Source organism: Confluentibacter sediminis (assembly GCF_003258355.1).
Taxonomy (GTDB): Bacteria; Bacteroidota; Bacteroidia; order Flavobacteriales; family Flavobacteriaceae; genus Confluentibacter; species Confluentibacter sediminis.
Genome location: NZ_QKPO01000004.1, coordinates 230,686 through 288,356, shown reverse-complemented (window position 1 = coordinate 288,356; position 57,671 = coordinate 230,686). Strand labels below are relative to the sequence as shown.

The 57,671-nt window shown below is 33.9% G+C and carries 50 protein-coding genes (2 of these 50 only partly in view); 13 read left to right on the top strand and 37 right to left on the bottom strand.

Features of this window, described 5'->3' with window-relative positions:
- From DKT72_RS04700 to DKT72_RS04615, 18 genes are all read right to left on the bottom strand, one after another.
- A protein-coding gene (locus tag DKT72_RS04700) for an aminotransferase class V-fold PLP-dependent enzyme (protein WP_370445569.1) crosses the window boundary here: on the bottom strand, positions 1 to 1,254 show its 5' portion. It extends 270 nt beyond the left edge of the window; 1,254 of the gene's 1,524 nt are visible here — the first part of the coding sequence; it begins with the start codon at positions 1,252 to 1,254; its stop codon lies off the left edge, out of view.
- Positions 1,255 to 1,302: 48 nt separating this feature from the next.
- A complete protein-coding gene (locus tag DKT72_RS04695) occupies positions 1,303 to 2,307 on the bottom strand; it encodes a TlpA family protein disulfide reductase (protein ID WP_111307633.1) in 1,005 nt (334 codons plus the stop codon).
- A 46-nt stretch (positions 2,308 to 2,353) separates the two neighbouring features.
- Positions 2,354 to 4,324 (bottom strand): protein-disulfide reductase DsbD family protein, encoded by a 1,971-nt coding sequence (locus tag DKT72_RS04690; protein WP_111307552.1) that lies wholly within the window; start codon positions 4,322 to 4,324, stop codon positions 2,354 to 2,356.
- 14 nt (positions 4,325 to 4,338) lie between these two features.
- Positions 4,339 to 4,785: a protein-disulfide reductase DsbD domain-containing protein gene (locus DKT72_RS04685; RefSeq protein ID WP_111307551.1), complete on the bottom strand. Its 447-nt coding sequence runs from the start codon at positions 4,783 to 4,785 to the stop codon at positions 4,339 to 4,341.
- A 17-nt stretch (positions 4,786 to 4,802) separates the two neighbouring features.
- Positions 4,803 to 7,613, bottom strand: a complete 2,811-nt coding sequence (locus tag DKT72_RS04680; protein ID WP_111307550.1) for a M16 family metallopeptidase — start codon at positions 7,611 to 7,613, stop codon at positions 4,803 to 4,805.
- A 316-nt stretch (positions 7,614 to 7,929) separates the two neighbouring features.
- Positions 7,930 to 8,859 carry a peroxiredoxin family protein gene (locus DKT72_RS04675; RefSeq protein ID WP_111307549.1) on the bottom strand — a complete coding sequence of 310 codons (930 nt, stop codon included), beginning with the start codon at positions 8,857 to 8,859 and terminating at the stop codon, positions 7,930 to 7,932.
- 83 nt (positions 8,860 to 8,942) lie between these two features.
- Positions 8,943 to 10,358 (bottom strand): TlpA family protein disulfide reductase, encoded by a 1,416-nt coding sequence (locus DKT72_RS18645; RefSeq protein ID WP_111307548.1) that lies wholly within the window; start codon positions 10,356 to 10,358, stop codon positions 8,943 to 8,945.
- 10 nt (positions 10,359 to 10,368) lie between these two features.
- Positions 10,369 to 11,670: a TlpA family protein disulfide reductase gene (locus DKT72_RS04665; protein ID WP_111307547.1), complete on the bottom strand. Its 1,302-nt coding sequence runs from the start codon at positions 11,668 to 11,670 to the stop codon at positions 10,369 to 10,371.
- Between the two features lie 16 nt (positions 11,671 to 11,686).
- Positions 11,687 to 12,784: a TlpA disulfide reductase family protein gene (locus DKT72_RS04660; protein ID WP_111307546.1), complete on the bottom strand. Its 1,098-nt coding sequence runs from the start codon at positions 12,782 to 12,784 to the stop codon at positions 11,687 to 11,689.
- Positions 12,785 to 12,792: 8 nt separating this feature from the next.
- Positions 12,793 to 14,244, bottom strand: a complete 1,452-nt coding sequence (locus DKT72_RS04655; RefSeq protein WP_111307545.1) for a RagB/SusD family nutrient uptake outer membrane protein — start codon at positions 14,242 to 14,244, stop codon at positions 12,793 to 12,795.
- A 20-nt stretch (positions 14,245 to 14,264) separates the two neighbouring features.
- Complete coding sequence (locus DKT72_RS04650) at positions 14,265 to 17,807, bottom strand: SusC/RagA family TonB-linked outer membrane protein (RefSeq protein ID WP_162623238.1); 3,543 nt, start codon at positions 17,805 to 17,807, stop codon at positions 14,265 to 14,267.
- 170 nt (positions 17,808 to 17,977) lie between these two features.
- A complete protein-coding gene (locus DKT72_RS04645) occupies positions 17,978 to 19,111 on the bottom strand; it encodes a FecR family protein (RefSeq protein ID WP_111307543.1) in 1,134 nt (377 codons plus the stop codon).
- Between the two features lie 133 nt (positions 19,112 to 19,244).
- Positions 19,245 to 19,802, bottom strand: a complete 558-nt coding sequence (locus DKT72_RS04640) for an RNA polymerase sigma factor (RefSeq protein ID WP_111307542.1) — start codon at positions 19,800 to 19,802, stop codon at positions 19,245 to 19,247.
- Positions 19,803 to 20,243: 441 nt separating this feature from the next.
- Positions 20,244 to 21,083 (bottom strand): phospholipase A, encoded by an 840-nt coding sequence (locus tag DKT72_RS04635; RefSeq protein WP_111307541.1) that lies wholly within the window; start codon positions 21,081 to 21,083, stop codon positions 20,244 to 20,246.
- A gap of 58 nt (positions 21,084 to 21,141) precedes the next feature.
- Positions 21,142 to 22,446, bottom strand: a complete 1,305-nt coding sequence (locus DKT72_RS04630; RefSeq protein WP_235841612.1) for a TolC family protein — start codon at positions 22,444 to 22,446, stop codon at positions 21,142 to 21,144.
- A gap of 7 nt (positions 22,447 to 22,453) precedes the next feature.
- Positions 22,454 to 25,570 carry an efflux RND transporter permease subunit gene (locus DKT72_RS04625; RefSeq protein ID WP_111307540.1) on the bottom strand — a complete coding sequence of 1,039 codons (3,117 nt, stop codon included), beginning with the start codon at positions 25,568 to 25,570 and terminating at the stop codon, positions 22,454 to 22,456.
- 11 nt (positions 25,571 to 25,581) lie between these two features.
- Entirely contained in the window at positions 25,582 to 26,640 is a 1,059-nt protein-coding gene (locus DKT72_RS04620; RefSeq protein ID WP_111307539.1) for an efflux RND transporter periplasmic adaptor subunit, read from the bottom strand.
- A 27-nt stretch (positions 26,641 to 26,667) separates the two neighbouring features.
- Positions 26,668 to 27,252, bottom strand: coding sequence for a TetR/AcrR family transcriptional regulator (locus DKT72_RS04615; protein WP_111307538.1), 585 nt, complete (start codon positions 27,250 to 27,252; stop codon positions 26,668 to 26,670).
- Between the two features lie 747 nt (positions 27,253 to 27,999).
- Between DKT72_RS04615 and DKT72_RS04610 the strand changes: the two genes are divergently transcribed.
- The 3 genes from DKT72_RS04610 to DKT72_RS04600 are packed head-to-tail and all read left to right on the top strand — an operon-like array spanning position 28,000 to position 29,448.
- Complete coding sequence (locus tag DKT72_RS04610; RefSeq protein ID WP_111307537.1) at positions 28,000 to 28,209, top strand: type II toxin-antitoxin system Y4mF family antitoxin; 210 nt, start codon at positions 28,000 to 28,002, stop codon at positions 28,207 to 28,209.
- A gap of 2 nt (positions 28,210 to 28,211) precedes the next feature.
- A complete protein-coding gene (locus tag DKT72_RS04605; RefSeq protein ID WP_111307536.1) occupies positions 28,212 to 28,526 on the top strand; it encodes a HipA N-terminal domain-containing protein in 315 nt (104 codons plus the stop codon).
- Entirely contained in the window at positions 28,519 to 29,448 is a 930-nt protein-coding gene (locus DKT72_RS04600) for a HipA domain-containing protein (RefSeq protein ID WP_111307535.1), read from the top strand. Before DKT72_RS04605 ends, DKT72_RS04600 begins: the two co-directional genes overlap by 8 nt.
- A 119-nt stretch (positions 29,449 to 29,567) precedes the next feature.
- Here DKT72_RS04600 and mnmE read toward each other — a convergent pair whose 3' ends face one another.
- Positions 29,568 to 30,956 carry a tRNA uridine-5-carboxymethylaminomethyl(34) synthesis GTPase MnmE gene (mnmE, locus tag DKT72_RS04595; RefSeq protein WP_111307534.1) on the bottom strand — a complete coding sequence of 463 codons (1,389 nt, stop codon included), beginning with the start codon at positions 30,954 to 30,956 and terminating at the stop codon, positions 29,568 to 29,570.
- A 338-nt stretch (positions 30,957 to 31,294) separates the two neighbouring features.
- On the opposite strand from mnmE, the gene DKT72_RS04590 reads away from it, so the two are divergent.
- Positions 31,295 to 31,705: a hypothetical protein gene (locus DKT72_RS04590; protein WP_111307533.1), complete on the top strand. Its 411-nt coding sequence runs from the start codon at positions 31,295 to 31,297 to the stop codon at positions 31,703 to 31,705.
- On the opposite strand, the gene DKT72_RS04585 is transcribed toward DKT72_RS04590, so the two are convergent.
- The 5 genes from DKT72_RS04585 to DKT72_RS04565 all read right to left on the bottom strand — a co-directional run bounded on the left by DKT72_RS04585 (position 31,694) and on the right by DKT72_RS04565 (position 36,413).
- Positions 31,694 to 32,527: a CvfB family protein gene (locus tag DKT72_RS04585; RefSeq protein ID WP_111307532.1), complete on the bottom strand. Its 834-nt coding sequence runs from the start codon at positions 32,525 to 32,527 to the stop codon at positions 31,694 to 31,696. The genes DKT72_RS04590 and DKT72_RS04585 overlap by 12 nt on opposite strands.
- A gap of 118 nt (positions 32,528 to 32,645) precedes the next feature.
- Positions 32,646 to 32,984, bottom strand: coding sequence for a DUF2853 family protein (locus DKT72_RS04580; protein ID WP_111307531.1), 339 nt, complete (start codon positions 32,982 to 32,984; stop codon positions 32,646 to 32,648).
- Between the two features lie 68 nt (positions 32,985 to 33,052).
- Positions 33,053 to 34,813, bottom strand: coding sequence for a 2-succinyl-5-enolpyruvyl-6-hydroxy-3-cyclohexene-1-carboxylate synthase (gene menD / locus DKT72_RS04575; protein WP_111307530.1), 1,761 nt, complete (start codon positions 34,811 to 34,813; stop codon positions 33,053 to 33,055).
- 53 nt (positions 34,814 to 34,866) lie between these two features.
- Complete coding sequence (locus DKT72_RS04570) at positions 34,867 to 35,979, bottom strand: chorismate-binding protein (RefSeq protein ID WP_235841611.1); 1,113 nt, start codon at positions 35,977 to 35,979, stop codon at positions 34,867 to 34,869.
- 5 nt (positions 35,980 to 35,984) lie between these two features.
- Complete coding sequence (locus DKT72_RS04565; RefSeq protein ID WP_111307528.1) at positions 35,985 to 36,413, bottom strand: PaaI family thioesterase; 429 nt, start codon at positions 36,411 to 36,413, stop codon at positions 35,985 to 35,987.
- A gap of 110 nt (positions 36,414 to 36,523) precedes the next feature.
- On the opposite strand from DKT72_RS04565, the gene DKT72_RS04560 reads away from it, so the two are divergent.
- The 3 genes from DKT72_RS04560 (at position 36,524) to DKT72_RS18500 (ending at position 38,186) form a co-directional block, all read left to right on the top strand.
- A complete protein-coding gene (locus DKT72_RS04560; RefSeq protein WP_111307527.1) occupies positions 36,524 to 37,099 on the top strand; it encodes a GNAT family N-acetyltransferase in 576 nt (191 codons plus the stop codon).
- A 470-nt stretch (positions 37,100 to 37,569) separates the two neighbouring features.
- Positions 37,570 to 38,025: a transposase gene (locus DKT72_RS04550; protein WP_111307525.1), complete on the top strand. Its 456-nt coding sequence runs from the start codon at positions 37,570 to 37,572 to the stop codon at positions 38,023 to 38,025.
- Entirely contained in the window at positions 37,959 to 38,186 is a 228-nt protein-coding gene (locus DKT72_RS18500) for a transposase (protein ID WP_317048421.1), read from the top strand. The genes DKT72_RS04550 and DKT72_RS18500 overlap by 67 nt, the downstream gene beginning before the upstream one ends.
- A 241-nt stretch (positions 38,187 to 38,427) precedes the next feature.
- Here DKT72_RS18500 and DKT72_RS04540 read toward each other — a convergent pair whose 3' ends face one another.
- On the bottom strand, positions 38,428 to 39,312 hold the full coding sequence (locus DKT72_RS04540) for an SGNH/GDSL hydrolase family protein (RefSeq protein ID WP_111307524.1): 885 nt from the start codon (positions 39,310 to 39,312) through the stop codon (positions 38,428 to 38,430).
- 190 nt (positions 39,313 to 39,502) lie between these two features.
- Entirely contained in the window at positions 39,503 to 40,489 is a 987-nt protein-coding gene (locus DKT72_RS04535; RefSeq protein WP_111307523.1) for an aldo/keto reductase, read from the bottom strand.
- Between the two features lie 492 nt (positions 40,490 to 40,981).
- Between DKT72_RS04535 and DKT72_RS04530 the strand changes: the two genes are divergently transcribed.
- On the top strand, positions 40,982 to 41,401 hold the full coding sequence (locus DKT72_RS04530; protein WP_111307522.1) for a thiol-disulfide oxidoreductase DCC family protein: 420 nt from the start codon (positions 40,982 to 40,984) through the stop codon (positions 41,399 to 41,401).
- A 1-nt stretch (position 41,402) separates the two neighbouring features.
- On the opposite strand, the gene DKT72_RS04525 is transcribed toward DKT72_RS04530, so the two are convergent.
- From DKT72_RS04525 to aroC, 3 genes are all read right to left on the bottom strand, one after another.
- Entirely contained in the window at positions 41,403 to 42,236 is an 834-nt protein-coding gene (locus DKT72_RS04525; protein WP_235841610.1) for a sulfurtransferase, read from the bottom strand.
- Between the two features lie 6 nt (positions 42,237 to 42,242).
- A complete protein-coding gene (locus DKT72_RS04520) occupies positions 42,243 to 43,688 on the bottom strand; it encodes a dicarboxylate/amino acid:cation symporter (RefSeq protein WP_111307520.1) in 1,446 nt (481 codons plus the stop codon).
- A gap of 171 nt (positions 43,689 to 43,859) precedes the next feature.
- A complete protein-coding gene (gene aroC, locus DKT72_RS04515) occupies positions 43,860 to 44,921 on the bottom strand; it encodes a chorismate synthase (protein WP_111307519.1) in 1,062 nt (353 codons plus the stop codon).
- A 192-nt stretch (positions 44,922 to 45,113) separates the two neighbouring features.
- Between aroC and DKT72_RS04510 the strand changes: the two genes are divergently transcribed.
- The 3 genes from DKT72_RS04510 to DKT72_RS04500 all read left to right on the top strand — a co-directional run bounded on the left by DKT72_RS04510 (position 45,114) and on the right by DKT72_RS04500 (position 47,338).
- A complete protein-coding gene (locus DKT72_RS04510; RefSeq protein WP_111307631.1) occupies positions 45,114 to 45,959 on the top strand; it encodes a UDP-2,3-diacylglucosamine diphosphatase in 846 nt (281 codons plus the stop codon).
- A 185-nt stretch (positions 45,960 to 46,144) separates the two neighbouring features.
- Positions 46,145 to 46,639, top strand: coding sequence for an outer membrane beta-barrel protein (locus DKT72_RS04505; protein WP_111307518.1), 495 nt, complete (start codon positions 46,145 to 46,147; stop codon positions 46,637 to 46,639).
- Positions 46,640 to 46,777: 138 nt separating this feature from the next.
- Entirely contained in the window at positions 46,778 to 47,338 is a 561-nt protein-coding gene (locus tag DKT72_RS04500; protein ID WP_111307517.1) for a hypothetical protein, read from the top strand.
- Here the strand turns inward: DKT72_RS04500 and DKT72_RS04495 are convergent.
- From DKT72_RS04495 to DKT72_RS04465, 7 genes are all read right to left on the bottom strand, one after another.
- Positions 47,335 to 48,861, bottom strand: a complete 1,527-nt coding sequence (locus DKT72_RS04495) for a GH3 family acyl-acid amido synthetase (RefSeq protein ID WP_111307516.1) — start codon at positions 48,859 to 48,861, stop codon at positions 47,335 to 47,337. The two genes, DKT72_RS04500 and DKT72_RS04495, sit on opposite strands and share 4 nt — an antisense overlap.
- A gap of 216 nt (positions 48,862 to 49,077) precedes the next feature.
- Positions 49,078 to 50,241: a sigma-54-dependent transcriptional regulator gene (locus DKT72_RS04490; protein WP_111307515.1), complete on the bottom strand. Its 1,164-nt coding sequence runs from the start codon at positions 50,239 to 50,241 to the stop codon at positions 49,078 to 49,080.
- A 146-nt stretch (positions 50,242 to 50,387) separates the two neighbouring features.
- Entirely contained in the window at positions 50,388 to 51,281 is an 894-nt protein-coding gene (locus DKT72_RS04485) for a mechanosensitive ion channel family protein (protein WP_111307514.1), read from the bottom strand.
- A gap of 1 nt (position 51,282) precedes the next feature.
- Positions 51,283 to 52,596, bottom strand: a complete 1,314-nt coding sequence (locus DKT72_RS04480; RefSeq protein WP_111307630.1) for an ABC transporter permease — start codon at positions 52,594 to 52,596, stop codon at positions 51,283 to 51,285.
- Positions 52,597 to 52,600: 4 nt separating this feature from the next.
- Positions 52,601 to 53,527 (bottom strand): ABC transporter ATP-binding protein, encoded by a 927-nt coding sequence (locus DKT72_RS04475; protein ID WP_111307513.1) that lies wholly within the window; start codon positions 53,525 to 53,527, stop codon positions 52,601 to 52,603.
- Positions 53,528 to 53,816: 289 nt separating this feature from the next.
- Positions 53,817 to 54,932: a molecular chaperone DnaJ gene (gene dnaJ, locus DKT72_RS04470; protein WP_111307512.1), complete on the bottom strand. Its 1,116-nt coding sequence runs from the start codon at positions 54,930 to 54,932 to the stop codon at positions 53,817 to 53,819.
- Positions 54,933 to 54,984: 52 nt separating this feature from the next.
- Positions 54,985 to 55,536 carry a nucleotide exchange factor GrpE gene (locus DKT72_RS04465; RefSeq protein ID WP_111307511.1) on the bottom strand — a complete coding sequence of 184 codons (552 nt, stop codon included), beginning with the start codon at positions 55,534 to 55,536 and terminating at the stop codon, positions 54,985 to 54,987.
- 160 nt (positions 55,537 to 55,696) lie between these two features.
- On the opposite strand from DKT72_RS04465, the gene DKT72_RS04460 reads away from it, so the two are divergent.
- Together DKT72_RS04460 and DKT72_RS04455 are read left to right on the top strand one after the other, a co-directional pair.
- Positions 55,697 to 56,368, top strand: coding sequence for a TonB-dependent receptor plug domain-containing protein (locus DKT72_RS04460; RefSeq protein ID WP_111307510.1), 672 nt, complete (start codon positions 55,697 to 55,699; stop codon positions 56,366 to 56,368).
- A 148-nt stretch (positions 56,369 to 56,516) separates the two neighbouring features.
- The gene (locus DKT72_RS04455; RefSeq protein ID WP_111307509.1) at positions 56,517 to 56,837 is read left to right on the top strand and encodes a Dabb family protein; all 321 of its coding nucleotides are present in this window, start codon (positions 56,517 to 56,519) and stop codon (positions 56,835 to 56,837) included.
- Here the strand turns inward: DKT72_RS04455 and DKT72_RS04450 are convergent.
- A protein-coding gene (locus DKT72_RS04450) for a TIGR01777 family oxidoreductase (protein ID WP_111307508.1) crosses the window boundary here: on the bottom strand, positions 56,834 to 57,671 show its 3' portion. 65 nt of this gene lie beyond the right edge of the window; the window shows 838 of its 903 coding nt (coding positions 66-903); its start codon lies off the right edge, out of view — the gene reads right to left on this strand; the stop codon is at positions 56,834 to 56,836. The genes DKT72_RS04455 and DKT72_RS04450 overlap by 4 nt on opposite strands.

The following is a 57,671-nucleotide window of genomic DNA, read 5'->3' as shown; positions in this document are numbered from 1 at the left end:
TAGATAATGTCCATAGGTGCCAGCACAGGAACATCCTCCCCTAGTCTGGATTCCAAAATGGTCGTTCAATAACCTTACCACCAAATTGAAATGTGCATCTTCTATATAAAATGAAAATATGCCCAATCTATCTGTATGCTCTGGAGCTAATATTTTTAAGTTGCTTACACTTGACAACCTATTAAAAATTATATTGTTCAGTTCATGCTCTCTGTTCAAAATATTCTGAACACCCATTTTCTCTTTAAGCTGGACGCAGAGTGCTATCCTGATGGTCTGTAGAAAGCCCGGAGTGCCCCCATCTTCACGTGTTTCGATATCATCAATATAATCATGGTCACCCCATGGATTGGTATAGCTAACCGTGCCTCCTCCTGGATTATCTGGTACCAGGTTTTTATAAAGTTTCTTATTGAAGATTAATACACCTGAAGTTCCGGGACCTCCCAAAAATTTATGAGGTGAAAACGTGATGGCATCTAGATAGGCTTCCTCATCCTCAGGATGCATATCAATATCAACATAGGGTGCCGAGCATGCAAAATCCACAAAACACAAGCCATTGTTCTGATGCATGATTTTAGCAATCTCGTGATAATCTGTTTGGATACCAGTAACATTTGAACACCCTGTTACGGCCGCTATTTTTATTGGAACATGCTCGAATTCTTTCAATAGCTTTGTCAAGTTTTCCAAACATGGCAACCCTTGATCATTGGATGCAATCACCTTGACCTTTGCTATGGTTTCCAGCCATGATGTCTGGTTCGAGTGGTGCTCCATATGGGTCACAAAAACAACAGGCCTTTTTTCCTCTGGAACTAACGTATTTCCCTTTAAATTCTCATTTAGCTTGATACCAAGAATCCGCTGGAACTTATTGATTGCCCCTGTCATGCCTGTTCCTACTGTAATTAACACATCTTGATTTGACGCATTCACATGCTTTTTAATAATGTTTCTTGCATTATGATAGGCATGCGTCATAATACTTCCTGTTATGGAAGTTTCAGTATGGGTATTGGCAACAAAAGGACCAATATCATTTAACATTTTTTCCTCTATAGGTTTATATAATCGGCCGCTGGCTGTCCAATCGGCATAAATGATTTTTTTACGACCATAAGGTGATTCAAATTCTTTTTCTATTCCAACTATATTTTGTCTAAAGGGTTCGAAATAGTCCTCCAAACTTATATGCCTTTTAGACGTAGATTTTAGCATACTATTAAGAGCTAATTTTAGTGTACTCATTTTTAATTTTTAACGAAATAACCTAGAAAGGTGACAAAACACGCTATACTATATATCTAAAGTTTTGAGCAAATTCTTTAATTCATCACTTGAGGGTCTAGGGGCATTCGCATCTACAACCATGCCTTTGGGATCGATCAAAATAAATCTAGGAATACTGTTTACTGAATATGCGGCGGCAAAGTTCTGATCTTGCTTGGCATACAACTGAATTCCGGAAAGTTCTTTTTCTTTAACCATGGTTCGCCAAGCTTCGTAATCTTTTTGACTATCTATCGAAATACTTACAAACTCAATGTTCTTTCCATGATATGCTCTTTCTACTTCTTTAAGAAAAGGAATTTCTTGTTTACAAGGCCCACACCATGTTGCCCACATATCAATGTAAACGTATTTCCCTTTCAAATCATCTAATGATGTCGTACCACCGGAATAATTCTCATAATCAACAAATTTAGGAGATTCATTTCCCTTTAATGCAGACAACCTTTGGTTATCCTTATACATCCCTAACAACTGATTTTCGATTATTTCAAACTCTTTCTTTTGATTTGCAACAAAAGATGAATCTAAATGTTTAGTGGCACTCAACATCTCTTCTAAAGTTTCAGTATTAACTTTTACTTTTTCAGAAAATGCTTTTTCATCTAAAACTAAAAGCGTATCTAAATCCATCATTTTCTCTAGAAACAAACTCTTTTTGGCCAAATAGTTATTAGCTTCGGCACCACGTCCAGTATAGGTTATAGTTTCATCAAATAGCTTGGTATCTATACTTATGTTCAAATCATCTCCATTTTTTAAATAAATCGATGTTTTTTCTTTACCGTCAAAAAGAACATAACTAGATGGTTCTACTTTTAAAGTATCTGAAAACGTACCATCTTTAGCTACCTTTAAGGTTTTTACAATACCCTTATTACCAAAAACAACTAAAGAATCAGAATTTTGGTTTGCTATTTTTCCAGATAACGTAACATAGTCCTTTAAAACATCTTCTTTACAAGATAAAAAAGAGACTATCAAAGCGCTTAGGAAAAGTGTGTGTTTCATGTTTATTTTTGGATTCATTTTTTTTTAAATTTATTAATGATTTATTTTACTTAAAATTAGAAACACCTTCTTTTAACCAGTTAAAGTAAGTTTCCACATCTGGCGTATAAGCTACCGGGTCTATCAGATTCTCTTCATCATGTCCCATGAGCACATACATGGGCTGGGTATTGGCCTTGTATTTAATGGTCTGAAGTTCGCTCCATTTCTGGCCGATATATTTAAGCTTTTTCCCCGGGTTCAATTTGGATTCCACAACTTCCTTTTCCGATAAAGGCCGTTTGTCATCAACGTACAGGGAGATCAGCACCACATCATTTTTTAGGATATCCAAAATATGGGGCTTTATCCATACGTTATTTTCCATCTTTCTACAGTTCACGCAGGCGTGTCCCGTAAAATCTATCATGACCGGTTTACCAACTTTCTTTGCATAGGACAGACCTTTTTCATAGTCGTTAAAGGCCAAAATATCGTGGGGGGCCATCAAATGAGCTCCTTCGGGTATTTCGTCTTGGCTCGCAGAGGCTGTTCCTGAACCTATTTTAGCGTAACCTACACCGTAAGGTGACTCGCTATAATGTTGGGGCGGCGGAAAGGCACTTATTAGATTTAAAGGGGCGCCCCATAGACCGGGGATCATATAAATGGTGAAGGATAAGACCAACAATCCCAAACTTAGCCGCCCTACTGAGATATGGGGCAATGGCGTATCGTGCGGCAATTGGATTTTTCCGAACAAATAAAATGCCAGAGCTCCAAAAACGGCAATCCATATGGCAATGAACATTTCTCGTTCTAATATATGTGCCTGTAGCACCAAATCGGCATTCGATAGGAATTTGAACGCCAATGCCAATTCCAGAAAGCCCAAAACCACTTTTACGGTATTCAACCAGCCTCCCGATCTTGGCAGTGAATTCAACCAGCCCGGAAAGGCTGCAAACAAAGCAAAAGGCAAGGCTATGGCCAGTGAAAAACCTAGCATGCCCACTATAGGGCCTACCTGGCTTCCTCCTGCGGCGGCTTGCACCAATAAGGTGCCCACTATGGGGCCCGTACAGGAGAACGACACAATGGCCAAGGCCAAGGCCATGAAAAAGATCCCGATCAGACCTCCTCTATCGGCCTGGGAATCCACTTTATTGGCCCATGTGTTGGGCAACATAATCTCGAAGGCCCCTAAAAACGAGGCCGCAAAAATCAACAACAAAACAAAGAAAGCCAAATTGAACCAAACATTGGTAGATAGGGCATTTAACGCATCTGCCCCAAAAACCAAGCTGACCAGAATGCCCAACAGTACATAAATGACCATGATTGACAGTCCATAGATAATGGCATTCCGAATGCCGGCGGCCTTGGTCTTGCTCTGTTTGGTAAAGAAACTCACCGTCATGGGGATCATCGGGAACACACATGGGGTCAACAACGCTGCAAAGCCCGACAGGAATGCAACAAAAAATATGGACCAAAGTCCTTTTTGGGAATCGTCCGAATTGGCCGTGTTGGCGGCATCGGCGGAAACATGGACATCTGTGCCTTTTTCCGTTGGTGCAACAACAGCTTCTTTTGAAATATTAAATACCAGATCGACTTCCGTTGGTGGCAAGCACCTGCTGTCGTCGCATACCATGAACTCCACAAAAGCGTTGATTGTTTTCACATCGCCTTCAAGCACCACTTTTTGCTTGAAGGTCGCTGATTTTTCGAAGAACTTGATCGTCATCCCAAAAACGGGATCATCGACCGTATGGCCCTCCTCTTCCAAGGTATTTCCTATTATCTTAAAATCCCCTTCGCCATCGTCATAGGTGAATGTCGTGGCTATGGGACCGTCTTCCGGAACATTTTGGGAATACAGGTGCCAACCCGGTTCGATACTTGCCTTGGCTATCAGCTCATATTCCGTTCCTGATAGTTTCTCTACCGATGTGGTCCATTTTACTGGTGCCAACACTTGGGAATTGACCGTAATACTTAATAAAATACTTATTGCAAGAAGAAATTGCCTCATTTTTTTACTGTTCTTTATTTTATATTGAATACCAGATCGACTTCGGTCGGCGGTAAGCATCTGCTATCGTCACACACCATGAATTCGACGGTCGCATCCACCTTGAAGGGCTCTTTCCCTTTTAACTTGATGCGCTGCCTGAAGGATGCTTTATTTTCGAAAAACTTGATCTGCATACCGAAAACGGGATCATTGACCGTATGGCCCTTTTCTTCCATGGTATTCCCCTTTTTTAGGTAATTATTGTTGCCCTTAAATGTGAAACTCGTCGCTATAGGCCCATCTTCTGGAACAGTCTGTGAGTAAAGGTGCCATTTGGGATCTATGTTTGCCGTTGCTACCAATTCGTATTCTGTATCTGATATTTTATCTACTGATGTCGTCCATGTTACAGGCTTTAGGATTTGTGCCTGGGTCAAATTTAAAGCAAGAAAAGCAAATGCTAAAATTAATTTTTTCATTTATTTATAATATTTAATTAGTGTTTCGGTTTGAATACTACTTCATACGATTCTCCCCCTCCAAGAGCTTCTTTTGCCATATCCTGGATATCCTTTTTGGACATTTTGTTTACAATATCCTCGAAATTTTTTGGATCATCGATGTTTTCGTTATATCTAAAATAAGAAGTAAGCACTTGCATGTCATAACCATTTTTATCTTTAGCTTGCTCACGCTCTTTTAGGAAGTTCGTTCTTGTTTTATTTAAATCGTCATCATTAATCGTGCCATCTGCTATTTTTTGAAGCTCTCCATTAACAATATCTACTAATCTATCTGCCATATCTGGGTTGCAATCAAAACGAAATACTACATAAATTTGAGACTTTGGTTCTCTAGTAAGGTAAGCACCAGCTTGTGGACTATAGGCGCCACCCTCAGCTTCTCTTACTGTTTCCGTAACCCTTAATTGTAAAATATCTCCCAGAGCACTGGTGTAAATGCTGTTTTTTATAGAGTATGGCATTTCTTTCTGATAAGCAATATTCACAGATGCTTTTGGATCTTCCATCGTCAAATATATGTCTTTATCTATTTTGTTAGAATTCCATTCTGGACTATTTTTTTTATAAGTTTCCTTGGTGTTTTTAGTAGGGATACTAGCTATGTATTTTTCCAAAAGTGGTTTCAGTTGCTCTGCTTTTACATCACCTACTATAAAAAACTCAAAATCTGAAGCATTATCAAAACGCTGGTCATAAATCGTTTTAATTTTATCAAACGAAACGGCATCAGCATAATCTTTATTAAATATTCGTTTTCTGGGACTGTTTTTACCGTATAAAGCAACGGTCAAGCTATCTTTCATTTTCTCACCAATATCCTTACTTCTTCTAACAATGTAATTATCTATATTGCTCTCCAAAACCTGAAAGGCATCTTTGTCGAATCGTGGCTTTACAAAATAAACATGTACCAACTGCAACATGGTTTCTACATCCTTTGTATTTGAAGATCCCGAAAAAGACTCTGTAATATCACCAAGACTCATTTTGACATTAGCAGTTTTACCTGCTAATATTTTTTGTAGATCGGTCGCATTAAAATCACCCAACCCTGACATTGAAATCAAATCGCCTAATAAATTTGCAGATGGCAACTCATCATCACTTAAAAGCGAGGTCCCTCCATAACTCACAGCACTTAAAGAGACCTTATCCTTTTGTTTATCTACAAATTTGTAGTGGACTTTTACACCATTGCTTAGAGTGTATGTGGTAGCTCCTAAATCTTTGTTCATTTCTGTTTTAGAAATTGTTCCAGAATTAATATTTAGGTCTGATACTAATGTTTTTCCAGCTAAAGCTTCCGTATAAGGGCTTATGGTGGCATCACTTTCTACTTCTGAAATAATTTGTTTAGCCTGAGCCTCTGTTAAATTATCTTGACCTTCAACACCTGTTACATTTAAATACCTGTTTTCTTGAGAATACAATCTCTTTATTGTTTCATGGAGTTCCTGTGGGGTAATTACATTAAATATCTGCTTTGCTATTTCATATTCTTTTTCAATATCTGTCATAGTATTATTAGATAAAAAATTATTTTGGATAATTCCCTCTATTTGACCATGACCGACATCATCTTTCTTGGCAATTTGATTTTCATAAGAACTTTTAGACTTGGCAATAGATCGATCGATCTCCGATTGCGTAAAGCCAAATTTTACTGCTCTTTCCACTTCGGTCAATACTTCTTTGAAAGCCTCTGCTTGTTTATTCAATTTAGGATAGATACCGATGTTAAAAACATTGGAGGTTCTAGTAAATCCCCAATAACCTATTTGAGCTCCTAAAAAAGCAGCGTTTGGATTTTGGGATTTTTCCGAAACTCTTGCAGACAACATGTCTGTTGCCATAGATTCTAACAACGTCCGCTTTAAATCGGCAATAGTTTCTGGTTTTAGTGATTTTTTATGGCGAATCCCTAAACTAATAGAAGCTGTTGACACTTCCGGGTCTGTACCAAAAATATATGCCATATCTTTATTGCCTGGTATATCTACTACAATTCGCTCTTTTGGTTCTTCTACTGCTGGTATATTAGAAAATTTCTCTTTGATTTTTTGTTCTATATCATTAACATCTACATCGCCAATAACAACGATAGCTTGTAGATCGGTTCGGTACCAATCATGATAGAAATCACGAAGAGCTTTATAGTCAAACCCTTCAACAACAGACATCAATCCTATGGGCATTCTATCAGCATATTTTGAATGGTTAAATGTGATCGGTAAAGCTTTTTCAAACAACCGACTCCTACCACTTTGGCTAGTACGCCATTCTTCTTTAATAACACCTCGCTCAGCATCGATTTCTTCATCGGTTAGCAACAAATAATTCGACCAGTCGCTCAACACAGTTAAGCAAACATCTATCAACCCATCTTTTGTTGGTATATTATCCAAATTATAAACCGTTTCATCAAAATCCGTATAGGCATTGATATCTTTACCAAATACAGCTCCGTGCTTTTGTAATGTATTCAAAATGCCTTTACCCGGAAAATGTTCTGTTCCGTTAAAAGCCATGTGTTCTAAAAAATGGGCTAATCCACGTTGATCCTCATTTTCTAAAATGGAACCTACATTTTGTATGATATAATAACTGGCCGCTCCTTTTACTACATCGGTGCTTTTGATGTAATAGGTCATACCATTGGGCAAAACGCCTTTTTTTATGGTGTGGTCTACAGGTAATGGACTTTCATAATGAAATGACTGGCCTATTGCTTTAAACGTAAAAGCCACTGATAGAGTAAAAAGAAAAATTAAAGTGTGTTTCATGAAAATGATATATTAATTGATGTTTATCTTCTTAAGAATAAATGCTTACCTATTTGTTGCGCATTTATTTATAAAATTTTAGTAAAAGAGGACTGCTTTTAAACAATCCTCTTTTCTTCGGCTTTGCTTAAAATTGAATGACTAATTCAAAAACTTAAAAACAAAATATGAAAAGAAGTCTTTTTTTATATTTATAATGTTTTATTGTATTCATATGCATAATACGACACATTAAGGCTTCACCCCTATTAATACTTTGTTAAATTTTAATATTTTTATATAGACACAATAAAACTTTATCTAAAAAAAGAACTAACTAGTTTTTAAATATTTTGGATAATTTTGTTTGTAATTTTTCACCCTTAAGGTCTTTAGCTATTATTTTTCCATCTGGATCGATTAAAAAATTGGCAGGAACTGTTACCACACCATACCTGTCTGCAACGGTACTTTCGGAATTAGTTTCATCCAACAAATTTAACCACGGCAAGCTATCCTCCTTAACTGCTTTCATCCAAGAATTCTTATTTTTATCTAATGATATAGAAATTATTTCAAAATTTTTACTCTTAAATTTCTTATAAGCCTTAATTGCATTAGGGTTTTCTGCTCTACAGGGTTTACACCATGATGCCCAAAAATCCACTAAAACATATTTCCCACTAAATTCATTGAGACTGTGTTCTTTATCTCTCGCATCCTTAAGTGTAAAAGCACTTGCTTGTTTTATATCATCTTCTTCTTGAATCAACGCAAGACTATCATTAGTTGAAGATTTCAAGGCCACAACGGAAGCTACTGAAGGATCTGTATTAAAACTTATCGAAAACGTTTCTTTTTTAGGGGGCAAACACATAGCATTTGTACACGCCATGTATTGTATCGTAAAGCTTAAATTTGTTTTTTCTTTTGATTTTAACCTTAAGCTTTGGGTGAAAATGGCCCCTTTAGAATAATAAGAACTTTGTCCATGCCCTTTCTCTATTCCTTTTTCTTTAGTGGCATCAATTAATTCAATATTGCTATTTTCTTTAAAACTTATTTGAGTTGGCATTGCCAATCCAGCATTAGATGCTTGTTGCGTATAAATATGCCATGGTGCCTTTACTGTTGCCTCCATTTTAAGATCGTAAGTAAGCGGACCTGTTTTTACAGTGTCAATTTTCCATGATACAATTTGATTATTCTGAGCTATCCCCAAAAAATCCGTCATAACTATTAATACTAAAAGAAGGATTCGTTTCATATATTTATAATATTATAAAATTCATTAATACTATTACCTGACTTAAATAAATGAAAGTAGTCAGTATAATATTTACTATTTAATTATGCGCCTTTTCGGGCTAACTCTATCATTTGCGATAATTCTTCGGCCACAACTTCATCTTTACCTTCAAAACCTTCCAATTTAAATCGTATTTTCCCTTCTCCATCAATAATAAATTTAGCAGGAATTCCATTTGCGCCAAAGGCTGTAACAGCAGGAGGTACTTTAGTAACTGGATCTTTAGTATCCATATATAAATCGAAAGAATAATCGCGTTTGCTTAGAAAATTCTTAGCATCTGTTAAAGGATCTTTTACATTTTCCCATGTATGGATAAAAAGAAACTTAACATTAGCATCATTCGCATATCTATCTACAGCCATTTGCATGGCAGGAAAAGATGCCACGCACGGGCCACACCACGTTGCCCAAAAATCCAAAACAATGGTTTTACCTTTAAAATCTGCCAAAGTGACCTTTTTCCCATTCACATCTGTTACATAAAAGTTTGGTGCAGGTTCACTAATCAATAATGGTTTAACCTGATCTCTTATTTTGGATATAAACTCTTTTTGTAATGAGTCTATATAAGTATTTACATCCTTATTTGGGTTTAATGTTTTATACCCTATTCTAACCTGATCAACATATCTTTTTTCGTTCTTACCCTCTTTTATCATTTCGGATAAAATTGGCAAGGTTTCCTCGTAATTCTTATCAAAAACTGATGATAAGAAGGCATAATTTTCTACGAGGGTTCTATCTTTATCTTCTGTATTATCATAAGACTCTTTAGTATACATGTAAGCCTTCTCATTTTTTCCTGCTTTAAAGAGAAGTTTACCATACCTATTGATGTAGTCGTAGTATACAGGTTTAGGATCTATCTTAAGCGGATTACTAAGAGCTGTGTTTTCCTTCATTTTTTTTACGCCATCTATCTCTTTAGTGGCAATATCTAAAGCCTGATCAAAATCTATTGGCTCCATTAAATCAAGATTCATAGTTATAGCCGCTACTCTATAAACCTGATCCTCCATTGAGTCAATGTATTCCATTACTTTAGTCCCATTAGGTACTTCAGCATAAGCCATGGCTACTAAATTTTTTTCCAAATCCATATTCACATCGGGATACTCATTATGTAAAGATTTAAAATGATCTTCTATTTCTTCTGGACCACCTTTCAACTTAAGAAATGACATCATTCGTATCATACTTGCCTGTGTACTTTGTGGATATTTCTTATTAAGACGTTTTATTACCGCATTTTTTTTATCATCATCTTTATTGTAATATTCAATCAAAACAAATAAATCTTCAGCCGTTCCATTCTCCAATCTGCTAATATTTTGATTGAGCACCTTTTGATTTTTTTCGTTTTTTAATGCCTCCAATTTAGGATCTAAATCAAGTTCTTGTGACATTATACTTAACGATGTAAGCACTAAGATGAATAATATTTTATAATTCATGTCTTTACTTTTAACTTTTATTCTTAGCCTTAGTAATTTCTACCATAGCCTTTAGCTTATAATATTCTCTATCGGTAGAACCTGCATAAGCTATAGAATAAAACCTGATATTGCCCTTGGTATCAAAAACTATTTTATTTGGTGTTGCAGCTACCTCATATGTTTCGTTATCCTCATCATGTAATACATCCAGAGAAATCCCTTTTTTGGCTATAAAGCTTTTAACTGTTTCTTGCTCTTCAAAAATATCGATAACAAAAAGTTGAAAAGGCTCGTTTTTATATTCAGCAACAACTTGTTCAAATCCTGCAAAGGAAGCCACACAAGGTGTACATGCGGTAGTCCAGAAATCAATAACTAGAATTTTTCCTTTATAATCATTAAAATTTATGGTATTACCATTCAGGTCTGGCAAAGAAATCTCATATGCATGCTTAGTAGCATTAAAAACAGCAAATGATTCACCACTACCGCTAGGATCTGGAATTGTACCTTCAAACGGAATCGTACTTTCTGCTATATAATGTTTTTCAACTTCTTTGTATTCCTTTTCATAAGCCTCTTCCTGTAAGTCTGTAATTAATTTATCCGCTCCTTTATCATTTCCATGAACTTTTTTATAAACCTTTCTTAAAGTCTTAACCAACTTTGGGTTTGAATCTGCATTTCTAACAGCTTCTACTAAAGTATCTAAAGCCTTTTTATCCTCACCAGCTGCTGATAAAACAATAGCATATCGATTATAGTAATTAGCTTTTGAATCTTTAAAATATTTAATTTCCCTAGCTCCATCCTTAATCTCCGATGACTTTTGAATGTTTTTCAAAGCTATATCAACGTTTCCTAATTCTGCATTGGCCATGGCATTTACCTCCAGTAGTACTTGTAATTGAAAAATACCTATTACATCATCATCGTTACTTTTCTTCTCAATATCATCTATAAGGCGTTTTGAAATTTCTTTAACAATATTTAAGTAATTCTCATCTTCTACCAAATCTTGTAAAACATAGGTTAAGTTAATCAAGCTTACCCCTGAAACTTCAGGATCCGTTTGCATATAGTACCTGTATTTTTCAATATTCCCCTTAGCTAGCCAATCCGTTGCAAGAGCTACACGGAACACATTATACAGTTTAGTATTAGATTCATCCTCAGGCTCTTCCTGAAGCATTTTATTAAAATACACCTCCTGATCTTCTACTTTGACAATTAAATTAAAATCCTGGTAGTTGTACTTTTTAATTGCTTCCTGTTGCCCCCAACTTGAACAGGTTATCATTATCAAAAGACATATTAATAGTTTATTCATAGTATTTTTATTTAGTTTATTTAATTAATTCTGCAAGTTTTTGTTGTAACGCCTGCCCTTTTAAGCCTCTCCCTATAATTTTTCCATTTTTGTCTATAAGAAAATTATCTGGAATAACGCTTACGCCATAAAGTTTTGCTGCTTCATTATCAGCCCCTTTTAAATCACTCACTTGTTTCCATGGCAGACTATCTTCTTTTATCGCTTTTAACCAAGCTTCTTTATTGGAATCTATGGAGACAGCTAGAATTGTAAAATTCTTATCTTTGAATTTCTTATATGCATTAAGAACATTTGGATTTTCTGCCCTACAAGGGGCGCACCAACTTGCCCAAAAATCCAAAAGCAAATACTTGCCCTTGTAGGATGCAAATGATACGGGATTGCCTTCTGGGTCATTCATGGTAAAGTCTGCTGCGATTATTTCTCCAGACTCAAACTTCTTTGCCTCATCCAATCGTGGTTTTAAAGCAACAATTTTTGGCGTATTTTTCATTCTGTCGCTTAAAACCTCATACATTGGTTCTACTAGATTTAGGTTTATTGCACCTCCTGTTGTAAACAAATCCATAAGATCAACGCTAACGTAACGGTCAGGATGGCTTTTAACAAAGTCCGTAACCAAATTTTCATAAAAAGCCATTGTTATTTGATCTCCTTTTAGGGCTTTGGATTTTGTTTCACTCATCTTAGCATATGCTTGCCAGGCTTTCTCCTCTCCACCTCCTCCTGAATAAGACGCTATACCAGTTGAATCAAAAGAGACATCAATAGTTCCATCTAAATAAATTAGAGCTACATTTTTCATAGTTGAACCATCCTGCTCAATTTGGGAACTATCTCTAACCTTCTTTGTAAGAGCTATTAAATTTAATTCTGCCAATTGTGGTCTGCCTATTGTTCCTTTAAATTCAAATTTCCCATTTTTAATGGCAGTAGTATCTGATTTATAAGCTTCGCCTTTATCATTTTCAGGATATGACATTACAGCTATATCTGCCTTTATATCTGATGAAATTTCACCCTTTATAGTATATTCCACCCATGTAGAATCATTATGTTTACAAGCCGAAATTAGACTTGTAAACAATAATAACAACAAATATTTCCTCATAGTTTTATTTAATCATTTTCAATTAAATTCGGGTTTTGTGAAGTAACTACTCCTCCAAATCTTAATACCAATCTTTCTGGAGTTAGTGTATAACTTTCCAATAAGTCACCTTCGGAACTATATTTATTATGTGTGTAATTAACTAAATCATTATAATCTGGATCTACAGATAATCTTCTCATATCAAACCATCTATACCCACTTAATGGAAACTCCCGAATACGCTCTTCAAAAATAAATTTCACTAAATCATATTGATTTGATCCAATTTCTGTTGGAATAGACGCATCACTTACAGGCATTCTTTTAGATCTAAAATCTTCAAGTGCAGTAGTTGCTTCTTCTAAAAACCCTAAACGTGCATTCGCCTCAATTATTAATAAATAAACATCTGGTAAATATACTCCCGCTTGTTGTTGTAATGGACCAACTTTTCTTAACATACCATTAGGGTAATAAGGGGAAAAACCAAAAAATTCTGTATCTGAGAAAAAGTTTAATCTTAAATCGGAACTATTATACAAATTTGCTGTTTCTGTACTTATTACAAATTCATTATTAATAAATGCCCACGCATTGAAAATAGACTTGTCATATAATACTTCTGTATTATCATTTGATAAAATGGATGCAGGACCAAAAAAAGGACTTAATGGCGTAAATACACCACCATCTAAAAATTCTATATTATAGTCATAAAGATCTACATTAATTTGAGAGCTTTGCGCATAATTTAATGCTTGATTTAGGTGTTCTAATGCACTATCATATTTATGTTGGAACATTAATATTTTACCTAGCAAGCCTTCTGCTGCCGCTTTAGATGCTCTATGCCTGTTACTAACCGATTCTGGCAGATAGGGTATGGCACTTTCAATATCCTCTATAATGAAGTCATAAACCTCTTCAACAGTATTTCTAGTAAAGTTGGTGGATGTAATGTTTGAATATGTAATGATAGGAAGTCCTAAATCTGAACTAGCTGTAGTCGCATCATATGGCTTTCCATAATAATTTATAAGCATAAAATAATTAAAAGCTCTTCCTAAACGCGCCTCAGCTTCAAGCTCTTGCTTTTCTGAATCAGTACCTCCATTAGAGTCACTTACTTCGTTAATTATTTTATTATAAACATACAAGGATGCCATGAATGGTTTAAGCTCTTGTGAATTTTGATCTGGATTATAAATATCGGCCTGCCACTGAAACGTTCTGCGAGGTCTTAGTTCAATAGTTGAATAAAATGGTTCTATAGCTGCCACTTCATCTCCCATTGGAACAGTAATATCAGATAATTCCCTTAATGAAGGATCTTCTAATAACAAATCATAATCTTCAGTATTTTGTGCTATTAAATTCCCTTTGGGAGTCACTTCTAAAAATTCTTCACTACACGAAACCATTGATGCAGCAAATAATGATAAAACAAATAACCTTATATAAAATATTTTAATATTCATGAGTAATAGTATTAGATTTATTAAATGGATAAATGAACACCTAAAGCAATGCTTCCTTGATTTCTTTTTATATCTCTTAAACCAGCGCCAAAAGAGGTATACTGAAATTCTGGATCGATGCCAGAGTTATTAGCTTTCCAAAGCATTATATTTGAGACTGATAATCTAAAAGTTAAATTATCTATGCTAAGTTTATCCAACGCCTTTTTTGGAATTCCGTAAGACAATGTAATGTCTCTTAATTTTATATAAGAAGCATCTAATACATTTGTATTTCCTTTGATATAATAATTAACATCTCTAGTATTTCCAGTAAAAGATCCTGTAGAATCATAAGAAGGAATATCTGTAATCAATTCGTCTCCTGGATTTTTCCACCTGTTTACAAAATCACTGTGAGGAACAGTTTCTAAGAGTGATGAGTAACTTCTATTTACATCCTTTCTCATTACATGCCCCAAATTGTATATTGTATTTATACTTAAATTAAAGTCCTTATATCTAAATGAATTAGAAAAACCGCCACTCCAAACTGGTTGTGTGGTTCCCATATATAAAATATCATCCTCTAAAGTAACACTTGGTTCTTTTGTTATTGTACCGTCATTTAAACGAATTAAAGGATCTCCTTCTGCATCCAAACCTTGATAATCATAAGCAAAGACTGCAAATGCAGGATAGCCTTTTAAATAGGATACATTAACTTTTCGTTCACCGCTTGTAATCTCACCTGGTAATACTAATTCTGTAATTTTGTTTTTATTATGAGCCAATGTAAACAAAGTAGTCCAACCAAAATTTTCATTTTGAATATTAGTTGTTTTCAATGTTAATTCCACACCTTTATTTTCCATACTTCCAAAATTTCCTATAGCTGATGAAAATCCTGAAAACACATTAAGAGGTAATTGACCTAAAAGGTTATCTGTACTTTTCTTATATATATCTAAAGAAGCTGTTAATGTATTAAACAATCCAAAATCGATACCAAAATTTATAGTTTTGGTACTCTCCCATACTAAATTTGGGTTACCTGGTGTTTGAATAGTTAAAGGAATGATGTTTCCTGTTAAACTATAATCTGTTTGTGGTCTTAAAATATCATACGATGAAGATATTCCTGGTGTAGGTGAGTTGCCAGTAACACCATAAGTTCCCCTTAAATCTAGAAAATTAACTGGTGTCACATTTTCAAAAAATGTTTCTCTTCCAATACTCCACTTACCACCAACACTCCATGTTGGCCTATTTTGAGCTGATTTATCTAAACCGAACAAATTACTTTTATCCCTTCTCCAACTCCCGTTAATGGTATATTTTCTATTTAAGGTATAACCTGCGTTCAAATAGTAGGACGTAAATCGGCTTAAAACCTCAGATTGTGTAAAGGTATCATCTGTTAAAAAACTTTGGCTCCCAAAGCTTGGCATTACAGGGTCATCAATACCTTCATTTTTTAATGTGGCATAATCCACAGATAAATAAGTTTGCAATAATGGGTTATAACCACGCACCGTTGTACTTGTAACTTCGGTTAATTGCTCTTGTGCTTCTTGTCCCAGTATTATATTAACTTTATGTTTACTATCATTCCAACTTTTATCAAATGACAATTGATTTCTTACGGTATAATTTCTATTAGAAATATTGCTTTCTGTATACCTACCTCCTGTTTCAGGTAGATAATAAATAGGAATGTCGTTTGGAGAATCTGCAACAGTAAACTGGGCTAATTCACTTCGTACACTATAACTTTCATCACTAGTGTAATTGGAAGTCTTATTAGAACCTTGAGTATAGCTGTAAGTACCATTAAACTTTATATCATCAAAGATATCAATGTTAACCCTTCCGATTAAGCGTGTGTTAAAAGCTTCTGAAATTTTGTCTGAAAAATTTCTTTCATCTAAAGGGTTATAATTCAAATCAATTCTAGACCTTGCTTCAAAATCTGCTCTAACATCTTCGGTTAGTATCCCCATAAAAGGAACTGACATATTGTTACCATTCCCGTCTTTAAATAGTTGATATGGGAAAAAGCTATTGGTAATACTTAAATTATTTTTAGTAAGTGCTTTTGTTTTTGTGAAATCGGTAATTAAGAAAGACTTAATTTTTTCATTAAATTTAAAATCTTGTCTGACATTTAATTTATAAAGTTTATCAGTATCCCCTGGTCTATCTGATTTAGTATCAGTATATGCCATAGATGCATAAACGGAATGCTTTTCTCCACCAGCTGAAAGAGTTAAAGTATGATTGGTTTGCATGGCCTCCCGATACCATAATTTCTTAATTTGATTTCTATTATTAATATTAGATAAACTATCCAACTTAGTATCTGCAACACTACTAGATATAACACCACGATATTCATCATAAAGCGTTTGCAAATGTGGAGGGGTGCCGCTAGCGCCAAAAATATAAGCGTTTAATTCATTATAAGAGTTAGATTCCGGATCAAAAACTTCTTTTGATGCCTTAATTAATTCTGCGCTATTCAAGTAAGGTTGATAATTTAAATCTGGACGACCTTGAATATTAGTAAAGACATCATAATCAATCTTTAATCTGCTATTACTTTCTCCTTTTTTAGTGATGACTACAATAACACCATTTGCAGCTCTAGCACCCCAGATCGAGGCAGCTGTTGCATCCTTTAAAACCGTAATATCCTCTACATCTTGTGGGTTTATATAAGAAATGTTATTGGTTGGAATCCCATCTACAACGAATAAGGGATTCCTATTGGTACCTGCACCTGTCGCTGTATTATTGTTAGCATCCAATGTACCAATACTTGTTAGGCCTCTTATTAAATATGGATTTGAAGCAGCGTCAGGGGAATTATTAATAGTCAATCCAGCCACCAATCCATCTATTCTTTGAAGTATATTCATTGAAAAAGTTCTGTCTTTTGCTATTGTTAAATCTGGTTTAGAAAAAGAACCTGCACTACGCTCTTTTGCGATCTTTTCATAACCCGTTGAAATCAATTCCACACCTTGAAGTTCTGTGATATCCTCTTCTAAAGTAATATCTATCTTTGTTTTATCACCTACTAAAACTTCTTTAAACTTAAACCCTAAAAACTTAAAAACAAGTATACTTTCTGCCGATGGCACTGTTATTTCATAATTACCATCATAATCTGATATCGCCCCAGTATCAGTGCCTTTTACAAATATAATAGCACCACTAATAGGTAGTCCATTTACATCTTTTACCTTACCAGTTACTTTAATGTGTTGTTGCGTGTTTTTACCTTTAATTATAATTTTATTATCCGTTGATAAAACTATATAAAAAGCATTTTTAGAAAGACTATTTTGTAAAAGCTTATTTACGCTAATTGTTCCTTTTTTTAATTTTATTTTAGGTGTGTCCTTAAATAAATCTTGAGGATAAATGAAGCGAAAATCGGTTTGGGTTTTGATGATATCGAATACTTCATCAATAGATACTTCTTTATCAGCATCAATAGTTACTTTTTTTTGGGCCAACCCGTTTTCTGAATTTAAAGCCAAAACAGTTGTACATAATAAAAAGATTAATGTTCTCATAATCGTTAATAAGCTGCGTTTTCGAACGATATAACAGACATCAGTTAATTTAATTTCCATAAATTTGCTTTGTGTTAGTTAGACAATGGTTTTAATTAATACTTTCTAGAGGGACGAAGTTGAGTCATCGCCAAATGTTTGACTTCGCTCTCTTTTTTATTTTATAATTTTCATTTAAGCATTATAGTTTTATTATTGATTTCATAGTTTTTAATCACTCCTAAATTTTTGATGGTCTCTAATATTTCTTCAATGCTTTGTTCCTTACCAACTACACCATTAAAACCTATGGATTCAAGATCTTTATTTTCAAAATCTACTTCCATATCATACCATCTAGATAAAACTTGCATAATCTCTTTAAGTGTCTTTCTTTTAAAACTAAACACGCCTTCTTTCCATGAGGTTTGATCGTATACATTAACATCAGCAATACCCAAAACCTTTGTAATAGGATTCAAATTTGACTGCTCTCCAGGTTTTAAAATTTTACTTTGGGTTTCAAAACTTACTTCTACTTTACCCTTTACCAAAGTGGTGTAGATATTTTTTTCTTCTTTGTAAGCTTTAATGTTAAACTCTGTTCCCAAGACCTCAACTTCCTGTTTGTTGTGAATTACTTTAAAATGAGATCCCTTGTGTTCGGTACTATGTGACACTTCAAAATAAGCTTCACCATACACAAGTTCCACTTGTCTTAATTGGCCATCGTTAAAAGCTACAGGGTATTTTAGTTGAGATTCAGAATTCAACCAAACCTTAGTGCTGTCGGATAACATCATATAAAACTTACCACCTCTAGGAATGGTTAATGTATTATAAGCAATTTCAGCTTTACTTTTTTCTCCTACATGGTAAATAATTTCTTTACCATTACTGGTAACGTTTTGGGTTTCGTAGGTATTACCTTTTTCCAACGCTATTGTTTCTCCAGTTTCCAAAGTAAGGGTCGCTTTATCAGCTCCTATTTTTATATTGTTATTTACTATTACAGGCTCAACAACTTGCGCATCATTTTTATTAAAAATAAAAGTGATGGAAATCAATAACACTAAAGATGCAGCAACGGCTACGTATTTCAAATAATTATTTTTTGTTTTATTTAATGCTGGTTTTATTTGTTTTTCAATAGCATTCCAACCTTTTTCAACATCAACAATATCTAAATCTTTAGAATAATTTTCGCTGACACTATCAAAATAGGCTCTGTGTGTTTCAGACTCATTATACCATGAGTTAAAAATAACTTCCTCTTGGTTAGTGAGGGTGTTATTAAGTTTTTTTATAATTAATTTGAACTCCATTTTAGTTTTATCTAGTTTGTTTGCTATGCTTTAACATTAAGACAACAATAAGATAACAATGGGTGACAAAAAAATTATTTTTTTTTCAATAAAAAAACCTAAAGCCTAAATATAAATCAATACATAGGAGTTTTTAATGATGTATTTGAAGCAAAACAAGAATAATTGATAATAATTCTGTAATTTTTTCTTTCGCCCTTTTTAATTGGGTTTTAACAGTATTAACCGATATGTTTAACTCTTGGGCAATTTCTGTATATTTATAATTGTGTAGAAATTTTAATTTAACTACCTGTTGCATTTTTTCTGGTAGGGTATCAACAATTTTCAAAATTTGATGATACACTATACTTTTATCCTCTTCAGAAGCAGAGTTGAAAACATGCTCCGTAATTAAATTTATATTAAATTCTAATATCTCAAAACTATCTGTGATCTTAATCGATTTCAAATAGTTTAAGCATCTGTTTCTTACCATAGAATATAGGTATCCTTTTAAAGAAGTTTCTATATTTATCTTACTGGCTTCTTCCCATATGTAAATAAAGACTTCTTGCACTATATCTTCGCTTGAATCTTTATCGAAAAGATAACCATTTGCATACGTCACTAAATCTGCATAATGCTTATCAAAAAAAATTTTAAAGACTTTTCGATTTCCTTTTTGTATTTCGGAAATTATAAGATTCATGTATTTGCTGAAAGTTTTAGATTAAACAAATCTAATGAATTTGCTTGTGTAAAATTATTTTACCTAACAAACATACACGATTTTGTTAATTTTAATCAATTATTTACAAGGATGTGTAATAAATTAAGAAACAAATGTTTCACCTTTGGCATTCGGCACTTCATTTAACTGATGAACTAAAAAGTAAATTTACCGAGAGCTAGATGGTCCGGATACTGAAAGAGAACGAACTAGTGAAGAGCGTCAAGGAGATATCCTGAGAGCTCGGGATCGACAAGAGCACTTTTCATTACTGAAGCAAGAAATACGGGAGCCATAGATTACAAATCGAGGTTGTTCAGAACATTTTGTTCTTTGGCAGCTTACTGTGAAAACCCAAATGGATTTATAGAATTGTAAGCCACTAATGCGTTAGAACCTAAACGCATTGTCATATGTTAACTATCTAAAAAAAGAAAATTCATTTGTTTTGATCACATAACCTACACGAATCATACTTTTTGATTCCTTATAATTGAGCAGGCCTTCTGCCTGACCCAGATAATATTCCAACATGAAGTATTGATTTGAATGATTTTGTTTAAAAGGATTGAAATATATACGCGATCTTATGAAGCCCTTTGCGTCAAAGTTTAGTCCCTTTCGCATTCTGAGGGTAACATACAGCTTGTTAGGTTTCCACTCATGTTCTAGGTTTACTTCCCCAAGACCGGTATACTCTAAGAGTTCACGATTTTCATTTTTGTAGGCAAAAGGTGCCCACAGCTCAAAACTTCCACGGGTATTCTTAAAAATCTTCGTGATATAGGAAAAGGTTATCCGGTTCCAACTTCGAGAGTAAATACTGTCACGTCCGTTCGATTCATGCTCCAAAGATACAGTAAAGAGGCCTCTTAACCGATCCTTCTTATCAAAAATGGGTTTTCCCCATGTTATAGAAGGATTGAAATTGATGTCTTTAAAAGGAAAAGAATCTTCATAGATGTTCCAAAAAGCTTTTTGGGTATAAGTGAGGAACAAATACGTATCCCAAGGCAATTTATCCCGGGTGATCATCTGTTTAAAACTGATTTGGTATTTAGCATCGGAACTACTTGAGCTTATTGCTGTATTGGTAGGAATCCCGGTGACAAAATAATTGTCCTTATGAATGGAGAAATAGGGAAGTTTTTGGACAGAATCCTTAAACTGTTCTCTCGTTATGATTTGTGCTCCAACACTGGAGACACCAAGAAAGATAACACCAGCAAAAGCTAGAAGGACTGATTTTTTTAGTTTCATATTAATAAGCTATTAGAAGCTGTATCCTAAGGTGGTTCAATAGAGAACTCCTCCTGTATTATAAATTATCGGTTATGAACAAATACTTCGATTCTGCTATTCTGTAGTTGGCATAGGCATTGACGTACTCAGCTTCCGCAGCTTGTTCTTGTTGTTGGGCATCTAATAGATCGGAAAGATTGTTAAGTCCGCTGTTATAATTATCCCGTTGTACCTTTAGGTTCTCATTGGCATAGTCCCTATTTTCTTTCGCATATTTAATCTGCTTAAAGGCATCCATCAGGTCATACCACGATTTCATAATTCCTATCGTAAGCTGGTCTTTTCGATTTTCAAAACTATTTTGAACAATTTTTTCCTGCAGTGCTTTTTGCTTTACTTTTTGGCGACCGGCACCCCACCAGTCGGATATGGGTATACTCACCATCCCAAAAGCAAACGGCATAAACTGACTGTCAAAAGCGTTGTTGAATGACCCAAAATAACCCGCATTAATCCCCACCGAAACTTGAGGAAGCAAGTCGGCTTTAGCAATTTTAGACTGCAATTGGGATGCAGTAATCGATTTTTCAAGCAGCCTGTAATTATTGTTGTCTTGCAAATCGAGATCAGGTCTAGCATACGTAAACTGAGGTGGGTTAACGCGCTGCAAAGTATCAATGACTACGGTCGTCGTATCGTAGACTTTTCCAACATACAAGCCTAGGTCAAGCAATGCCAGTTTACGCAGATGACCCAATTTACTTTGTTGTAAAAGTACCCGGCTGCGGTTAGTCCTTACTTGGAGTAATTGATTTTTAGCGATTAGCCCGGCTGATAAGAGGTCTTGTTGCTGTTTTAATAATTCATCCAGATAAATATTACTGGCTTGAATGGATTTTAGTTGTTCTTGTACTTGAACCAGTTGCCAGTATTTTTGCGTTGTATTCAACACTACCGAATCTATAGCCTGCTCAGCCTGAATGGTTCGGGTTTCAGCCAAAAGGCGTGCTAAATTATTGGCATTTCTGATTTTTCCACCGGCATAAATCGCTTCTGTCGCCATGACACTGGACTGATAAAAATTATCGATGCCGTTGGGTAGCATTTGAGGTATAGGCGGTATAAATTCATCAAACCCGTACACGCCAATTCCCATGGCACTAACCTGAGGAAAATAATTAGCAAGAGCCTCGCGTTTGGCCACTTCTGCTTGTTCTATTCTTACTTTTCCGTTTTTTATATCGTTACTGTACGACAATGCGGCTTGCTTAACTTCTTCTAAATTCAGTTTTTGTTGTGCAAGTAGGCTTCCACAGGACAAAAAACTCAACATACACCAGATTACAACGGGCGTACTTTTTGGTATTAGCATTTTTTTCATAATCGTTTTAGGCGTTTGCATTAGTGTGTGATATTTCTTCTTGTTCCTCTTTTTCGTTCCTAAAAAACAACCAGTATAGTACCGGTAAAACAAATAAGGTGAGGATCATAGACAGCATTAAACCAAAGGCGATAACCGTACCTAAGGGTCCCCATAAAGTGGATCTGCTGATGATCATGGGGGTAACCCCAACGGCAGCTGCAGAAGAGGTAAGGAAAATGGGACGCATTCTCCGTTTGGCAGCGTGTGCCGCAGCTTCGTATACCGAATGCCCGTGATGGATGCGCAGTTCATTGGCAAAATCGATTAAAATAATACCGTTTCGTACCACGATACCACACAGTGCCAACAGCCCCAAGAAGGAAGTAAACCCAAAAGGATACTGCATCAACATTAATCCTAAAGCTGCACCAAATATGCTGAGGGGCATCGTTATAAAACTCAACGCAGCCTGTTTAAATTCCCTGAAATGCCAAAGCAGGATCAGGAAAACAATAAGGACGCTTATGGATAGGGAAATTCCCATAGGAACCAGATTTTCCTCGCTCATTTCATATTCCCCTCCATAGCCTACGGTGATGCTACTGGGTAGATTGAGTTCTTCGATTTTAGGACGAAGCTTACTCAATACTTCATTGGCTACGGCACCTTTTTCAATATCCACACGTACCGTTAAGCAGCGCATTCCGTTACGTCTTACGATTTGTTCCTGTTGCCAACTTGGGGTTATTTCGGCTACTTGACGTAGTGGTAACGTTTTACCGGTTGCAGGTGAAATAATCGATAATTCCCTAAGACTGGAAACGGATTGATCTTTATGATCTTCAGCCTTTATTTTAACGTTAATCGCATAATCACCGTCCCAAACCTGTGTTGTATTTAAACCTTCCATATTCATAGCTATGGTATTGGCGATGGCTTCACGGGTGAGTCCTATGCGAGAAGCTTCTTCTTCATTAACATCGATAGCAATGGTGTGCTGCATTTCACCATAATTGGTTCTGGACCAAATGGTTTGCGGTGTTTCCCGTGCTAAGTCAATGATTTTATTTCCATAGTTTTTCAAGGTGTCAATATCATCACCAAAAAGACGCACCTCTATCTGTGCCGGTTTGGCAATCAAATTGAGTTGTTTCATCCGCAAATAGGCGTTGGTGAATAGTTCTGAATATTTTTTATCATATTCAATCAGCACTTCTTCCGTTGCGTCGTCTGAAGTAGTGGTGACCAATATTTGCGCATAGTTTTTAGCGGGCAGATTAGGTGCATATACCACATGGAAACGCGGTGAACTTGTGCCTATAAAACTGGTATAGTTTTCAATGCGGTCGTCCTTTGCCAAGACCTTCTCAAATTCTTTTACCACTTTTTCGGTTTCATCGAGACTGCTGTTTTTAGAAAGGTAAACTTCAATCGCAAACTGATTGCGTTCAATTACTGGAAACAATTCTTGAGACAACTTTGAGAAGAGAACAATACCCACAACTATAGATAGTATGCCAATTAATACGGTCATTCTATAGTGCTTCATAGCACTTTCCACACTTTTATCAAAAAAGACCTGCAATCTTTCTAACATCGATTTTTTCTTCTTATCTTCTTCCTTTTTGTTATGATGCAATCCTCTTTTAATAAAAATGGTATTGAAGAAAGGCACTAAGAGTACTGAAATGGTAAGCGAAAGAAATAATGCGAGCATTATGGTATAGGGAAACGTACTTAAAAAGTCTTTGGCGACTCCCGACATAAAAAATACCAAAGGCAGAAAGGTGGCAGATATGGCCAAAGTGGCCGTGAATACAGAAGGAAAAAGTTCTTTGGCACTGTTGAAAGCCGCCTCCCAAACCGACTGCCCTTCATCAAGTTTCTCCACGTGATTGTCTATCACCACAATGGGATCATCTACCACAATACCAAGCACGATGATCAAAGCCGCCAAGGTCACAGTATTAAGCTCCATCCCCAACATATACATCAATGCAAGCGTGGCAAGTATGGTGATGGGAATGGTGGCTGCAGCAACTGAAGCTACGCGAAAGGGCAACAGTAGAAGCGTTACAATAATTACTCCCATAAGGGCAAAGCCGAATTCTTTAAGGAAATGGCTTATGGAGTGTTGTACCACCTCGGGTTGATTCGCGATTTTTGTGATTTGAATATCCTGAGGAAGTTGGGTTTTAAACACATTGAGCTGTTCATCTATTCGGTCTCCAAATTGTACGATATTGTTGCCGGAAGCCATCTCAAGCGTTATGATCATCGCTTTGGTACCACTAGCTGTAATAAAAGAGTCCGGATCGTCGTATTCCCTTTTTACCCGAGCGATGTCTTTGATGCGGATCACACTACCATCCCGTTCGGTCTTTACAATGTGATTGGCTATATCGGTAACATTTTTAAGGAACACATCCATATTTATAGGGCGGTCAAAAGTAGGGGATTCTAAAGTTCCGTTTGGCCGTATGGTACCCTGTGTTTGCAGGCTTTGCATTAAAGTTGCCGGACTAATACCGTATTGTGCCAATTTGTTTTGGTCAACATACACCGCAATTTGCTCGGTAAGTCCCCCAGAGTGGCTAATCTTTGCCATTCCTTTAACCTGGCGCAGTTGATCTTCGATTTCTTCTACGTGTTTTTGCAGATCTTTATAAGGTCTGGTCTTAGATTCTACAGCGAGGATCATCGCGGCCGTACTCCCAAAATCACTATTCACTATAATGCCCTTAACACCAGGAGGAACACTATGCTGCTGAAAGATCAACAGGTCATTTTTAAGCTTGTTCCAAAATTGTTCGGTTTCATTGCTGCCTACACGGTTGGCAACCTCTACATAAATATACATTTCCCCATCGTGCGAGTACGAATAGGTCTTTTCTTTGTCCACTTCATTGTAGCTGAATAAGAATTTTTCAACTTTAGCGGTAAGCTGCTCTTCCACTTCCTGTGAATTAGCACCGGGATAATATCCAATGACCAATCCTTGCCTAATGGTAAATTCAGGAAATTCGTTACGGGGCATATTGAAAAGCCCTAACAAGCCAATCAGTACAAATACAAAAGCCAATGCCAGCGGAAAGGCCTTGTTTTTCATAGCCCATTCTATTATAGAACCTTGTTTTTTCATAAAATAGGGACTTAGTGTTTGTTTGTAATGGTAACTGGAGTACCTTGGGTGAGCTTATGATAGCCTGAAGTAATAAGCTGATCGCCTTGCTGTAAACCTTCTGTGATGGAGATGCCGTTGTTATATAAGCTTCCTGTTTTTACAAGTCTCCGTTCTGCTTTGTTTTGGCTATTGACCACATACACAAAATTTTCATTCGTGTCTGTTACCGATACGGTTTCTACTGGAATGATGAAGCGGGAAGAATTTGGTTTTGAAACATATTCGCTTTCAGGAAGCATTACCGTACAGGCCATACCAGGCTTAATTTTCTTATCATCATTCTTAATGGTGATTTTTGCGGTATAGCTTGGCGTGTTATAGTCTGACTGTATGGCTATTTCTGTGATTTCACCTTCGTACTCCTTATCTAAGACCTCTATTTTCACAAGTGCTGTATCACCTATTTTATACTGGTTTACCTGATCATCTGAAATGGGGATGATGGCTTTGAGCTTATCAATATCAAAAAATTCTACAATAGGATGTCCCGGCGAGGCCAAATCTCCGGTTTCCATCATTTTCCGACCCACATACCCCGTAAAGGGTGCGGTAATACGGCTAAATTTTACGTTTTGGTAGCTAGCTTGGGCGGCGGCGTCTGCCTGTTTATAATTGGAGCTGGCCTCTACCATTTTTACTTCAGCAATACTTCCTTTGTTATACACTTCCTCGATCCGGTTGTAATTATCTTTTGCCAGTTCAGCTTGTGCCTTTCGGGCTTCATACTGTTTTTGGTAGGCTGTCGCATCTATTCTGGCAATAAGACTTCCTTTTTGAACAAAATCACCCATATTTACCGGAAATTGTTCAATAACTCCGCCTACCTGAAAGCTGAGCCGCAGGCTTTTATCGGCCTCAATCCTACCGGTGGCTACATAAGATGCGTTGGGATTATTTGAATCAGGACTCCCCAGAGTTAAAGTTTTTACCGTAATTGGGGGGATTTCCCGGGTTTTGTATTCGTTTTTGCAACTTTGAAGCGTTAGCGTTGCGAAGCATATCAAAAGAAGGGGATAAAACTGGCGCATATTGATTTTAGTTTTAGGAATTATAGATTAATTTTTTAAACCTTTTATAAGAATGCTTATAAGCCACTGGAGCCGGACGGGCATATTTTCTATGGTACCAAAAAGCAACATTTCTTTTTCTAAGCTATTGAGTGCGGTTACCATAGCTATGGCTAAAAATTGAATTTCTCCAGAACTAATAGCCGTGATTTCATTTTTGTCCAGTGACCAGTTCAGCATATTTTCGAAAATGGCGGTTTCTATTTGTCTTAACTTTCTTAATAGATAATAGGCAAGGTTTATGTTTTGTCGAATGTCTTCCAATAGAAAGGTATACTCGGTGGTTTTACTGATAAGACTTTTTAATTTAAACTCATTGTAAAGCTTTAGGTTTTCTTCCAGGCTTTGGAAAGGTTTAATAATGGTTCGGGCCGGTTCAATAATCGAAAGGTATTCCAGCTCGGCCACTTGCTCAAAAACTTCATGTTTGTTTTTAAAGTAGTAGTAGAGTGTACTTCGTCCCTTATTGGCGGCTTTTGCGATATCATCCATCGTCACCTTTTCAAAGCCCAATTCTTTGAAAACAGCTGTAGAAGACTTTAGGATATGTTGTTTGACTAAGGCTTCTTTCATTCGACAAATATACTAAAAATGTTCAATTTTAGACAAAAAAATATGTTTTGTCTAAAAAAAAAGAATAGAGAATGGGATTTTACAGGATTTAATCCATAAAAATTACTCCATCACAATTTTAGTATGATAAGTTAGACACAAATTGATAACTCATCCTTAAAAACCAGCAGTCAAAATTTTCAAATTGATTGAAGCGAGGAATAGAGAACCTTACAAACTGTGGGGGCCAGAATAATCCAACTAGCATTAAAGCAGAGTTAAGGATTTCTTTAAGATGGCTAGGGAATAATGGTATCTTTAACTTGGTATAACGAGTTGTAACCAATTTCAGAAACTAAGCCAGTGCCAAGCCGTTAACCATTGCAAAAGTCTAGATTTCTAAGAAAAGATTAGATCCAATATGTAACTTTCCTTTAAATATGCTACATCACATCCTTTGGGGTCTAAATAAGGTGTAAATTTTTGTTTTCTTTTGATATTATCATGGTATCTATTTTACAAATTATCAACATAAGAGTATCTAAAATATCCGAGAAGTAACTTATAAAAAAAGCTACAAATATATAACTCTTTGATTAAAAAATTACCGCCTTAGCAGTAATTAAATACATTTTTTGTCTTTTCACCCGTAAAAACTAATCTCTTCTCCTTTATTTACTGCCATAACAGTAATAAAATGTGATTTTATATAAAAAAGGTTTCTATAAACATTTAAATTGAGTATTTTTACCGCTTAAACAGTATATAATGAATGATTTTGATTTAGGCACTTTTATAAAAGACCATCGAAAAAAAGCAGGACTTACCCAACTGGAGCTGGCCAATCTAGCAGGAGTTGGTAAAACAACTGTTTTTGATATTGAAAAGAATAAAGAAACGGTGCGATTAAATAATCTATTTGCAGTGCTTCAAGTACTCAACATTAAAGTGGAATTCAAAAGTCCGTTAACTAAATAATTATGAGACAAGCCATTATATTAACTCACGGAAAAAGAGCTGGAATTTTAACAGAAATTGCCACGGACAACTATATTTTTGAGTACGATCAAAATTATGAGGGTGAAGCAATTTCTTTAACCATGCCCACTAACCACAAAAAATATGGTTACAAATCCTTCCCCCCTTTTTTCGAAGGGTTGTTACCTGAAGGTGTTATGTTAGAAGGCTTATTACGTATTGCCAAAATTGACAAAAAAGATTATTTCTCCCAACTCCTTGCTACAGGAAATGATTTAGTAGGATCTGTAACAGTTCAATTATTGGAAAATGAATAGATGTCCCATTACATACGAATTATGCGGTGCGAATAAGTATAGCGAAAAAGGAATACGGACGATTGCTCCTAAATTAACGCACTTAAACGATTTGCCTTATACAGCAGTAGAATTACGTCAAGAAGCCGCAAATAGAGCTAAAAAACTATCTATTCAAGGCGTACAACCAAAGCTTAGTGCTTCTGTTTCGATAGTGGATCAAGAATTTAAAATTGTAGATCAATTTGGAACCTATATCATAAAGCCACAAAATGATTTGTTTCCACAATTACCAGAAAACGAAGATGTAACCATGCGAATGGCAAAAGCATTTGGTTTAGAAGTTCCTTTTCACGGCATGCTTTATGGTAAAGATGGTAGTTTATCCTATTTTATCAAACGTTTTGACCGCTATGGTAAAGGAAAAAAATGGGCTACAGAAGATTTTGCTCAATTAACTGGAAATACCAGGGATACAAAATACCGTTTTACAATGGAAAAACTTATTCCGGTACTTGACGATTATTGTTCGTTTCCTGCTATCGAAAAAGCTGATTTTTTCAGAAGAATTCTTTTTTGTTTTCTAACGGGAAATGAGGATATGCATTTGAAAAACTTTTCTTTAATTACTAAAAATGGGAAAACAACGCTCTCGCCCATTTATGATTTTCTAAACTCTTCTATAGCTATTAAAAATCCTGATGAAGACATAGCGCTCGCCCTAAAAGGAAAAAAAAGTAATTTGAAAGCAACTGATTTTATTGACTATTACGCTAAAGAAAGGCTACAACTCAATGAAAAAACAATAACTATAATTCTAGAACAAATTAAAAAAACTATACCTATTTGGAAGAAATTACTTGAGATCTCTTTTCTTTCTGAAGACATGAAAACAACATATTTAAAGCTGATGGAAACTAGACTAGTCATGTTTGAGCAGTAACATGTTCCGTCTTTATTTTATGCTATGTATTAAAGCACTTTAACCAATGTTGTGTTTACTAAAATTCATCTTGAAAATTATTTGATTTACAACCATTTAACATCAAATTAAATCAAAATCTATTTCCCGATACAGAAATTGGCAAAGATATTACCTAATAAATCATCATTAGTGATTTCTCCAGTAATTTCCCCAAAATAATACAATGCTTGCCTAATATCTATGGCTAGTAAATCTCCCGATAACCCCGAATCTAAACCTTGATTAACTTTAATGATTTCTTCCAAGGCTTTTTGCAAAGAATCGTAATGTCTTGAATTTGTTATTATGGTATCATTATTTCTCAAAGCACCTAGATTTACAAAACTGATTAACTTAGCTTTTAATTCTTCTACACCTAGTCCATTTTTGGCTGATAACAAGTCTAGGTTCGTGATTTGTGATTTAAGGTTTAAAATCTGTGCATCATTAAGTTTATCAATCTTATTAGCAATAACAATTAATGGTTTTTGCGGATATTTATTTTTTATTTTTTCAATCTCTACTTTAAATTGAAATTTTTCTGCTTTAAACTCTGCAGCATCAAATAAGTAAATAACAACCTGTGCTTGATCTATTTTTTCGAAGGTTTTTTTTATACCAATACTTTCAACAACATCTTTAGTATCTCTAATTCCTGCTGTATCAATGAATCGGAATCCTATCCCTCCTATTGAAATTTCATCTTCGATAGTATCTCTTGTCGTTCCCGCAATTTCCGAAACGATGGCTCTTTCTTCATTTAACAAGGCATTTAAAAGCGTTGATTTACCAACATTGGGCTCACCAACAATAGCGACAGGAATACCGTTTTTAATCACATTCCCAACGGCAAAAGAATCTATCAATCGTTTTAAAACAAACCCGATCCGCCCCACTAATTCTTTAAACTTGGTTCGGTCTGCAAATTCCACATCTTCTTCAGCAAAATCCAATTCAAGCTCTATTAAGGAAGCAAAATTCAATAGTTCTTCTCTTAATTTAGCAATTTCTGATGAAAATCCTCCTCGCATTTGTTGCATAGCTATTTGATGTGATGCTTCATTGTCGCTCGTAATTAAATCGGCTACTGCTTCAGCCTGACTTAAATCTAATTTTCCATTTAAAAAAGCTCGTAACGTGAACTCACCGGCTGTTGCCATTCGGCAGCCATTCCTAAGAAATAATTGAATAATTTCTTGCTGAATGTATTTAGAACCGTGACATGAAATCTCAACAACATTTTCTCCTGTATACGAATTTGGATTTTTAAAAACAGATACCAAAACTTCATCAATGGTTTTATCTCCATCCATGATGTGGCCTAAATGAATGGTATGCGTTTTTTGTTTTGATAACTGTTTACCCGTAACAGATTTAAACTGTTTTTCAGCTAAATGAATAGCATTAACTCCAGATAATCTTATAATAGCAATAGCTCCCGAACCTGATGGAGTTGCTAAAGCTACAATAGTGTCTTGATCAATCATAAGGCAAAAATAGAAAAATTGTAACGGTTATATGTCACATTTAGAAAACTTAAAAAACCTTGTCCTTAGTTTTTATATAATAAAAATTCGAAATACTTAGCAATGAAATTAAATATGTGATGCTTTTATGGCAATTCCATTTCTTTTAATAAATAACACACTTATCAAATATATTATAAAACCCTGATTTTTATAATTTTAAAACATGTAATTTTAGTTTTAAGGTTATTCTCATCAAAATTAGTAGACATAATATGAATTTAAGATAATAATATAAATACACGTAAAAATTCTATGCCTGTAGAGTATCTTTGCACTTGCTTTTTAAAAATGAGCATATGTCTATTAAAGAATCAGAGTTATATCAAAGTGTTAAAAACCACAAAACAATAGATTTAGGAAATCTTTTCTTTTTTGAAAACTATTTAGTTGCCGAATTTAATGAAGGTGTAGAAATTAATTATAGAAACTTTGAATCTGTTAGAGAACTCATTAGAGAGTACTTTGGAGATGAAAGCTTTGGGCTTATTAGTAATAGAATAAACTCTTATTCAATAGTTATTACTGATGCTCCTTTATTCAATCAATGTCAAAGTCTTAAAGCCTATGCAACGGTCACTTATAGCTTGTTTGCGGAAAAAGTATTTGATGTCGAAAATTATTTCTTTAAATTTAATAAGCAGAATTTCAATTCGTTAAACGATGCTAAAATGTGGGTTGAAGACACTTTAACTTTATCACTTAACTAAGTAAATCCCATCTGGTTTTATATCAATGGAGCGTTGTTTATATAACGTCCCTATAGCTTTTTTGAAATTTTTCTTGCTCATTTTAAGAGCCTCTTTAATCTCTTCTGGAGTCGATTTATCCGAAAGCTTTAAATAGCCACTATTATCTTCAAGTTCTTTTAATATCAATTCTGCATTAGGTTCTATACTTCTATAACCTATTTGACCCAAAGTGATATCTAATTTATTTCCTGGTCTAATTTTCTTTACAATTCCCTTAAGTTTATCGCCAATGCTTAAATCTGTGAAAATATTGTCTTTATAGATTAATCCTGTATGCTTTTTATTTATAATAACATTCATTCCTATATCCGATGGATGAGAAACAATTAAATCTACTTCATCAAATTCTTTTACAGTAAGTTCTTTATTATCCAAAAATTGATTGGTTTTACTAGAAGCTACTAATCTATCTGTTTTTTCATCTAAATAACAATATACCAAGTACCACCCACCCTTTTTCATGGGGAATGCTTGCTCTTTAAATGGACAAAACAATTCTTTTACTAATCCCCAATCTAAAAAGGCACCATAATCGGTTATTTGACTGCATCTCAATAATGCAAAATCATCTCGCTTTACATATGGAAAGTCTGTAGAAGCCACAGGGCGTTCTTCATTATCTAAATAAACAAAAACTTCTAATTTATCCCAAATTTTAAAGGATTCTGGAACGTATCGATTAGGCAGAAGCACTTCATTATTTTCGTCGTCAACTAAATAGATGCCATGATCTGTTTCTCGAAGTATTTCTAAGGTGTTTATTTGTCCTAAATGTATCATCCCGCAAAGGTATAATATTAGATTGAGTTTTTTTACTGCAATAAATTTTAAAAAAATAACATAAAAAAAGCATCACTTAAAAGGAGTAATGCTTTGTAAATGATATGCTCAAGATTAGTTAATAAGCGGACTCTTTTTTAAAGTGCTTAACTAATAAATAATATACAACAACTCTATATTTATTACGGTTGGATTTACCATATTTTTCCATAACAGCCTCAATGCCCTTATCTAAATCTGGACTATCTTTTAATCCTAACTTTTTAATTAAAAAATTATTCTTGACAGTCGCTAATTCAGCATCGTTAGAACCAGAAACTGTTGAGGAATCAGCATTGTAAATAGATGGCCCACAACCAATAGTTACTTTGGTTAATAAATCCATATCTGCTGTTACACCAAATTTTTCTTTTAAATCTGCAGCATATTTAACAATAAGTTCATCTCTTTTACTCATAATAAATTAGTTTAAGGTTAATAAAACACGGTTAAATATATTGTTTTTTTTATAAAAAAGATTATTAACTATGCTATGAAATTAAAATACTCTAAAAGAATATCATCATTCAGGATGCGAGGCGTAAAAATCTCTAACAATTTCGGATTTTCAGAATCGTTATAAAAAGTTTGTAATTTGTTTTTTATTTGTAATACCGTATTGGCGGAGAGATATTCTACATGATACATTTTACACAAATGCTTAGCCGTTAAATTATGGGTCGTTTCAAAATAAGTATCAAAATTATCACTGTTTTTATTTCCCGGTAAAATTCTAAAAATACCACCACCTTGATTATTAACGACTATGATTCTAAAATTTTTAGGAATGTAATTATTCCATAATCCATTACTATCGTAAAAAAAACTTAAATCGCCAGTTATAAAAACCGTAGGGCTTTTACTTACTACCGCACATCCTATTGCCGTACTCAAACTACCGTCAATACCGCTCGTACCTCTATTACAATATACTTCTATGGTTTTATTTAAATTGAATAATTGTACATAGCGTATAGCAGAACTGTTACCTACTTGAAATATATAATTTTTAGGTATGGATTGTAATAAAGTTTCAAATACACTTAAATCACTAAAGGGAATTTGTTTTAAATACTGTTTGTGCTTTTCTAATCGCTTTTGCTTTACTGATGCCCAAATATCTCTATAATTACTTTTAACATAATGGGTTATTTTCGGCAATAAGGCTTCAAAAAACTGATTTGGGGCTGCTTCAACATGGTTTGTTAAACAAAAAAAGGTATCATTTGCCAACTTCTTATCAATGTGCCAATGTTGCTTCGGTTGATATTTCCTTAAGAAGGTTTTTATTTTTTTAGAAACAATTAAACCTCCAAAAGTTATTAAAATATCTGGTTTTAATTGCTTTTGCTCTTCTTTTGATAAAGGTGCAATGATTTGATCTATACTAGGAAAAAAACTGTTATGGTGTAAATTGGATGTTGCTTCGGTAAACACGATAACACTATTATCTTCTGCCAGTTCATTAAGCCATTTTTGCTCTACCTCATTAGGATTACAAACCCCAACTAGAATCATTTTTTTTGCCGCAGAATTCCAATCTTCCAAACAACTTTGTATAATATAGGGATCGATTGGTTTCTCTTTTAAAGTAATCTCTGTTGCTTTTGGCTTAACGGTAAGTTTTTCTACAGTTTCGTATAAAGGTTCATCAAAAGGAATATTTATATGTACAGGGCCTTTATTTATAATGGCATTATTTATCGCCTCATTAATTTCAATTTCGTTATGCGTTTGAATATCTTTTTGAAAACCCAGAAACCGCTCTAACTTATCCTCTATATTTTTCATGATGGGTAATTCCTCATGCTCTGGAATATTATTTTCATCTTTAATATCCAATTTTAGATGGGAAGAAAATAAAATATGATTTTCAAACACATTCTTTTGGTTGATAGTTTGCCCATCACCAATACCAATTAAATGTTTTGGTCTGTCGGCAGATAAAACGACTAGTGGAATATCACTATAATACGCTTCAGCAATTGCTGGATAATAATTTAACAAAGCACTACCGGATGTACAAACAACAGCCGTAGGTTGTTGAAGTTTTTGTGCAATTCCTAAGGCAAAAAAAGCAGCACTACGCTCGTCCACAATGCTATAACACAAAAAGTAAGGATCGTTAGTAAAACCAATCGTGAGAGGTGCATTTCTACTACCAGGAGAAATAACAATATGTTTTATTTTCTTTTCCTTACAAAGCTGAATAACCGTTTGCGCAAGAGGTATTTTTGGGTAAATCATGTTGCTACTAATATAAGCAACAAAAATAAGAAATAGGAAGCTAAAAAAACCTATTACAAAATACTTTTAATAATCTTGGATTTTGAAACGGTTTCTTCCCATTCTGCTTCTGGGTTCGAAGTTTCAGTAATACCACCACCTATAAAAATATTGGCATTATTTCCTTGTAGTTGCATACATCTTAAATTCACATAAAGCTGAGTGCTTTTTTTAGTTATGTTGTATGCTCTATTTTCTATATTTTTTTTGGAAGATCTAGGTGTTATAACCCTTTCAAAATTCAGCTCCCCTAAAAAACCTGTATAAAAGTCTCTATTGTAATTTTCATTCTCTAAAATAAACTTTTTGGCGGCTAATTTTGGCAAACCACAAACCGCTGGTGTAGGGTGCAAATCGAAAACAAGTTGCTTTAAATTAGATTTTTCCGGTTTTAACTGAGCCGTAATCATGGTTCTCAAATGCAATAAACTACCAGCTTTAATGGTCTCTGTTTCCGAAAGTTTTAAATTTTCCACCGATGGTTTTAATCGATCTGTAATGAAATCCGTCACTATTTGTTGCTCTTTTTTCTCTTTGTCTTTCCAAATGACATCTGTGGTTCCTTTATAATCTTGAGTTCCCGCCAATGCCATAATTGAAAAATGGTTCCCTTCAATCTTTATCAAGGTTTCTGGGGTAGCCCCTAACCAGAGTCCTACTTTTGGATGGTACCAATAATACACAAATGCTGACGGATAGCTATTTAAAAGCCTCTTAAAAATAGATATGGGATGGCTTTCTAAAAGTGGAACCGTTTCTTTTCTTGATAAAACAACTTTAGTGAATTGATTATTTTTAATAGCTTCAATCCCTTTATTTATAAGCTTGATATGTTTCAATGTTTCATCTACTGAAACCTCACTGTTCTTATTTGCGGATCTATTTTCAACTGTAACTTCAAAAACCACTTCGTCCTTATCAGAATTATTTAAAGGAATTAAAATGGTGCTTTCAGCATCATCAAAAGGAGAAAATACAAAGCCATTTTCTAAAAAGGTTTCGGCAATATATAATTCAGAATCCTTCTGAAATAAAGCGTTAACTATTGAGCTATTGGGTTTTCTATAAGCAACAAAAGGCAATGTGTTATTGTATTGTATTTCAATACGTTTAAAGAAATCTTCCAAAGTGATTATCTTTTATTCTTCGGTAATGAAATGGTAGATAATTTACAAACCGAAATTAAATTGTTGGCGTCATCTGTTACTCTTATATCTAACAATTGTGTGGTTCTCCCTTTATGTATAAATGTTGCTTTGGCATACACAAATCCTTCTTTAATACTTTTTATATGATTTGCGGTAATCTCTGTACCCCGAACAAAAAACGTCTCCGTATCAATAAAAATATGCGATGCAAAACTCCCCACACTTTCGGCTAAAGCGGCTGTAGCACCACCATGTAACACGCCATCGGGTTGATGCACTCTAGAGTTTACAGGCATTCTTGCTATTAAAAAATCATCGCCATAATCAACAACCTCGATTTGCAAGGTTTCCATTAGGGTATTTTTACAAGCGGCATTGGCTTTCTCTAGAACAATTTCTTTAGTTAATGACATAAAATAGTGTATTTTTAATCATGTTTGCAAAAGTACAAAATGACAAACGAACGAAAATAAAAAATCACATTAATTAGAATAGATTTCTATACATATATCAATATTAAGCCATGAAAGCACCCACTTTAGAAAACCACCGCGTAAAATTGTCGCTTTTAGATTTAAGCAACTACAAACACGTATGTAACATAGCAAAAGAACCTAATTTGGTGCAATATTCGCCCAGTAAAATTGATACTCCTGACGATTTAAAAGCCTACGTTCAAACAGCCGTTGACGATTATTATCATAAGACTGCCATTCCTTTTATTGTATTTGACAAAGAAGTAAATGCTTATGCTGGTTGTACTCGCTTTGGTCTTATAAATTGGCAAAGTTACATTTTACATATTGGTTGGACTTGGATTGGCAATAAATTTCAAGGTTCTGGTTTAAATATGAATATGAAATTTTTAATGCTACAATATGCTTTTGAAGTTTTGGAATTTGAAAAGGTAGAATTTAGAATTGACGAACGCAATATAAAATCTAGAAAAGCAGTTGAAAAACTGGGTGCCACCTTAGAAGGTATTTTACGTAAAGACACCTTAATGCTTGATGGCTTTAAACGAAACACCTGTTGTTATGGCATTTTAAATGATGAATGGACAACTATTAAAACAACTGTTTTTAAGGGGTTTTATTAGCCGAAATTCCACAATTAATTAATCAGCCTAAGAAATTTAAGGTTTTACTCTGGTGATTTTATTGTCCTCGAGTATTACAAGCTCACTATTCATTTTCCTTTTGAACTCAATAAGCTTTTCATAAACTTTATCCATTCTTACAAGATTTCAGTTTGATTTGCTGTTCTTTTATATTGCTTCATGATAATAGTTTTTAAGTTTATTGAACTTGATTTGATTTAGAATATCGATTTCAGAATCCAATGTTTTTTCAGCAATTAAATCATGCTTTCCTTCAATTTGATGGTATGGTGTCGTGCGGGATTACGAAGCGATTTCCTGTCAGTTTACATCGAACTTTTTTACGAGCCACAAACGCTCGAAAACCTATGAAACCGGCATGCAATATACCATGTGCGCCTGTTGCACAAGTTAGCAAAAAATTGACATAGGGTTGATATTATCTTTTCATAAGGTACTTACATTGAAGTATGCAAGGTAAAAAACAATATCAGGAAAAGCTGTTCAATCAGTTTCAGTTAAGTGATCGCGTTCCCAAGGACAATTTCTACCGCCGGTTAAAAAAGGTGTTGGATTTAGAATATCTATACCGTCTCACTAAACAATATTACGGTAGTAGCAGACAAAAGAGTATCGATCCGGTGGTGTTCTTTAAACTCTGTCTGGTGGGTTATTTAGAAAATATCACCAGCGACCGTCAGCTCATAACTCATTGCAGTATGCATTTAGATATTTTATTCTTTTTTGGGTATGATATCGATGAAGAACTCCCATGGCACTCGACCATCAGCCGCACCCGACAATTGTTTCCTGAAGCCGTGTTTGAAGAAGTCTTTACCAAAGTGTTTGAACAGTATGTATCGGCAAGAGTTATGAAAAACGAATCAACATTACCGCCTACCGCGAGGAGTACGAACGCAACATAGCCCGGGTGAACAGCCCACAAGGAGGTTATATGAAAGCCAAACGGCTAAGCACCGTAGAACCGGTATTCGGAACATTGACCCAGTTTATGGGACTTAGAAAAGTAAATACCATAGGCATTAAACAAGCCAACAAAAATGCAGCTCTCTGCTGTAGCTTATAACTTGAAGAAGTACCTGAAATTTATAGAAAAACGCACTAAAAGTGGGGCGGCAAGTATACAAGGTGTTTGGTTTTCTTTAAAAGTATCTTTACAGCACATTTTACTCCTTTTTAACCTCCCTAATTTTAAGTTACAAAGAATTTACACCATAAAATAAAAGCCCTTAAAAGGGCTTATTTAGTTCTTGTTTTTATGCAATTAGTGGGTTGTGAACGGTTACCATCTTTGTTACACACCGATATTATTCATTCTTAATTTTTATTTTTCCACTAAAAATAATTTTATCAGTTTCATTAAGTATGTTTATAATTAAAAATTGATCATATAATTCTTTAGCGTCAATAATAACTTTATTGTTGAAATTAATTAAGTTTAATTTATTTCCGTTATTACTAGTAAGTTCAATTGTAAATTTACTACTTCCATAATGTTCTGATATACTATCTTTTAAACTTAATTTTGATATTATTTCATTTGCTATCATTTCCATACCTAAATCACCAGGATGACTAGCTACACCATTAGAGGAAATGGTTTCAATATTTCCATTTTTATTTACATATGTATTTCCCACTATGTTTTGATATTGTTTTTTATTGTATTTTGAAATATCTACTAATTCACATCCTTTCACTTCAGATATAGCATTTTGGATTATAGGCATATTTTTACTGACTCCATACCAACCATAAACCCATAAAATTCGTGAATTAGGGCTTTTATTTAAAAACCAATTCAATAATGTTTTTGCATCTTCGAAAAGATTTTTTCTTTTATCTTCAGTATTTACATTATCTCCCAATTGAATAATTATAAGGTCTTCTTTTCCATCAATTTGTCTTGCGACTGAATTGTTTAAAAAAGCTAACCGTTTTTTACTTGTTGTTAGAGATTCCCAAGTACTTCCTGAAAATCTATTCATAGAGATAGAGTCGTTTTTCTGAAATATAGCTTGTTGTACCCAATAGTAATAATCAGTATTTGTGTCAGTAGATGCCATTCCATGAGTTCCAAAACCTTGGGTTAAAGAATTTCCTAAAACAAAAACTTTATTCGGGATAGTCTGACAAAAAGAATAATTGATAAATAGGAGGATAGTAATTGTGAATAAATAGATGTTTTTCATATTGATTGAATTCAGTTTTTTAATGATGTGAACTTGTTTATATACGGAACTTTTATCAGCCTATACCGCCAATTTGGCAGGATATGCCCAAGTTTCAACATTTCTTGTTCCTCTTTTTTTTGTTCATTTTTCATCTAATTGTAATACAAGTCAAACATAATCTTTTTTATAAACTATCAAAAGGGTTGTATTAATACCCTCCCCTAACATAATCATGTATTTCAGCTTTATACAACGCTATCAAAGCAGTATGTACTTCTGGCGACAAAGCCTGTAATTTAGAGACTTCTGCGTTTGAAACGACTTGTTTTGGTGAACTAGCCCCTGGGATGATCGAACTAACGGCTTGGTGATCCAAGATCCACCGTAACGCCAATTGTACCATGGTTAAATTATCTGGGAGAATCTCTTTTTTTATAGTATTAACTAGCTCTAAACCTTTTTCAAAAGGCAAGCCTGCAAAGGTTTCTCCGACATTGAAAGCCTCGCCGTTTCTATTAAAATATCTGTGGTCATCTTCTGCAAAAGTAGTATCCTTATCAAATTTACCAGATAACAATCCACTTGCTAATGGTAATCGCACAATAATACCAACGCCTTTGGCTTCCGCTTGCGGAAATAACTCAGTCACTAATTTTTGTCTGAATATATTAAATATCACTTGCAGAGATAGCAAGCCCTCTTGTTGCATACAAATTAAACCTTCTTCAACCGTTTCAACACTAGCTCCAAAATGTCTGATGAGGCCTTCTTCTTGTAATTCGCGAAGCCAATCAAACACATCTCCATCTTTTAAAGATGGGGTTGGGATACAATGTAATTGTAACAAATCTAAGGAATCAACTCCTAAACGCTGTAAAGATCCTTCAACGGATTTACGTAAAATGTCTTTTGTATATTTATCTGGATAAGCATTTCCTGCTCTACCAAATTTTGTTGCTACGCGTATGGGAGCATCACAGGTTTTCAAAAATTCACCAATTAGGGTTTCGCTTTTTCCATCACCATACACATCGGCGGTATCAAAAAACGTAATCCCATTATTAACAGCTTCATTTAATATATTAAAAGCAGCATCTTTAGAGATATCTATACCCCAATTACCCCCTAATTGCCAACAACCTAAACCAACTTCACTAACATAAAATCCCTTACTTCCTAATTTTCGAGTTTTCATCTATTAATTTTTTAACATCATTTATTTAAGAATTTATTCCTTTAAATTCACAAAAGAAATAAAAAACGAATATATGGCTTTTTTAAAATAAAAGAATATACGACTAACGATTTAATCAAACCTAATGAAACCCCATACTATAATTTTTTTATTGTATTTCTTTATGGATAATGATTAGCCTTATGTAGCTCTCAATTGAAAATCAAAAAAGCATTATGCAGCTGGTATGTTGATATCGGCTGCAACTTTTAGCATCGTATATTCCAAAACCAAAAATAAAACAAAAACTTTTTTATCCGAATAGGGACCTTAACCATAGCGGGGTTTGCCAAAGAATATCGTGATAGCAAAAGATTTTTTTAGTGAAGCTTTTTCAGTATTTTAGGAGTTTTAACGACCTGCCTGAATCACTTTAAATCCATTTATTGGAAATAGAAAAAACAAATAAATCTCTTTTGTACCAGTTGAATAGCAAAATGATATCTTTACTATATGAAATTAAATATACCTAAAAATAAAAAACTCATACTTTTTGATGGCGTTTGTAATCTTTGCAACCACTCTGTTCAATATATCATAAAACATGATAAAAAGAATCTATTTCTTTTTACTGCTTTACAAAGTGATATTGGAAAAGAAATTATTGAAGTTTATAATATCGATACTCATAAAACAGATTCCATTTTATTATATATACCCGAAAAAGGGATTGATTATAAATCTACCGCCGCATTAAAAATTGCTCGTTATTTAGGGTTTCCAATAAATGTAATGAGTGTATTTTTTATTATTCCTACACCCATTAGAAATTGGGTATATGATTATATAGCCAAAAATAGGTATAAATGGTATGGGAAAAAAGAAAGCTGTATGATACCTACACCAGAATTGAAAAGTAAGTTTTTAGATTAAACTATTCCGATACCAAACTCCCCCATTCTGTCCAGGAACCATCGTAAACAGATAGGTTTTTATATCCTGAAATGTCCGCACCCAAAGCCAGTATACAGGCTGTAATTCCGGAACCACAGGAAAAAATAATATCATCGTCTTTTTTAGCTAATTTTTGGAACTTGGCTTCAATAACTTCATTGGAATGCAATAAATTACCGTCTAATAAATCTTCATAAGGCAAATTAACCGAATTTGGTATGGTTCCCATTCTTAATCCTGCTCTGGGTTCTGCTTCTAAACATTTAAATCTAGATTCAGAACGAGCATCCATAATAATATGGGTTTTATTTGAAGATGCCTCCTTAACATCATCAAAAAACTTCATAAAATGTGATTGATATTTAGCCACAAAATTGCCTTTACTTACAGTGTTTATTGATTTCGTTTCTGTTTTATAACCCCATTTAATCCATTCTGGCAATCCGCCATTTAAAACAGCCACATTATGATGCCCCATAGCTTTAAATAACCACCAAACTCTGGCACTTGAATAAATACCTTTATCATCATAAACGACTAGTGCCGATTCTTTATTAATTCCTAATTTTTGAGCTTCTTTAGTAAACTGGTCTTCGGAAGGAAAGGTTGTTGGAAATGTTGCTGTCGTATCACTAAAAGCATCCTTTAAATCAAAAAAACGGGTGTTCGGTATTTGAACATGGGAAGTATTTAATGAGGAATTAACGACTTTTTTAATAGAACCATCTAAAATTATTAAATTCTTTGCATCCAAATGCTTATGAAGCCATTCCACGGAAACAAAAGACTTTGTGATTAAAATATCAGACATCATATAAGTTTAAGAATCTAAATCAAACGTGTCACTTGGATTATTTGTATCTGCATAATTCAACATGTTTTCGCCATCAGCTATAATAGAACATACCACGGAATCTCCTGTTACATTAACAACCGTTCTAAACATATCTAGAATTCTATCAACAGGAAAAATAATAGCAATCCAAGCTGGATTCAATCCTACCGAATTTAAAACAACAATTAGCATAACAAGACCTGCACTAGGAACTGCTGCCGACCCAATGGATGCCAATGTAGTAGTGAGAACAATGGTTAATTGTTGCCCTAACGATAAATCAATCATATGTAATTGTGCTAAAAAAATAACAGCTACCGCTTGATATAAACTCGTACCGTCCATATTTACTGTGGCTCCAATGGGTAATACAAAACTGCTAATTTTTTTATCTACTCCTAAATTCTGTTCAACACATTCCATCGTTACTGGAAGTGTTGCTGCACTGCTAGATGTTGAAAACGCCAATGTTTGTGCAGGTCCCATAGCCTTAAAAAAACCTAAATAAGGTATTTTTTTCACAAACAACTTCAAAATCCCTGGATATACTACAAAAATCATAAGCAATAACCCTATTAAAACTGTTAAGGAATACCAACTTAAACCCTTAAAAATTTCAACAACTTTGCCTATATCGTTTCCAGCCATTTTACTAACCACGCCTGCCAACAATGCAAATACAAAAAAGGGAGCTGCTTGCATCACTAAATCGACCATTTTTAAAAACACCTCATTAATACCATCTACAATATTTAAAACGGGCTGTGATTTTTCAGTAGGAATAAAAAGTAAGCACACTCCAAAAAACAATGCAAAAAATATGATTTGCAACATGAGCCCGTTGTTAGATAACGAAAAGAAAAAGTTTTCGGGAACAATATCAACCAATGGTTGCAATGGTGAAACATTTTCTTGGCTTTTAGCCTTTTCAATTTTATCTGAAAGTGAAGCTTCACTAAGTTGTGAGTTCGACAATTTTGAAATGTCTTCAACCCTATCTTTGAAATTCCGATCTTTTAAATAGCTAATACCATCTTTAATCTCATGTCCTTCAGATGTTGCCCAAATTTCATAATTTATTCGGTTATCAATTCTACTTTCTTTATCTATTAGTTTTCCAGGTTTTATCATGTTTACTAATAGCAAGCCTAAAGAAATTGCCATAACTGTTGTCAACAGATATATAAGCAAGGTTTTACCGCCCATGCGACCTAAACTTGAAGGGTCTCCAATGTTGGCAACACCTCCAATTATTGAAAATAACACGAGTGGAACCGCTATGAGTTTTAATAAATTGATAAAAATTATTCCAAAGGGGTCTATCCAGTTTATTGTAAAACTGCTCCAACCTAAAGTGCTTGAAAGCAATGCCCATATAATTCCTAGAGTCATCCCTATCAATATTTTCCAATGTAGAGCTAATTTTTTCATATTTTAATATGTTGTCGTTTGAAGTATGTCGACTAAGATATTAATAAATGCTGAAAAGGAATTTTAGATACCTATTTATTTTAGCTTGATTGCAGCAGTAATCTTCTTTTATCGGCTTAAATAAATTTGTGTCAACAATTATCAAGTAATTAAAAAATATAAAATGGCTAACTAATGGTATAACTTATTAATTAAGTAAAAATCAGCTAACACCAATGCTGCCATAGCTTCTACGATAGGCACTGCTCTAGGAACTACACAAGGATCGTGACGACCTTTGCCATGCATTTCTACTACATGTCCTTGATTATCTATGGTTTCCTGGTTTTGCATAATGGTTGCAACAGGTTTAAAAGCGACATTAAAATAAATATCCATACCATTGCTAATTCCACCTTGTATACCACCAGACAGATTTGTTTTTGTAGAACCATCCGCATTAAAAATATCGTTATGCTCACTACCTTTCATTTTAGAACCCTCAAAACCACTACCATATTCAAATCCTTTTACAGCATTGATAGACAACATGGCTTTACCAAGTTCGGCATGTAGTTTGTCAAAAACAGGTTCCCCTAAACCTATAGGTACATTTTTAATAACACAACCTACGGTACCTCCAATAGTATCTCCTTCTTTACGGATTTCTTTAATTCTTTCAATCATTCTCTCTGCAGTTTCGGTATCTGGACAGCGAACCATATTTGATTCTGTAAGACTGAAATCTAATTCATTTAATGGTTTATTTAAAGAAATATCACCTACAGAAGATACATAAGCGTAAATCTTTACATCTTTTAAAAGCTGTTTTGCAATGGCACCCGCTACGACTCTACATACGGTTTCGCGAGCAGAGCTACGTCCTCCACCACGATAATCGCGAACACCATATTTTTTGTCATAAGTATAATCGGCATGACTGGGGCGGTATACATCTTTTATATGTGAGTAGTCTTTAGACTTCTGATTGGCATTTTCAATAATAAAACCAATGGACGTCCCTGTTGTTTTTCCTTCAAAAATGCCTGATAAAAACTTAACGGTATCTGGTTCTTTTCGTTGTGTAACAATTTCAGATTGCCCAGGTTTTCTTCTATCCAATTCATTTTGAATGGCTTCAACATCAATATCCAATCCCGATGGACACCCATCAATAACACCTCCTAAAGCCATACCATGAGACTCGCCAAATGTGGTTAAATTAAATAGTTTTCCGAAAGAATTACCAGCCATAAATTATATTTTTTGCTAAAGTAAATCTAATATTAGAGATACAAAAATGAAATTAAAAAAACACCTTATAAATATTTAAGAGGATGTTTCATAACATTAACATAACCATATACTCACAAATTCTTAATTAAGAGTTAAGGACTAAATAACTTTATATGCTTTACTTTGAATATCATTCAATATTTAACCTTGATATTTAAAAGAAAAATAGAAATTGCTGTTGTTTCCGATGTCCATTTAGGCACTAATGCTTGCCATGCTAAAAAACTTCTAAACTACCTAAACAGTATAGAACCTAAAAAGCTTATTTTAAATGGAGATATTGTTGATACATGGCAATTTAACAAACAGCATTTCCCAAAACAACATCTAAAAGTTATCAAAAAAATTATGGATATGGCTACAAATGGTATTGAAGTTATATACATCACAGGTAATCATGATGAATTGTTGCGTAAATTTAGTGGCACAACTATGGGAAATATATCTATTGTCGATAAAAAAGTATTAGAAATTGATGGCAAGCAGGCATGGTTCTTTCATGGTGATGTTTTTGATGCTTCTATTAAAAACTTAAATTGGTTAGCAAAACTAGGAGGTTACGGATACCGTATGCTTTTTTTAATCAATAGAAGTTTTAATTCGCTATTACTGAAATTAGGAAAAGAGAAATATTCCATGTCAGAAAAAATCAAGAAAAGTCCCTATCACGGAAGGAAATTTATAAAAAACTTTGAAAAAGTCATCTCTAACCTAGCCATTGAAAATGGATATGATTATGTGATTTGTGGTCACATACACCATCCAAAAATGGAACTAAAAGAAAACAGAAGTGGACAAACACTTTATTTAAATTCTGGCGATTGGATAGAAAGTTTTACAGCCTTAGAATACCAATTTAAACGTTGGAAACTGTATCACTATAACAAAGACAAACTTGCTCCATTTTTTGTTGATGAAGAAGTTAAGGAGTTACAAGTAAAAGATTTAATAGCCGCCATCACTATTTTCAAACAAAAAAAATATAGTAATCAATAACCATCCACATTTCTTCTTAGTATTTGTAAATCAAAACATTATTAATTTACAATATGAATAATAGCAAAAAATTAAAAATAAATACAATTTTAGCATTATTTTTGTAAACGTATTATATGAATAATAAAACGACATCTTTTTTATTATTTTAAACGTATATACACACAAACATAAAACTATAAATTATGAAGAAATTATTTTTATTATCTATTGCTGTATTGGGTTTTGCATTTTCATCAAACGCTCAGGAAATTTCTAAAAATGCTCTTGGTTTAAGATTAGGAGATAGTGATGGCTTTGGTGCAGAAATATCATACCAACATGCATTAGGCGATAACAACAGATTAGAGTTAGATTTAGGATGGAGAGATGGGAAAAATTATGATGGTTTTAAACTGGCTGGTTTATACCAATGGGTATTTCCTTTAGAAGGCGATTTTAACTGGTATGTTGGCGCTGGTGGTGGATTAGGGTCTTTTAGTGTTAATAATCCAAATGGTGGTAAAGACTACAGTGATACGTTTTTCTTTGCTGCTGGGGATATTGGTATTGAATACAATTTTGACATACCTTTAATGCTATCTTTAGATTTTAGACCAGAATTAGGTTTTGGAGACGATTTGTATGACAACAACGATTTAGATTTCGATATAGCATTAGGTATCCGTTATCAATTCTAAAACAACAAATATATATTTTATTAAAAGCGCCAAATAAGGCGCTTTTTTTATCTTATTAATTTAACAAGACATTATAACTATATGATGCTAAAACATTATAAATTGTTTTCTATATTTTTTATATGTATATTTTATAATATGAATTCACAACAAAAAATCCCCAACAGTATCGCGAATGAAGTAAAAATAGCTCTCAGCTATTATCCAGAATTAACAAATACTTCAATAGAATTTAAATTTAAAAAGAACATTAAAAAATCAACAATGCAGGCACAACCCAAAATTGTTAGTTTTTTTAAAAGCAAAAAAAATAGACGTTATATTATATTAATTAGTGAAACCTTTAAAATTTCAGATAAAAAATTCATGACTAAACATATTCCTTCCGATATTTTAATTGGTTGGTTAGGTCATGAATTAGGTCATATCATGGATTACCAAAATAGAAGTACCCTGAATTTAATCTGGTTTGGATTAAAATACTTATTTTCTGAAAAGCATATGGTAGAAGCTGAGCGTGCAGCAGACACCTTTGCCGTGAATCATGGTATGGAAGATTACATATTGAAAACAAAAGATTTCATTTTAAATCATGCAGACATATCCCCCCTTTACAAAGCTCGTATAAAAAGATTTTATTTATCACCTGAAGAAATCATGGAAATCGTTAACAGACGTGATAATGCCATCGTGAATTAAGACGTTTTAACAAACGCTTCCCAATCGTTAAATTTATCTTCTGACATAACACGCTCCATTTTTATCTGCCCACCTTTTTTCTTATTTAGTGCATTCCATTCATAAAATTTTTCAACATCTATAATGTTAACCTTTACACCTTTTAAAGCTTTACTACGTGCCACTTTATAATTTTTGTTGGCATTTTTAAGACAATCGTCTAAAGCATGAGCAACTTCATTAGCATCTAAATTTTGATTTTCGCTTCCTATGTACCAAAAATGATAGAATTCCCCATCCTCTCCCCGCTTTGCACAGATGGTATATTCTTTTATTTTAGTGGAAAATTGTTGCTCTAATTCCTTCATAGCATCATCCATTTTATTAACGGATAATTGAGAACCTACAGTATTTAAGAAGAATTTTGTTCTACCTGTAATTTTTATTTCTGCCCGTTCAATATCTTTAAATTCAATGGTGTCTCCTATTAAATACCTCCAAGTTCCACTTACCGTGCTGATAATTAATACATACTCTTGGTCTAAAGTAACTTCTTGCAAAGTTAATGCCGGTGCTCTTTGAGATAAAGATCCATCTTCATTAATATATTCGGGTTTAAATGGTACAAATTCAAAATAGATCCCTTCTTCGGTATTTAATTGCATGGCATCTGTTTCTGGTCTTATTTGGGTGGCTATGTAACCTTCAGAAGCCAAATAGGTATCTATCACGGTAACGGGTTTTCCCATAAGTGCTTGAAAAGTTTTCTCATATGGACCAAAAGCAACCCCTCCAGAGGTATAAACCTGCAAGTTTGGCCATATCTCATGTATATTATTTAAGTGATGATATTCTATTACTTTTTGAAGCATCAATTCTATCCATGACGGAATACCACTTAAAGCACCAATGTCCCAATCTTTGGCCCACTCTGCGATCTTTTGTACCCGAGCATCCCAATCATCTATTTTTGCAATATTTTCACCTGGCTTGTAGTAGCTTTTAAACCAAAAGGGAATGTTGCTAGCACTGATTCCACTAATTTCCCCTTCTAAAAAATTATTGTTTAGTTCTAAATCTGTGGAGCTACCAAGCATCATAATTTCTTTTTCAAAAAAATCTGCTGGTAAATCAAAATTATTCAAAGCAAATACTTGCTTGATTCCAGAGGCTCTTATTGCTTCTATCATATCATCCGTAACCGGTATACGCTTACTGGTTTTTCCCGTCGTACCCGAACTTAATGCAAAATATGAGGATTTCCCTGGCCAGGTAACGTCCATGTCACCATCATGTAGTTTGTGCCACCATTCATCATTAATTTTATTATAATCAAAATAAGGCACTGCTTTAGCAAAGGCAAGTTGTATATCCTCAGCATTCAACATACCTTCAAAATCATAGTTTTTACCAAACTGAGTATCTTTCGCTTTATTTAATAGGTTTTTTAAAACTTCTTTTTGGGCATCTACATGATCAATTTCAGATGAAAAAGCATCCTTTAATTTAATGACTCCTTTTATAATGTTTCCTAATATGGCCATTCTTAAATCAATTTTTATTCTTAAATATAAGATATTAATATTTTTAAAATCTTAAAAAAACTATAATTTCGATAGTTACACTCAAGTATAAAATTATCACTATCATTAATGACCTTCCGATGATATTCCAGATAATTGTTAACCATTTTATCCGTTATGTTTCCGGTACTCTAACAACCAATAAAAAAATCCCCTTGAGTTTTAAGGGGATTTTTTTTATTTAGAAGCAAATAATTTCACATCTGTTTCACTGACTTCATTTCCGCCGAGTATGATTAAGCGTTCTACAACATTACGCAGTTCTCTTATATTACCTGTCCAATCATAGTTTTGAAGCAGTTTTATTGCTGAAGTAGAAAATACTTTTTTGGTATTGCCATGCTCAGTGGCTATTTTATTAGCAAAGTAATCAATAAGCATAGGAATATCTTCTCTTCTATCATTCAGTGGTGGTACTTGAATTAAAATCACGGCCAATCTATGGTACAAATCTTCACGAAACCTACCTTCTTCAATTTCTTTTTTTAAATTTTTATTGGTAGCCGCAACAACACGCACATCTACCTTAATATCTTTATCGCTACCTACACGCTGAATTCTACTTTCTTGTAAGGCACGCAATACTTTAGCTTGTGCAGATAAACTCATATCCCCTATTTCATCTAAAAAGATAGTACCCCCATTAGCAGCTTCAAATTTTCCGGCTCTATCTTTTATGGCACTTGTAAAAGCACCTTTTATATGTCCGAATAATTCACTTTCTATTAATTCACTGGGAATGGCAGCACAATTAACTTCAATCATTGGTCCTGTATTTCGCTCGCTTTTATCATGTAACCAATGCGCTACCAATTCTTTACCCGTTCCATTAGGCCCAGTAATAAGCACCCTAGCATCTGTTTGCGCGACTTTTTCAATAATATCTTTAATATGCATAATGGCTTTACTTTCACCAACCATTTCGAAATTCTTGCTTACCTTTTTCTTAAGCAATTTGTTTTCAACAACCAGTTCTTTTCTATCTAAAGCATTCCTAACCGTATTCAACAATCTATTTAAATCTGGTGGTTTAGATATATAATCAAAAGCCCCTAAACGCATGGTGTTAACCGCTGTATCTAAGTCCCCATGACCAGAAATCATAACAATGGGGATTTCTGGCTTTAATTTTTTCACTGCTTCTAAAACTTCAACACCATCCATTTTTGGCATTTTTATATCGCAAAGAATTAAATCATAATCATCATTTTTAATTTTTTCAATACCTTCCAAACCATCTTGAGCTTCTTCAACTTGATACGTGTCATTTTCTTCTGAAAGAATTTTTGCTAGTACACGTCTTATGGCAGCTTCGTCTTCAATTATTAAAATTTTTGGCATAATTTTTTAAGATTTAATATGATAGATAAATGATTAAAGCATCTATCACAAATATTTATTTTATTTAAGGGAGTTACGAAATCATTTTTTGTGATTTTTCAATTTGTAACTTAATTTTATCTAATTGATTATGTCTCGGCATAAATCTATATTCTTTTATCTTGGGTCTGACCAATAATATGAATATCTCTTTGTGGAAAAGGTATAGATATGTTGTTTTCCCTAAATAATCGGTCAATTTCAAATCGGATATCGCTTTTTGGCATATTGGCCGTAAAACTATCACTTAAGGTAAAAATCACTTTAAAATCTAAAGAACTATCACCAAAATTAGCAAACTGTACCACAACTTCAGGTTCTGCCAATACTTCTGGGTGCGTGCTAGCGGCTTGGGTTAAAAGCTTTCTTACTAAGTGAACATCGCTACCGTAAGCCACTCCAACCTCAACAAATTCTCTGGTGGTCGATCCGTTTTGCGTCCAATTATAAAGACTATTTTCTAAATATAAATGATTTGGGATTATTAAGACCCTGTTATCTCTAGTGACAGCTCTGGTCGTTCTTAATTTAATTTCTTCAACCCTCCCAATTTTTCCATCAATCTCTATAATATCACCAACATGAACCGTTTGGTCAATTAAAATAAAAATCCCTGAAATAATATCTTGAAACAAAGTTTGCAGTGCCAAACCTACACCTATCATTAACGCAGCTGATGCTGCAAAAACAGCAGTTATATCGACTCCAACAGCATTTAAGGTAATCAGTAATATAAATAAATAAACGAGCCATCTAAAATAGCCATAAACAACATTAAATTTACCTTTATCTTCTTCTGGTAGTTTTCGTGTTATAACTTTTAGAACTAATCTGAGAACAAGAGTAGTTATAAAAATAACCGTAATAACAACTAAAACATCTTTAACTGAAATGCTAATCTCTTTAGTAAAATCAATATGTTGATTTAAAAACGTTTGAATATCTTCCCAAAGAGAACTTTTTTTAATAGTAGTTTCTATTTTTTTTAACCCCTGATTCATTTTAATACTTTATCCATTTCATCAATTCTTTATAGCTTGGTTTTTTACCATACATTAAAATGCCCACACGGTATATTTTTGCTGCAAACCATACTATTAAAATAAATGTACCAATTAAAATTAATAAAGATAACACTTGTTGCCATAAAGGCACACCAAAAGGAATCCGCATCAACATAACAACGGGCGATGTAAATGGTATAAATGAAAATACGGTAGAGACTGTGCCATGTGGATCTTCAATAACCGTAAAAAAACCAATGTATACAGCCAATATTAAAGGCATCATGATTGGTAATAAAAATTGCTGTGTATCGGTTTCATTATCTACAGCGGCACCTATTGATGCATAAAGCGAGCTATATAATAGATATCCGCTTATAAAGAAAAGAACAAAAGCTATAATTAAATTTGTTATGGGCAGATTATAAAAAGCGTTCATGATATCTTGAACTTGCATAGTCATTTCTGGATTTTGCATGGCTTGTTTCATCATTTCTTCTTGTGGTGATTGCATTTGAGCCATGTCAATTCCAAAAACTGCTGAAATAATAATTAGTAAAACTCCACCCAATAGTATCCAAACCAAAAATTGCGTAATGCCAGCAAGTGAGGTGCCAATAATTTTACCAAGCATCAATTGTACTGGCTTAACCGATGAAATAATGACTTCTATAATTCGGCTCGTTTTTTCTTCAATCACGCTACGCATTATCATGTTACCGTAAATAATAATGAACATGAACAACAAATAGCCTGCTGCACCTCCAAAAATTAGTTTTACAATACTGTCTGTTTTTGATGTTTTTTGACCATCAAAACTTTCTTGCTCTATAGCGACACTTGCTTTTGATGTTTTTATTTTTTCAATATCAACACCTTCTCTTTGCAGCTTAACGTCTGTAAGTTTACGTTCTAAAATACTTTCTAAATCTGAAATCAAACTAAGAGAAGGCGATTCTTCTGAAAAAAACTCTATCTGTTTCGGTTCAAAATTTGTAGCATCTAATTTGCCAATATATAATAATCCATAATTAGATGTTTCCTTAACAATCGCCTTAGCCTCTACTAAAGTCATATCTTCTATCATATGATACTTTGTATGTTCTGAATTTTGAAAAGCATCTTTAACCAATCCAGATTCATCCAAAATGGAAATCGTCCGTTGTTTATCATTGTTCAATTGTGACAAATAGGCCACAACAGATATTAATATCATCATAATAATCGGACTTAAAAAAGTCATGACTATAAACGATTTATTTTTAACTTTTGTTAAATATTCACGCTTTATAATGAGTGGTAAATGATTCATCATGTTAGTTATTCTTTACGGTTTGAATAAAAATATCGTTCACACTTGGTATCAATTCCACAAAATGTGACACCTCTCCTTGAGACGTTAAAAAACCCAACAAATCATTGGCTTTATCGTTTGCAGACAGTTTGATATTGAGTTTCAACTCGTCTCCCAACGTTTTAAAATTAGCAGTCGACACCTGAAATTTCTGTGATAATGTCTCTTCTAAATTTGAGGTCTCATTAATTTTAATACCTACTTCATAGGTATTGGTTTTAAACTGACGTTTTATATCCACCAGCTTTCCATCCAATATTTTATTCGATTTATGTATCAGGGTAATATCATCACACAATTCTTCAACAGATTCCATTCTATGTGTTGAGAAAATGACGGTTGCCCCATCTTCTCTCAATTTCAAAATTTCATCTTTAATTAAATTGGCATTTATGGGATCAAAACCAGAAAAGGGTTCATCAAAAATCAATAATTTAGGATTGTGCAAAACCGTCACCACAAATTGGATTTTTTGAGCCATTCCTTTTGAAAGCTCTTGGATTTTTTTATTCCACCAATCCCCAATTTCAAGTCGTTCAAACCAATATTTCAAACGGACTTTAGCTTCAGCTTTACTTAACCCTTTTAATTGCGCTAAGTATAAAGCCTGCTCGCCTACTTTCATGGTTTTATACAACCCGCGTTCTTCTGGTAAATACCCAATATCTTTTATATGACTTGTGTTGAGTGATGTTCCATCTAAAAAAACGCTGCCCATATCGGGCATGGTTATTTGATTAATAATCCTAATAAGTGTTGTTTTCCCTGCCCCATTTGGACCCAACAATCCGTAAATACTTCCTTTAGGTACTGCGATAGATACATTGTTAAGTGCTGTAAAGTCTCCATATTTTTTTGAAACTCCATTGACTTCTAGTAAGTTGCTCATTCTAGTTTTTAATTGACTTTAAAACGTAAATATATTAAATGTTAAGGGAGTATAGTTTAAACCTCTAGTGATAATTTAATATTTAAAATACATCTATATAAAAGCAAAACCCACCCTCAATAAATTAAGGATGGGAAAAAAATTGCTATGAAAAAGAAAAATATCACTAAGATTAATTAGTGATTATCAAATATAGTTTTTTTTTAATTAGCAACAAAAGAATATAATAAGTTATAAGCAAAAAAAAATCCGTACTTATACGGATTCTTTTTTTCATGTCTTTTCTTTTTTAAGAAAACATATCTTTCACCTTTTCAAAAAAAGATTTATCGCTACTATCTGGCTTCGGCTCAAAATGTTCATCATTTTGCATCGATTCAAAAAACTCCTTTTGTTGTTTGCTCAATGTTTTTGGTGTCCAAACATTGACGTGAACCAATAAGTCTCCACGACCATAACCATTTATACTAGGTATTCCTTTACCGCGTAGTCTTAAAATTTTACCAGACTGCACACCTGCCTCTACCTTAATACGTACTTTACCTGTTACGGTATCTATTTCTTTGGAGGTTCCTAAAACCGCCTCTGGGTAACTGACATACATATCATAATGCAAATTGTCGCCTTCCCGCTGTAATTTATCATGCTTTTCTTCTTCAATAACCACAATAAGATCTCCAGGAATACCATTGCCTGGTGCTTCGTTACCTTTACCAGACACTTTAAGCTGCATATCATCCACAACACCTGCAGGAATTTTAATCGACACTGTTTCTTCAGATATTTTTAAACCTTGTGCATCGGCATCGGCTGGTTTCTTATCAATGACTTGCCCTGCTCCACCACACACATTACAAGGTGCAGAAGTTTGCATTCTACCTAAAATAGTGTTGGCTATACGCGTTACCTGTCCACTACCATTACATGTTGAACATGTTTTATATGTAGTTCCAGGTGCCTGAACTTTACGCTTTACTTTTATTTTTTTCTCAACACCATTGGCAATTTCCTCAAGATTTAATTTTACTCTAATACGCAAATTACTGCCTTTAACGCGTCGTTGACCGCCGCCACCAAAACCAGAAAACCCACCTCCTCCAAAAGCACCTCCAAAAATATCTCCAAACTGACTAAATATGTCGTCCATATTCATGCCGCCACCATTAAAGCCACCGCCACCTTCAAAAGCTTGATGTCCAAATTGGTCATATCTAGCTTTTTTGTCAGCATTACTCAATACTTCATAAGCTTCAGCAGCTTCCTTGAATTTTGCCTCAGCCTCTTTATTATCTGGATTTTTATCTGGATGGTATTCTATAGCTTTTTTACGATAGGCCTTTTTAATTTCAGCTTCGCTTGCATTTTTATTAACCCCTAATATGTCGTAGTAGTCTCTTTTTGCCATGTTATTTTTCTAAATTCTTTCCTAGAAAAGAACTTTTTAAATTAATATATTTTTATTGCCCAATAATAACTTTTGGGAAACGAATCACTTTATCGCCAAGTTTGTAACCCTTTTCAATAATGTCTATAATTTTTCCTTTTAAATCCTCAGTAGGTGCTGGTATTTGCGTAATGGCCTCATGATTGTCTGCATTAAAAGCCTCTCCTTTTTCTATTTTAATGGCAACAAGCCCCTTTTGTTCTAAAGTATTCACTAACTTTTGATAAATTAATGATACCCCTTTGCGTAAAGCTTCTGCTTCTTTGTCATCGTCAATATGGCTTAATGCACGCTCAAAATCATCAAGAACCGGCAATAGTGTTTTCATGACATCTTCGCTTGCTGTAGCAAATAATTCTATGCGTTCTTTAGATGTACGTCTTTTATAATTTTCAAACTCTGCAAATAAGCGTAAAAACTTATCTTTTTCTTGTTTCAGCTCTTCTTGCAATTTTTCTTCAAGGGTTTGTTCTTCAACAGGTTGCTGATTCAAATCAACAGTTTCTTCCTTAGAATTAACTTTTTCTTCTGATTTCACATCCTCTTTATTGTCTTTTTTACTCATATTTTTCTAGTATTATACAAACACGTAAACGTATTGGCAAAATTACTGCCATTATTATAAAAATGTCATAATGTCATTAATTTTTTTTTATAAGTGATTAAAACTATAGTTTGTTTTAAAATTCATATTTTCGTTATAAACCACTAAACATTAAACGACCATGAAACTTAAAACCCTAATGCTTTTATTGATATGCTTATTCCCAAGTTTGTACTTACAAAGTCAAAATATTACCGTAAAAGGCATCGTAAAAGACCATTATGAAAACCCGATAGCTCATGTTCGTGTTAAATCGAGCAGTAGTCATGCTGAAGTTTTTACAGATACTACTGGTTTTTACGCTATAGATGTCACACAAAAAGGAAAGTTGGTTTTTTCACAAGCAGGTTTTAAAACTCAAAAAGTATCCGTAAAAGGGAAAGAGATTGTTAATGTTTCTTTAAGATATGACGATAAAAGATATGAAGAGAAAGAAGTCAATACAGGGTATGGCAAAGTAAAACAATCTGAAAGCACCATTTCAGTAAGTTCTGTTGATCCCAAACTTATTGAGAGAGAGAATAATTTAGATATGGCTACTTATTTAAGAACCGTTCCTGGAGTTAGTGTCATTGAGCAAAATGGCGACTTGAATATTCTAATAAGAGGCAACCGCAGTTTAATGTCTAGCGATGCCCCGCTTATAATGCTTAATGGTTCGCAATATAATGGCTCATTAAAAAATTTAAATCCAAGAGACATCAAAGCTATCGATGTGCTAAAGGATGGTTCTGCAACTGCTGCTTATGGCTCTAGAGGTGCTAACGGTGTTGTTTTAATCACGACAAAATAAGGATATTAACATTCTTATTTTTCATAACTACCACAAAAATCCCACCAAACTAAATTTATAAATTTAATTAAGTAAGCCCAACTATTCTACTGCCATTTACCTCTATCGTAATGTGCAGTTGCATGAATAAAAAAATGACATCGATGATATGACCAAACAATTACGCCATGTGGTATTATTGAAGTTTAAAGAATCGGCAACGCCTTCTGATATTAAAAAAGTAGAAACTGCTTTTGGGAAATTAGCTTCGCAGATTAAAGAAATTAAAGATTTAGAATGGGGTCTAAATAATAGTCCTGAAGGCTTGAACAAAGGTTTTACACATTGTTTTTTTGTCACTTTTGACAATGAAGAAGCTAGAGATATTTACCTACCTCATCCTGCGCATAAAGCTTTTGGAAACATTTTAGGTCCACATTTAGAAGATGTTTTAGTTGTAGATTATTGGAACCAACCCAGCTTTCACTAAACTAAATCCTCTACAGCACGTTTTAAACAATTATATTCAAAATCAAAGCCTTTATCCTCTATTTTTTTAGAGCTTACCCGTTGACTATCAAATAATAATACATGCATCTCTCCTAAAAGTAATTTCATGATACCTTTTGGAATGTTGGGCAAAAAGAAAGGCTTATCTAAAATTTTTGCTGTTGTTTTGATGAGTTCTTTATTATTTACCGGATTTGGAGCTACGCCATTGTAAACGCCTTTTAAATTATGGGTTAAAATATAAAGATACATACTTGCCAAATCCTGAATATGAATCCAGGATTGCCATTGTTTTCCTGTTCCAAAAGCCGCCCCAAAACCATATTTAATAGGTTTTATCATTTCAGGTAGGGCACCCCCTTTATCAGACAATACCAAGCCCGTTCTTATTTTAGAAACTGTGATATCTAATTTTGAAAAACCATCAACACTTCGCTCCCATGCTTTAACCACATGGGTTAAAAAAGTATCATCAAAATCTTTATATGTTTCGCTATAATAATTGGTTAAAGAATCTGGATATATACCAATGGCACTAGCTGAAATCACATGTTTAACAGTATGGGACTCGCCTTTTAAAGAATTGATTAAAAGTTGTGTGCTTTCGGTTCGGCTATCTATAATCTCTTTTTTATAATTGGATGTCCATCTTTTAGAAATTGTCGCCCCTGCCAAATGGATGATGGCATCGACACCTTCAAAACATGCTGAATCAATTTCTTTTTCTTTAACATTCCAGTAAAACCCTTTGTAGTTAACATCACTTCCCAACTTAGATTTTGAAGTCGTTAAATAACTAACCTCTATATTTTTA

What these genes read in the sequence shown, in the direction of transcription:
- DKT72_RS04695 (WP_111307633.1), bottom strand. Translation starts at nt 2,307, where the DNA reads ATGAAACACACACTTTTCCTAAGCGCTTTGATAGTCTCTTTTTTATCT.
- DKT72_RS04690 (WP_111307552.1), bottom strand. Translation starts at nt 4,324, where the DNA reads ATGAGGCAATTTCTTCTTGCAATAAGTATTTTATTAAGTATTACGGTC.
- DKT72_RS04685 (WP_111307551.1), bottom strand. Translation starts at nt 4,785, where the DNA reads ATGAAAAAATTAATTTTAGCATTTGCTTTTCTTGCTTTAAATTTGACC.
- DKT72_RS04680 (WP_111307550.1), bottom strand. Translation starts at nt 7,613, where the DNA reads ATGAAACACACTTTAATTTTTCTTTTTACTCTATCAGTGGCTTTTACG.
- DKT72_RS04675 (WP_111307549.1), bottom strand. Translation starts at nt 8,859, where the DNA reads ATGAAACGAATCCTTCTTTTAGTATTAATAGTTATGACGGATTTTTTG.
- DKT72_RS18645 (WP_111307548.1), bottom strand. Translation starts at nt 10,358, where the DNA reads ATGAATTATAAAATATTATTCATCTTAGTGCTTACATCGTTAAGTATA.
- DKT72_RS04665 (WP_111307547.1), bottom strand. Translation starts at nt 11,670, where the DNA reads ATGAATAAACTATTAATATGTCTTTTGATAATGATAACCTGTTCAAGT.
- DKT72_RS04660 (WP_111307546.1), bottom strand. Translation starts at nt 12,784, where the DNA reads ATGAGGAAATATTTGTTGTTATTATTGTTTACAAGTCTAATTTCGGCT.
- DKT72_RS04655 (WP_111307545.1), bottom strand. Translation starts at nt 14,244, where the DNA reads ATGAATATTAAAATATTTTATATAAGGTTATTTGTTTTATCATTATTT.
- DKT72_RS04650 (WP_162623238.1), bottom strand. Translation starts at nt 17,807, where the DNA reads ATGAGAACATTAATCTTTTTATTATGTACAACTGTTTTGGCTTTAAAT.
- DKT72_RS04645 (WP_111307543.1), bottom strand. Translation starts at nt 19,111, where the DNA reads ATGGAGTTCAAATTAATTATAAAAAAACTTAATAACACCCTCACTAAC.
- DKT72_RS04640 (WP_111307542.1), bottom strand. Translation starts at nt 19,802, where the DNA reads ATGAATCTTATAATTTCCGAAATACAAAAAGGAAATCGAAAAGTCTTT.
- DKT72_RS04635 (WP_111307541.1), bottom strand. Translation starts at nt 21,083, where the DNA reads ATGAAACTAAAAAAATCAGTCCTTCTAGCTTTTGCTGGTGTTATCTTT.
- DKT72_RS04630 (WP_235841612.1), bottom strand. Translation starts at nt 22,446, where the DNA reads ATGAAAAAAATGCTAATACCAAAAAGTACGCCCGTTGTAATCTGGTGT.
- DKT72_RS04625 (WP_111307540.1), bottom strand. Translation starts at nt 25,570, where the DNA reads ATGAAAAAACAAGGTTCTATAATAGAATGGGCTATGAAAAACAAGGCC.
- DKT72_RS04620 (WP_111307539.1), bottom strand. Translation starts at nt 26,640, where the DNA reads ATGCGCCAGTTTTATCCCCTTCTTTTGATATGCTTCGCAACGCTAACG.
- DKT72_RS04615 (WP_111307538.1), bottom strand. Translation starts at nt 27,252, where the DNA reads ATGAAAGAAGCCTTAGTCAAACAACATATCCTAAAGTCTTCTACAGCT.
- DKT72_RS04610 (WP_111307537.1), top strand. Translation starts at nt 28,000, where the DNA reads ATGAATGATTTTGATTTAGGCACTTTTATAAAAGACCATCGAAAAAAA.
- DKT72_RS04605 (WP_111307536.1), top strand. Translation starts at nt 28,212, where the DNA reads ATGAGACAAGCCATTATATTAACTCACGGAAAAAGAGCTGGAATTTTA.
- DKT72_RS04600 (WP_111307535.1), top strand. Translation starts at nt 28,519, where the DNA reads ATGAATAGATGTCCCATTACATACGAATTATGCGGTGCGAATAAGTAT.
- mnmE (WP_111307534.1), bottom strand. Translation starts at nt 30,956, where the DNA reads ATGATTGATCAAGACACTATTGTAGCTTTAGCAACTCCATCAGGTTCG.
- DKT72_RS04590 (WP_111307533.1), top strand. Translation starts at nt 31,295, where the DNA reads ATGTCTATTAAAGAATCAGAGTTATATCAAAGTGTTAAAAACCACAAA.
- DKT72_RS04585 (WP_111307532.1), bottom strand. Translation starts at nt 32,527, where the DNA reads ATGATACATTTAGGACAAATAAACACCTTAGAAATACTTCGAGAAACA.
- DKT72_RS04580 (WP_111307531.1), bottom strand. Translation starts at nt 32,984, where the DNA reads ATGAGTAAAAGAGATGAACTTATTGTTAAATATGCTGCAGATTTAAAA.
- menD (WP_111307530.1), bottom strand. Translation starts at nt 34,813, where the DNA reads ATGATTTACCCAAAAATACCTCTTGCGCAAACGGTTATTCAGCTTTGT.
- DKT72_RS04565 (WP_111307528.1), bottom strand. Translation starts at nt 36,413, where the DNA reads ATGTCATTAACTAAAGAAATTGTTCTAGAGAAAGCCAATGCCGCTTGT.
- DKT72_RS04560 (WP_111307527.1), top strand. Translation starts at nt 36,524, where the DNA reads ATGAAAGCACCCACTTTAGAAAACCACCGCGTAAAATTGTCGCTTTTA.
- DKT72_RS04550 (WP_111307525.1), top strand. Translation starts at nt 37,570, where the DNA reads ATGCAAGGTAAAAAACAATATCAGGAAAAGCTGTTCAATCAGTTTCAG.
- DKT72_RS04540 (WP_111307524.1), bottom strand. Translation starts at nt 39,312, where the DNA reads ATGAAAAACATCTATTTATTCACAATTACTATCCTCCTATTTATCAAT.
- DKT72_RS04535 (WP_111307523.1), bottom strand. Translation starts at nt 40,489, where the DNA reads ATGAAAACTCGAAAATTAGGAAGTAAGGGATTTTATGTTAGTGAAGTT.
- DKT72_RS04530 (WP_111307522.1), top strand. Translation starts at nt 40,982, where the DNA reads ATGAAATTAAATATACCTAAAAATAAAAAACTCATACTTTTTGATGGC.
- DKT72_RS04525 (WP_235841610.1), bottom strand. Translation starts at nt 42,236, where the DNA reads ATGATGTCTGATATTTTAATCACAAAGTCTTTTGTTTCCGTGGAATGG.
- DKT72_RS04520 (WP_111307520.1), bottom strand. Translation starts at nt 43,688, where the DNA reads ATGAAAAAATTAGCTCTACATTGGAAAATATTGATAGGGATGACTCTA.
- aroC (WP_111307519.1), bottom strand. Translation starts at nt 44,921, where the DNA reads ATGGCTGGTAATTCTTTCGGAAAACTATTTAATTTAACCACATTTGGC.
- DKT72_RS04505 (WP_111307518.1), top strand. Translation starts at nt 46,145, where the DNA reads ATGAAGAAATTATTTTTATTATCTATTGCTGTATTGGGTTTTGCATTT.
- DKT72_RS04500 (WP_111307517.1), top strand. Translation starts at nt 46,778, where the DNA reads ATGAATTCACAACAAAAAATCCCCAACAGTATCGCGAATGAAGTAAAA.
- DKT72_RS04495 (WP_111307516.1), bottom strand. Translation starts at nt 48,861, where the DNA reads ATGGCCATATTAGGAAACATTATAAAAGGAGTCATTAAATTAAAGGAT.
- DKT72_RS04490 (WP_111307515.1), bottom strand. Translation starts at nt 50,241, where the DNA reads ATGCCAAAAATTTTAATAATTGAAGACGAAGCTGCCATAAGACGTGTA.
- DKT72_RS04485 (WP_111307514.1), bottom strand. Translation starts at nt 51,281, where the DNA reads ATGAATCAGGGGTTAAAAAAAATAGAAACTACTATTAAAAAAAGTTCT.
- DKT72_RS04480 (WP_111307630.1), bottom strand. Translation starts at nt 52,596, where the DNA reads ATGAATCATTTACCACTCATTATAAAGCGTGAATATTTAACAAAAGTT.
- DKT72_RS04475 (WP_111307513.1), bottom strand. Translation starts at nt 53,527, where the DNA reads ATGAGCAACTTACTAGAAGTCAATGGAGTTTCAAAAAAATATGGAGAC.
- dnaJ (WP_111307512.1), bottom strand. Translation starts at nt 54,932, where the DNA reads ATGGCAAAAAGAGACTACTACGACATATTAGGGGTTAATAAAAATGCA.
- DKT72_RS04465 (WP_111307511.1), bottom strand. Translation starts at nt 55,536, where the DNA reads ATGAGTAAAAAAGACAATAAAGAGGATGTGAAATCAGAAGAAAAAGTT.
- DKT72_RS04460 (WP_111307510.1), top strand. Translation starts at nt 55,697, where the DNA reads ATGAAACTTAAAACCCTAATGCTTTTATTGATATGCTTATTCCCAAGT.
- DKT72_RS04455 (WP_111307509.1), top strand. Translation starts at nt 56,517, where the DNA reads ATGACCAAACAATTACGCCATGTGGTATTATTGAAGTTTAAAGAATCG.